Origin of the sequence: Paraliomyxa miuraensis (genome assembly GCF_026337845.1) — a bacterium.
Lineage (GTDB): Bacteria > Myxococcota_A > Polyangia > Nannocystales > Nannocystaceae > Paraliomyxa > Paraliomyxa miuraensis.
Window position 1 is genome coordinate 1 of sequence record NZ_JAOVZF010000151.1, and the last position, 57,671, is coordinate 57,671.

At 70.5% G+C, this 57,671-nt stretch carries 46 protein-coding genes (1 of these 46 running past the window's edge); 25 read left to right on the forward strand and 21 right to left on the reverse strand.

Annotated features, from left to right (window positions below):
- Positions 1–76: 76 nt before the first annotated feature.
- Positions 77–1,069 (reverse strand): PEGA domain-containing protein, encoded by a 993-nt coding sequence (locus OEB96_RS18090; RefSeq protein ID WP_266217315.1) that lies wholly within the window; start codon positions 1,067–1,069, stop codon positions 77–79.
- 184 nt (positions 1,070–1,253) lie between these two features.
- Between OEB96_RS18090 and OEB96_RS18095 the strand changes: the two genes are divergently transcribed.
- From OEB96_RS18095 to OEB96_RS18105, 3 genes are all read left to right on the forward strand, one after another.
- Positions 1,254–3,899 (forward strand): protein kinase domain-containing protein, encoded by a 2,646-nt coding sequence (locus OEB96_RS18095; protein ID WP_266217317.1) that lies wholly within the window; start codon positions 1,254–1,256, stop codon positions 3,897–3,899.
- 68 nt (positions 3,900–3,967) lie between these two features.
- Positions 3,968–4,906 carry a hypothetical protein gene (locus tag OEB96_RS18100; RefSeq protein ID WP_266217318.1) on the forward strand — a complete coding sequence of 313 codons (939 nt, stop codon included), beginning with the start codon at positions 3,968–3,970 and terminating at the stop codon, positions 4,904–4,906.
- Between the two features lie 105 nt (positions 4,907–5,011).
- Positions 5,012–5,743, forward strand: a complete 732-nt coding sequence (locus OEB96_RS18105) for a sterol desaturase family protein (RefSeq protein WP_266217320.1) — start codon at positions 5,012–5,014, stop codon at positions 5,741–5,743.
- 8 nt (positions 5,744–5,751) lie between these two features.
- On the opposite strand, the gene OEB96_RS18110 is transcribed toward OEB96_RS18105, so the two are convergent.
- Positions 5,752–8,691 (reverse strand): serine/threonine-protein kinase, encoded by a 2,940-nt coding sequence (locus OEB96_RS18110; protein WP_266217321.1) that lies wholly within the window; start codon positions 8,689–8,691, stop codon positions 5,752–5,754.
- A 105-nt stretch (positions 8,692–8,796) separates the two neighbouring features.
- Positions 8,797–9,948 carry a DegT/DnrJ/EryC1/StrS family aminotransferase gene (locus OEB96_RS18115; RefSeq protein ID WP_266217323.1) on the reverse strand — a complete coding sequence of 384 codons (1,152 nt, stop codon included), beginning with the start codon at positions 9,946–9,948 and terminating at the stop codon, positions 8,797–8,799.
- 152 nt (positions 9,949–10,100) lie between these two features.
- Between OEB96_RS18115 and OEB96_RS18120 the strand changes: the two genes are divergently transcribed.
- Positions 10,101–11,027, forward strand: a complete 927-nt coding sequence (locus tag OEB96_RS18120; RefSeq protein WP_266217325.1) for an alpha/beta fold hydrolase — start codon at positions 10,101–10,103, stop codon at positions 11,025–11,027.
- Positions 11,028–11,035: 8 nt separating this feature from the next.
- Here the strand turns inward: OEB96_RS18120 and OEB96_RS18125 are convergent, their stop codons facing one another.
- From OEB96_RS18125 to OEB96_RS18135, 3 genes are all read right to left on the reverse strand, one after another.
- Positions 11,036–12,334: a hypothetical protein gene (locus OEB96_RS18125; RefSeq protein ID WP_266217327.1), complete on the reverse strand. Its 1,299-nt coding sequence runs from the start codon at positions 12,332–12,334 to the stop codon at positions 11,036–11,038.
- Positions 12,335–12,521: 187 nt separating this feature from the next.
- Positions 12,522–13,508, reverse strand: a complete 987-nt coding sequence (locus OEB96_RS18130) for a tetratricopeptide repeat protein (RefSeq protein WP_266217328.1) — start codon at positions 13,506–13,508, stop codon at positions 12,522–12,524.
- Positions 13,505–14,080, reverse strand: a complete 576-nt coding sequence (locus tag OEB96_RS18135) for an RNA polymerase sigma factor (protein ID WP_266217329.1) — start codon at positions 14,078–14,080, stop codon at positions 13,505–13,507. Before OEB96_RS18135 ends, OEB96_RS18130 begins: the two co-directional genes overlap by 4 nt.
- A 291-nt stretch (positions 14,081–14,371) precedes the next feature.
- Between OEB96_RS18135 and OEB96_RS18140 the strand changes: the two genes are divergently transcribed.
- The 4 genes from OEB96_RS18140 to OEB96_RS18155 all read left to right on the forward strand — a co-directional run bounded on the left by OEB96_RS18140 (position 14,372) and on the right by OEB96_RS18155 (position 19,148).
- Positions 14,372–15,325 (forward strand): WD40/YVTN/BNR-like repeat-containing protein, encoded by a 954-nt coding sequence (locus tag OEB96_RS18140; RefSeq protein WP_266217331.1) that lies wholly within the window; start codon positions 14,372–14,374, stop codon positions 15,323–15,325.
- A 49-nt stretch (positions 15,326–15,374) separates the two neighbouring features.
- The gene (locus OEB96_RS18145) at positions 15,375–16,040 is read left to right on the forward strand and encodes a C-type lectin domain-containing protein (RefSeq protein WP_266217333.1); all 666 of its coding nucleotides are present in this window, start codon (positions 15,375–15,377) and stop codon (positions 16,038–16,040) included.
- A 72-nt stretch (positions 16,041–16,112) separates the two neighbouring features.
- On the forward strand, positions 16,113–17,819 hold the full coding sequence (locus tag OEB96_RS18150) for a DUF1592 domain-containing protein (RefSeq protein ID WP_266217335.1): 1,707 nt from the start codon (positions 16,113–16,115) through the stop codon (positions 17,817–17,819).
- A 3-nt stretch (positions 17,820–17,822) separates the two neighbouring features.
- On the forward strand, positions 17,823–19,148 hold the full coding sequence (locus OEB96_RS18155; protein WP_266217336.1) for a DUF1552 domain-containing protein: 1,326 nt from the start codon (positions 17,823–17,825) through the stop codon (positions 19,146–19,148).
- A 23-nt stretch (positions 19,149–19,171) separates the two neighbouring features.
- Here OEB96_RS18155 and OEB96_RS18160 read toward each other — a convergent pair whose 3' ends face one another.
- Together OEB96_RS18160 and OEB96_RS18165 are read right to left on the reverse strand one after the other, a co-directional pair.
- Positions 19,172–20,338, reverse strand: a complete 1,167-nt coding sequence (locus tag OEB96_RS18160) for a hypothetical protein (RefSeq protein WP_266217338.1) — start codon at positions 20,336–20,338, stop codon at positions 19,172–19,174.
- Positions 20,339–20,342: 4 nt separating this feature from the next.
- Positions 20,343–21,878: an SLC13 family permease gene (locus tag OEB96_RS18165; RefSeq protein ID WP_266217340.1), complete on the reverse strand. Its 1,536-nt coding sequence runs from the start codon at positions 21,876–21,878 to the stop codon at positions 20,343–20,345.
- A 99-nt stretch (positions 21,879–21,977) separates the two neighbouring features.
- On the opposite strand from OEB96_RS18165, the gene OEB96_RS18170 reads away from it, so the two are divergent.
- From OEB96_RS18170 to OEB96_RS18190, 5 genes are all read left to right on the forward strand, one after another.
- Positions 21,978–22,910, forward strand: coding sequence for an ABC transporter ATP-binding protein (locus tag OEB96_RS18170; protein ID WP_266217341.1), 933 nt, complete (start codon positions 21,978–21,980; stop codon positions 22,908–22,910).
- A complete protein-coding gene (locus OEB96_RS18175; RefSeq protein WP_266217343.1) occupies positions 22,907–23,830 on the forward strand; it encodes an ABC transporter permease in 924 nt (307 codons plus the stop codon). The genes OEB96_RS18170 and OEB96_RS18175 overlap by 4 nt, the downstream gene beginning before the upstream one ends.
- Positions 23,827–24,765, forward strand: a complete 939-nt coding sequence (locus OEB96_RS18180; RefSeq protein ID WP_266217345.1) for an ABC transporter ATP-binding protein — start codon at positions 23,827–23,829, stop codon at positions 24,763–24,765. Before OEB96_RS18175 ends, OEB96_RS18180 begins: the two co-directional genes overlap by 4 nt.
- Positions 24,766–24,841: 76 nt before the next feature.
- Positions 24,842–25,558 carry a hypothetical protein gene (locus tag OEB96_RS18185; protein ID WP_266217347.1) on the forward strand — a complete coding sequence of 239 codons (717 nt, stop codon included), beginning with the start codon at positions 24,842–24,844 and terminating at the stop codon, positions 25,556–25,558.
- A gap of 109 nt (positions 25,559–25,667) precedes the next feature.
- Positions 25,668–26,549 carry a M57 family metalloprotease gene (locus OEB96_RS18190; RefSeq protein ID WP_266217349.1) on the forward strand — a complete coding sequence of 294 codons (882 nt, stop codon included), beginning with the start codon at positions 25,668–25,670 and terminating at the stop codon, positions 26,547–26,549.
- Here the strand turns inward: OEB96_RS18190 and OEB96_RS18195 are convergent.
- On the reverse strand, positions 26,540–27,181 hold the full coding sequence (locus tag OEB96_RS18195; protein WP_266217350.1) for an RNA polymerase sigma factor: 642 nt from the start codon (positions 27,179–27,181) through the stop codon (positions 26,540–26,542). The genes OEB96_RS18190 and OEB96_RS18195 overlap by 10 nt on opposite strands.
- Positions 27,182–27,398: 217 nt before the next feature.
- Here OEB96_RS18195 and OEB96_RS18200 point away from each other — a divergent pair, with 217 nt between their 5' ends.
- The 3 genes from OEB96_RS18200 to OEB96_RS18210 are packed head-to-tail and all read left to right on the forward strand — an operon-like array spanning position 27,399 to position 34,644.
- The gene (locus OEB96_RS18200; RefSeq protein WP_266217352.1) at positions 27,399–28,502 is read left to right on the forward strand and encodes an ADYC domain-containing protein; all 1,104 of its coding nucleotides are present in this window, start codon (positions 27,399–27,401) and stop codon (positions 28,500–28,502) included.
- A gap of 7 nt (positions 28,503–28,509) precedes the next feature.
- Complete coding sequence (locus OEB96_RS18205; RefSeq protein WP_266217353.1) at positions 28,510–31,665, forward strand: serine/threonine-protein kinase; 3,156 nt, start codon at positions 28,510–28,512, stop codon at positions 31,663–31,665.
- 45 nt (positions 31,666–31,710) lie between these two features.
- Positions 31,711–34,644: a tetratricopeptide repeat-containing serine/threonine-protein kinase gene (locus OEB96_RS18210; protein ID WP_266217355.1), complete on the forward strand. Its 2,934-nt coding sequence runs from the start codon at positions 31,711–31,713 to the stop codon at positions 34,642–34,644.
- 25 nt (positions 34,645–34,669) lie between these two features.
- Here the strand turns inward: OEB96_RS18210 and OEB96_RS18215 are convergent, their stop codons facing one another.
- From OEB96_RS18215 to OEB96_RS18225, 3 genes are all read right to left on the reverse strand, one after another.
- Entirely contained in the window at positions 34,670–35,800 is a 1,131-nt protein-coding gene (locus OEB96_RS18215) for a collagen-like protein (protein ID WP_266217356.1), read from the reverse strand.
- Positions 35,797–36,186 carry a hypothetical protein gene (locus OEB96_RS18220; RefSeq protein WP_266217357.1) on the reverse strand — a complete coding sequence of 130 codons (390 nt, stop codon included), beginning with the start codon at positions 36,184–36,186 and terminating at the stop codon, positions 35,797–35,799. Before OEB96_RS18220 ends, OEB96_RS18215 begins: the two co-directional genes overlap by 4 nt.
- Positions 36,187–36,474: 288 nt before the next feature.
- Complete coding sequence (locus OEB96_RS18225) at positions 36,475–37,749, reverse strand: protein phosphatase 2C domain-containing protein (protein WP_266217358.1); 1,275 nt, start codon at positions 37,747–37,749, stop codon at positions 36,475–36,477.
- 76 nt (positions 37,750–37,825) lie between these two features.
- Between OEB96_RS18225 and OEB96_RS18230 the strand changes: the two genes are divergently transcribed.
- Entirely contained in the window at positions 37,826–38,521 is a 696-nt protein-coding gene (locus OEB96_RS18230) for a cupin domain-containing protein (protein ID WP_266217360.1), read from the forward strand.
- A gap of 12 nt (positions 38,522–38,533) precedes the next feature.
- The gene (locus OEB96_RS18235; RefSeq protein WP_266217362.1) at positions 38,534–39,085 is read left to right on the forward strand and encodes a hypothetical protein; all 552 of its coding nucleotides are present in this window, start codon (positions 38,534–38,536) and stop codon (positions 39,083–39,085) included.
- Between the two features lie 28 nt (positions 39,086–39,113).
- Here the strand turns inward: OEB96_RS18235 and OEB96_RS18240 are convergent, their stop codons facing one another.
- From OEB96_RS18240 to OEB96_RS18275, 8 genes are all read right to left on the reverse strand, one after another.
- Positions 39,114–42,209 carry an efflux RND transporter permease subunit gene (locus OEB96_RS18240; protein WP_266217363.1) on the reverse strand — a complete coding sequence of 1,032 codons (3,096 nt, stop codon included), beginning with the start codon at positions 42,207–42,209 and terminating at the stop codon, positions 39,114–39,116.
- Positions 42,209–43,777 (reverse strand): efflux RND transporter periplasmic adaptor subunit, encoded by a 1,569-nt coding sequence (locus OEB96_RS18245; RefSeq protein WP_266217365.1) that lies wholly within the window; start codon positions 43,775–43,777, stop codon positions 42,209–42,211. The genes OEB96_RS18240 and OEB96_RS18245 overlap by 1 nt, the downstream gene beginning before the upstream one ends.
- Positions 43,778–43,785: 8 nt before the next feature.
- Positions 43,786–45,015 carry a TolC family protein gene (locus OEB96_RS18250; RefSeq protein ID WP_266217366.1) on the reverse strand — a complete coding sequence of 410 codons (1,230 nt, stop codon included), beginning with the start codon at positions 45,013–45,015 and terminating at the stop codon, positions 43,786–43,788.
- A gap of 110 nt (positions 45,016–45,125) precedes the next feature.
- Positions 45,126–45,572 carry a hypothetical protein gene (locus OEB96_RS18255; protein ID WP_266217368.1) on the reverse strand — a complete coding sequence of 149 codons (447 nt, stop codon included), beginning with the start codon at positions 45,570–45,572 and terminating at the stop codon, positions 45,126–45,128.
- Between the two features lie 101 nt (positions 45,573–45,673).
- Complete coding sequence (locus OEB96_RS18260; RefSeq protein ID WP_323137414.1) at positions 45,674–47,269, reverse strand: serine/threonine-protein kinase; 1,596 nt, start codon at positions 47,267–47,269, stop codon at positions 45,674–45,676.
- Positions 47,163–48,110, reverse strand: coding sequence for a hypothetical protein (locus OEB96_RS18265; protein WP_266217370.1), 948 nt, complete (start codon positions 48,108–48,110; stop codon positions 47,163–47,165). The genes OEB96_RS18260 and OEB96_RS18265 overlap by 107 nt, the downstream gene beginning before the upstream one ends.
- A gap of 336 nt (positions 48,111–48,446) precedes the next feature.
- Entirely contained in the window at positions 48,447–49,355 is a 909-nt protein-coding gene (locus tag OEB96_RS18270) for a hypothetical protein (RefSeq protein ID WP_266217372.1), read from the reverse strand.
- Positions 49,356–49,495: 140 nt separating this feature from the next.
- Positions 49,496–49,963 carry a thioredoxin family protein gene (locus tag OEB96_RS18275; protein ID WP_266217374.1) on the reverse strand — a complete coding sequence of 156 codons (468 nt, stop codon included), beginning with the start codon at positions 49,961–49,963 and terminating at the stop codon, positions 49,496–49,498.
- 111 nt (positions 49,964–50,074) lie between these two features.
- On the opposite strand from OEB96_RS18275, the gene OEB96_RS18280 reads away from it, so the two are divergent.
- The 6 genes from OEB96_RS18280 (at position 50,075) to OEB96_RS18305 (ending at position 57,044) form a co-directional block, all read left to right on the forward strand.
- On the forward strand, positions 50,075–50,662 hold the full coding sequence (locus OEB96_RS18280) for a Uma2 family endonuclease (protein WP_266217376.1): 588 nt from the start codon (positions 50,075–50,077) through the stop codon (positions 50,660–50,662).
- A gap of 17 nt (positions 50,663–50,679) precedes the next feature.
- A complete protein-coding gene (locus OEB96_RS18285; RefSeq protein WP_266217377.1) occupies positions 50,680–52,752 on the forward strand; it encodes a serine/threonine-protein kinase in 2,073 nt (690 codons plus the stop codon).
- A 61-nt stretch (positions 52,753–52,813) separates the two neighbouring features.
- On the forward strand, positions 52,814–53,293 hold the full coding sequence (locus OEB96_RS18290) for a hypothetical protein (RefSeq protein ID WP_266217379.1): 480 nt from the start codon (positions 52,814–52,816) through the stop codon (positions 53,291–53,293).
- Positions 53,294–53,434: 141 nt separating this feature from the next.
- The gene (locus tag OEB96_RS18295) at positions 53,435–54,037 is read left to right on the forward strand and encodes a response regulator transcription factor (protein ID WP_266217381.1); all 603 of its coding nucleotides are present in this window, start codon (positions 53,435–53,437) and stop codon (positions 54,035–54,037) included.
- A complete protein-coding gene (locus tag OEB96_RS18300; protein WP_266217382.1) occupies positions 54,037–55,248 on the forward strand; it encodes an ATP-binding protein in 1,212 nt (403 codons plus the stop codon). The genes OEB96_RS18295 and OEB96_RS18300 overlap by 1 nt, the downstream gene beginning before the upstream one ends.
- On the forward strand, positions 55,245–57,044 hold the full coding sequence (locus OEB96_RS18305; protein WP_266217384.1) for a hybrid sensor histidine kinase/response regulator: 1,800 nt from the start codon (positions 55,245–55,247) through the stop codon (positions 57,042–57,044). The genes OEB96_RS18300 and OEB96_RS18305 overlap by 4 nt, the downstream gene beginning before the upstream one ends.
- Before the next feature lie 20 nt (positions 57,045–57,064).
- Here the strand turns inward: OEB96_RS18305 and OEB96_RS18310 are convergent, their stop codons facing one another.
- Positions 57,065–57,331 carry an acyl-CoA-binding protein gene (locus OEB96_RS18310; protein ID WP_266217385.1) on the reverse strand — a complete coding sequence of 89 codons (267 nt, stop codon included), beginning with the start codon at positions 57,329–57,331 and terminating at the stop codon, positions 57,065–57,067.
- 262 nt (positions 57,332–57,593) lie between these two features.
- On the opposite strand from OEB96_RS18310, the gene OEB96_RS18315 reads away from it, so the two are divergent.
- Positions 57,594–57,671: the 5' portion of a protein kinase domain-containing protein gene (locus OEB96_RS18315; RefSeq protein WP_266217387.1), read on the forward strand. 2,022 nt of this gene lie beyond the right edge of the window; 78 of the gene's 2,100 nt are visible here — the first part of the coding sequence; the start codon lies at positions 57,594–57,596; its stop codon lies off the right edge, out of view.

The following is a 57,671-nucleotide window of genomic DNA, read 5'->3' on the forward strand; positions in this document are numbered from 1 at the left end:
GGCCGACCTCTGCGCTGGCTGCCCCAAGCGTACCCCCAGGTTTCATCCTTGGGGGTACGCGTCAGCGAGTGGGCGACTAGAACCGGCCGGTGAGGCTGGCGCCGCCGATGCCGGGGACGAGGCGGAGGCGGGCGCCCACGCCCGAGCGCTGCAGGCGATCTTGGCGGCGCTGGGCGAGCATCAATCCGACGCCGGTGCTGACGAGCGCGACCCCCACCACGGTGAGCACGACGCCGCCGTTGACGGTGTCGTAGAGGTACTGGCAGGTGCCGTTGACGTCGGCGTTGCAGTCGCTCTGGATCGGCCTCTCGTCGATCACCAGCAGCCCGATGCCGGCGCCCAGCGAGCCCACTCCAGTTGCGAGCGCCGCCCAGGGCACCCAGACCGGTACGCGGCTGCTGCGAGCGAGCCGAAACGAGTACGACTCGTTGACTCCCGGTCGTAGGTCGACCTCGACGTGCTGCGTTCGGCGGCCACGCTTGACCACGTCGATCTCGTGCTGGCCTGGGGCGACCCGCGCCTGCACCGGAGTGCTACCCACGCGCTCGCCATCCACGTACACGTCGGCCCCCTCCGGATCGCTGTCCACGGTGAGGGTGGTCGGCTGCGTTGCGTTCTCGAGCGACGGCCGAAGCCGAGCCGCCAGGGCACCCACCGATTCCGCGAGCTCGCCAACGCCGCAGATCTCGCACACGCCCTCGACCGATGCCACCACCTCGCCCGTCTCGGCCGAGATGGCGTAGACCTCGATCGCAAAGTCTGGACCGGTGTGTTCGATGGTGCCCCCCACCAGCAGGTCGACATCGGCGGCCTTGGCCGTGTCTCGGTAGCAAGCGGGGTCCTCGCAGCTCGAGGCGCTCGCCGGCACGCCACGGGTGGTCAGCCCCGAGCGGGCCACGCCGTCCTCGAACCGCTGCTGCAAGGTGCTCTGGTCGGGACCCGAGACATCGTTGGGCAGCCTCAGGTGCATCGTTCCCACCTGCTCCGCGCTGGGAGCGGGGTCGGAACCCGAGGCTCGAGGGGCCAGCGCGAGGGTCAGCGCCGTGCTCAGCGGGACGAGCCACGCCATGGTGGGGAATGATACACACTGTTCCTGCGCTGGCGGAGTTTCCGGCCCAAGGGGTCCCGAAAACCCGGTGTGGGAACCACACCTCCGCTGATGTCGACCAAGGTGGCTGAATATCGTCGCGAGTTTCGCCCCGGTGCATGGGCCACGTTATGCTACCCGCCGGTCGACGCATTCGAAGGCAGGAATGGATCCCAAGGGCAAGCCGAGCGAGGACACCAAGAGGCGTCGTCCCACCCTGCCACCGCCACCGATGGTTGGGCTGCCACCGATCAAGAAGCCATCGGAGCCCGCAGGGACCCGCTCGTCGGAGCTGAAGACCGGCTCCGAGGCTTCGGGGCTGATCCGCGTGGCGGAGGCCCGTCCGGTCAATGTGGATGGGGCCGACCCCGACCCCACACCGGACGCCATCCCCGTTCCTGCGTCCGAGACGGCCGAGCCCGACCCAACGACGGCCGAGACCGCCGAGGAGCCGATTCCCGAGCTGCCCAAGCCCGCGCCGCCCAAGCCCGTCCCTCGTCCGGGGCCGCGGCTGACCTTGCCCAAGCTCGGTGCCAAGGGCCCCTCGGCCCCCCATGACCCCTCGTCCCGGTCGTTGAAGAAGACCGGCCAGTCCAAGCCCCCCAAGGACACCACGCTGACACGGGTCCGGTTGACGGACACGTCGGCGCTCCACGACCCCGAGAGCATCGAAGCCGACAGCACCGGCGTGCAGGTGATCGAGCAGGTACGCCTCGAGCCCGGCGAGCTGGTGGTGGGTACCCGCTATCGCATCGTGGGCTGGCTGGGCGAGGGCGGGATGGGCGTGGTCTATGAGTGCGAGCACCTGGACATCGAGCGCCGCGTGGCCCTCAAGATCCTTCGGTCCGGGGTCGACCCCAACTCGCGTCGCGCTCGCATGTTCCGCGAGGAGGCCCGCGCCGTCTCTCGCGCCGGTCGCAGTGAAGACGGTCAGGTCTCCAACATCGTCGAGGTCTACGACTTCGGCGAGCTGCCCGACGGCCGCATGTGGTTTGCGATGGAGCTGCTGCACGGCCGCAGCCTGGCCCGCTTGCTGGCCGAGGGGCCCATGGACCCCGCGCGGCTCATCGCGGTGCTGCGCCAGCTGTGCAAGGGCCTGGCCGCGGTGCACGACGCCAACGTGATCCACCGCGACATCAAGCCCGGCAACGTGATGGTGGTCCGCGACCGCGGTCGCGACGACGTGGTGAAGGTGGTGGACTTCGGCGTGGCGGCGGTGCTGGCCGAGGGCGACAGCGGCGAGGTCCAGCTCGAGGGCACGCCCAACTACATGGCCCCGGAGCAAGCCACCGGCAGTCGCTTCGACCATCGCCTCGACATCTACGCGGTGGGTGCGGTGGGTTTCCACATGCTGGCCGGCGCTCCGCCGTTCCACGGTGACGACGTGTTCCAGCTGCTGCGGCGAGTGTGCACCGAGCCGCCCCCGCGCCCGTCGGAGCTCAATCCCGAAGGTGGCATCCCCTCGGCGCTCGAGGACGTGATCCTGCGCTGCTTGGCCAAGGATCCCGACGATCGCTACGCCGACATGCGCGATCTCGAGGCCGCGCTCTGCGAGGCTCAGATCTCGTCCAAGCTGACGACGGCGTGGGACGATCTGCCGATCCCCACGGTCGAGCCGCAGTCGCGCTACGACGCGATCGTCAAGGGCATGCCGCGGCCCGCCTCCGGGCTCCATCGACCGGGTCGCAATCGCATGTTGGTGGCGGCCGCGGCGGTGGTGCTGGCCCTCGGTGGCGTGGGGGTGGTGATCGCACGGCAGAACGATGCCTCGGCCGAGGTGGCCGAGCGCATCGCCGAGCACGTTGCCGCGGCGCGCGGAGCCGCGGCTCGGGCTTTCTATCTCTACCCGCCGTCGGACGAGCCCGAGACGCGCACCGCCTATGTGGAAGTGCTCGAGCTCGAGGGCCTGGAGCCCGAGCTGGGCAAGCCTGCCGTCGAGGCGGCAACCGAGCTGCGCAAGGAATTCGCCGGTACGCTGGTGCGCCTGGGCGATCGCTACTGGGACAGCAAGGGCGGCCGCCCATTTGCGGTCGACTACTACATTGCGGCGCTGGCCTTCGATCCCACCGACGCCACCGCGCGCGAGCGTGCGCCGATCACTCCGGGCGAGCTGACCGAGCTGCGTCGCAAGGCGGCATCGCTCGACTTCGAGGCCATGGAGCTGTCGGCGAGCGAGCCCCTGCTGGCTCTGGCCGAGGACGACGACGAGGAACGCGTACGCAAGCTCGAGCGGCTCGGCAGCAAGGACGACGAGCGCGGGCTACAGGCCGAGCTGCGGATCCAGAAGCTCCTCGAGGAGGAAGGGGTCGAGACCCAGGTCGCCGCAGCCGAACCCAAGCCGCGCAAGAGCGACCGCAAGTCGGCCCCGCGCCCCACCGAACCCGAGCCCGACCTCGAGCTCGGCGACGACGTCGACGGTGACGATGGTGGCGGGCGCGTGGCCCCCCGCGAGTCGCAACGTTCGAACGAGCTGGTCACGCAAGGCCTCGCGGCGCTGCGCTCGGGCCAGCGCAAGAACGCCGAGACCTTGTTCCACCGGGCGCTCGATCAGGATCACAAGAGCCACCGAGCCCTCGACGGCCTGGCCCAGGTGCACCACGCCGAGGGCGACTACGACAAGGCCGTGCAGTACGGCAAGCGTGCGGTGGGGATGGCCCCCGGCCGTGGCAGCTACCGCATCCACCTCGGCGACGCGTACTTCAAGGTCTTCCGCTATCGCGAGGCCAAGGAGCAGTACCGCAAGGCCGACGAGCTCGGGCACGGCGAGGCTCGTGCGCGGCTCGAGAAGGTCGACTCCAAGCTCGGCAACTAGGGTCGCCTCGGCCCGAGCCGACTCGTGATTGCCCGAGAACGCCGTGAGCCTGCCTGGTACCCTTGCGCATGCTCCAATTCTCGGGGGTGCTCGTCCTGGCGCTCGGCGCCTCGTTCATGGGGGGAGAGCCGGCGTCGTCGGACGGCGAGGTGCCACCGGTGGCTGCGAGCGAGCCCGCGGCGGCTTCGAGGGCAGAGCCGAGCGGTGGTGAGCCCGACGCCGAGGCACCGGAGGTCGACCCCGACGCGCCCGCATCGCCCGACGAAGGCGGCGAGTCGTCCTCGGGTGCGGCCGCGCCCCTCTACACGCACGATCCCATGGTCTCGATCCCATCCCCGGCGATCGACGACGAGGTGGCGCCGAGTGCTCCGAGTGACGTCGCCTCGCCGGCCGATGAGTTCGAGCGCCGCGGCTTCTTCATCACGCTGGGCGCGGGGCTGACCCACTGCGCCCAGGATTTCTGCTCGGCGATCCCCATGGGTGGCCTGGGGCGCCTGGAGCTGGGCTACCGGCTCACCCGGCTCGCGCTGGTGGCCACGGTGACGGGCGGCGGCGGGCTGACCAACGACGACGATGCGGCGGAGACGTCGATCCGCACCCTCGATGCGGCAGCGGGGCTGTTGCTGCTGCCCGTGCGCGAGGGGCCCGTCGATCCGTTCATCGGCGCGAGCCTGGGCTACGCTCGCACGGTCCGCGTGCTCGACGAGGCCTCGTCCACCGACCGGCAATACTCCTCGCGCGGCGCGCTGCGGCTCTCGGGGGGGATCTTGTGGCACGTCACCCGGCGGGCCGCGCTGGGGCCTCGATTCGACGTGCAGATGCCGTTCGCCGGCAAGTGGTGCACGAGGTTCGATTCCGACTTCGATCCCGAGCCGCAGTGCCCGTCGATCCGCGAAGACATCATCGTCGTCGACGACCCCGACAAGAGCAACGAGTCCAAGCGCAGCGACCGACGCGCCTTTCCTCGACCCTGGGCCCTGACCCTCGACCTTCGCATCGCGTTCTGACGAATTCCGTCGCCAGGGGTCCCTCGGGTCGGATCCACCGCGGTCGGGCGCGCTCGGGCATGCTCGGGCTGGTCACGAGCCCGTCCGCGCGTCATGCTGAGGGACATGCCCGACGGCGCGGTGGCCTCGCCCGTTGCGGGTCGCATGGAGGAGCCGTGCGACCAGGGGTCGATCACACCCGAGGCGCGGGCGTTCTCGCGCGATCGGGTGGTCGATCGCTCCTTCTCACTCGCCGGACACCTGTCCAAGTCGCTGGGGGTGGCCGCAGCCATCGCCGTGCTGGGAGGGTGGCTGGCGTGGGGGGCGGCGTGGTGGATGTGGCTGGCGGTGCCGGTGTTCTGGCTGGTGGCCAACGTCGTGGAGTGGCTCATCCACTACTACCCGATGCATCGGCCGCTCTTGCCGCGGGTGCTCTATCGCAACCACGCTCTCGTTCACCACCGCGCCTTCGCCGGGGCCGACCAGGAGATCCACGAGCGGTGCGAGCTGTCGGTGGTGATGATGCCCTGGTACACGCTGCTGTTCGTGTTCGCCTCGGCCTCGCCGATTGCGGTGCTGGCGGGATGGATCGGCGGGCCGGGGCTGGCGGGCGTGTTCCTGCTCAGCGCGGTGGCCTACTTCTTGTTCTACGAGGTGGTGCACACGGTTCACCACTTGCCGCAGGCCTCGCTTCGGCGCTCGTGGTGGGGGCGGCGGCGCGTGCTGGCGAGCATGCGGGCCAATCACCACCTGCACCACCAGCTCGAGCGCATGACCGAGGTGAACTTCAACGTCACGTTCGGCCTCGCCGATCGATTGCTGGGCACGTACGAGCGGCCCGCCCGAGGGCGCGCGTAGACTCGGGCTCAGGGCGGTGCCGAGGGCTCGGGGTGGGCGGCCAGCCACTCGCGCGCGTACGCGACCATGTTCGAGTCCTCGATGTCACCCTCGTCCCGCCGTCGCATCACTTCTTGCAGCTCTGCGCGGGCCTCGGCCTCGTGACCTCGAGCGTCCAGGGCTCGCCCGAGGGTGAAGTGGGCCGCGACGGTGTCCGGGTGTGAATCCCCGACGCTCGCCCTGTGGATCTCCAGTGCACGTCGGGCCACGGGCTCGGCGTCGTCGGGTCGACCTTCATCGAGATGGAGCTCGGCCAGATCCCGTAGCGTGAGGGCGACCTCGGGGTGATCCCTTCCGAGCGCTCCTTCCAGGATCTCGAGCGCGTGCCGATAGGCCGCCGCCGCGTCCTCCGGGTGATCGCCGTTGGCCAGGAGCGTGCCCAGAGTGGTGTAGAACCGTGCAAGCTCCGGGTGCTTGGGGCCCAGCGTGCTCTCGCCGATCTCGACCGAGCGCCGCACCGTCTCCATGGCTCGCTCTTGCTCCCCGCTCGCATCGAGGGCCCGGGCGAGGGTGTTCAGCCCACGCGCCACCGAGGGATGCGTGGGGCCATGGAGTTCCTCGGCCATCGCCACCGCGCGCTCGAGGTAGCCCCGCGCCGCCTCGTGGGCCCGCGCATGCATGCTCGCGGCCCCGAGGTTGATGAGCAGCGATCGAGTCTGGGGGTGCGCCGCGCTCCAGATGGCCTCGGCGCGGTCGAGCCCTCGCTCGAGCACCGCGATCGACTGGTGGTGACGCCCCTGCCACAGCAGCATCACCCCCAGGTTGTTGAGCGCGTCGATCGTTCGCGGATGCTCGGGGCCGTAGCGTTGCTCGGCGAGCCCGAGCGTGCGGTCGAAGACCTCCTTTGCCTCGTCATAGCGCCCGACGTCGTGCAGCGCCGAGCCCAGCTCCGCGAGCGGGAGTGGTGGCGCATGGGGCACGGCCTCGAGCAGCTCCACCGCCCGCTGCAGCTGGGTCACGGCGGTCGGGGCATCGCCGAGCTGCCGGAGCACCATGCTCGATGAGACGAGCGCCCTGGCCTCCAGCGTTGCCTCCTGGTGCCGACGCCGTGCCAGCGCGAGCGCGGCGGCGGCCCATGTCCTGCCGCGCTCGGCGTGGCCCTGCTCCACGGCGACGACCTCCGCCAGCTCCGAGGCTGCATCCACCGCCAGCTCGTTGGCGTCGCTCGCCACCGCGGTGACGAACGCGTGCTCGAGCTGCTCCGCTGCCGGCTCGAGCTTGCCGAGCTCGTGCAGGACCATCCCCTCCTCGAACGCGAGCCGGGCGATCAGCGGTCCGTGCCCGAGCGAGCGTACGGGCTCGTCCAGACCGCGGAGCTCGGCCAGCGCGTCGTCGAAGCGTCCCGCGTGTCGCTGCACGCTCGCATGGTCGAGGCGCGTGCGTAGTGCTTGCAGCTGCTGCGCGAGCTCCGGATCCTCGGGCTCGGGAACCGCGGCGCGCAGCGAGGTCACGTCGGCGCACGGGTCCAGGCGAGGCAGCTCGGCCACGAGGTCCACGGCGCGCTCGACCACCGCGGCATCGGCCTGGCTGAGGGCTTCCACCGTCGTCTCGAGGGTTCGCAGGCGCTGGTCCAGACAGGCCATGCGCAGATCGAGCAGCTCCTGGGACTGCTCGATCGCGTCCTCGCAGGCCTGGGTGTGCATGTCGACCCATTGGCTCGCATAGCCGTCGAGCTCGGCCTCCACGCGGCTCCAGCTGGGCGCAGCATACGTGAGCTTCGAGGCGAGCAGCGCGTGTTCCACCCTGGAGCGCGCATCGTCATCCCACACCCGCTCGAGCTGCGCGTGGGCGCCCGTGCAGGTCTCCTCGCGCATGAGCCCCGGCAAGCTCGCGAGCGCACCACCGCCCAAGAACGCCACGCCGAGTCCCACCAGCCATCGCCACCGCGGGGCTCGAGGCTCGAGCTCGTCCAGCAATGCGGCCATCGATGGCCAGCGATCCTGGGGCAGTGCCGCGAGCCCGCGTCGCAGGACCTCGGCGATGCGTCGGGGTACGTCGACACTGGTCGGCCATGGGGGAGGACCGTCGAGCTTCTGCCGCAAGAGCGCCTGGCGCGTGCCCTTGAAGGGCCTGGCCCCGCACAGCAGCTCCCAGGCCGTGACACAGAACGCGTACTGATCGACGGCCGGGCCGATCGTCGTGCTCGGCTCGTGCTGCTCCGGGGCCATGTAGGGCAGGGTGCCGACGATCTTGCCGGCTCTCGTCTGCGGGTCCTCGGGGGAAGCACTCGCTGGATCGCTCACGTCGATCGGGTCCAGCGGCTCGGGATCTTCGTCCGCCGGCTGCGGCTTGGCCAGCCCGAAGTCGACCACGCGCACCCGGTCGTCACGCCCCAGGAGCGCATTGGTGGGCTTGAAGTCTCGGTGCAGCAGCCCCACCTCGTGGGCGGCCACCAATCCCCGGCCCGCCTGGACCAGGTGAGTGAGGATCTCTTGCCACGAGCGAGCCGTGTCATTGGCCCATGTGCGCAGGTCCTGCCCTTCGATGAGCTCCATCGCGATGTAGGGGGTGCCCTCGTGCTCGGTGATCTCGTAGACCTGCACCACGTTGGGGTGGGACAGCCTGGCCAAGGAGCGGGCCTCACGGGCCAGCCAGGCTCCGGCGTCGGCGTTGGCGTCCTTGTCGAGCTCGGTCCTACGGCGTCGACGCCGGTGCAGGATCTTGAGCGCGACCTTGCGATCGAGCTGACGATCGTAGGCCGAGAACACCGCGCCCATTCCCCCCCTCCCGAGCGCCTGCAAGACGACGTAGCGGCCGAGCTCGGCCGCCAGCGTTCGCCCATCGTCGGCTCCGCCAACGAGGTCTTCGAACGAGCGGGTCTGCACGGTCTGCGTCCGCAAGCGACGTGCCCGGAGATCCAGACGGTCACTGCTCTGGACCGAGCTGCTCTCGAGAGGATCGTCGTCCACGGATCGTGGATCGAGCCTAGTACAGGCGGTCGAACGGACAAAGGCGCGACGGAATCCCCTCGCGCCCGCCCTCTGACCAATGTTCGCGGGGCTCGACCCGTGCGGCTACGCCCCCGCGACCTTGCGAACGGCCGCGATGATGCGGTCGACCTCGGCGTCGGTGAGCTTGGGCGAGAACGGCAGCGAGAACGTTCGCGAGCCGATGAACGACGCGTTGGGGAACTGCTCGTCGGTGTACCCGAAGCGATCGCGGTAGTAGGGATGGCGGTGCAGCGGCGCGTAATGGATGCCGGTGCCGATGCCCAGCTCGTGCAGGCCGTTGCGGAAGCCGTCGCGATCGACCGGCGCATCGTCGGTGACCAGCACCGTGTACAGGTGCCGGGCATGGCGCGTGTCGGGCTCGACCGGGGCCGGAGTCATGAGCGGGAGGCCGGCGAAGCCCGCGTCGTAGCGCGCCCAGATCTCGTCGCGACGCAGCAGCCACTCTTCCGCCTTGCGCAGCTGGACCAGGCCGATCGACGAGGCGATGTCGGTGAGGTTGTACTTGTAGCCCGGGACCACGACCTCGTAGTGCCTGGGCGCGCCGTCGCTGTAGCGCGACCACGCGTCGGCCGACAGCCCGTGCAGCGACAGCACGCGCGCCTTGCGGGCCAGCGCCTCGTCGTTGGTCAGCACCATGCCGCCCTCGGCGGTGGTGATGTTCTTGGTCACGTAGAAGCTCAGGCACGAGGTGCTGCCGCCGGTCTCGCCGATGCGCCGGCCCTTGTAGCGGGTCTCGAGGGCATGGGCCGCGTCCTCGATGACCACGAGGTCGTGGGCCTTGGCGACGGCGAGGATCTCGTCCATGGCCACCGCTCGCCCCGCGAAGTGCACGGGCAGGATCGCCTTGGTCTTGGGGGTGACGGCGGCCTCGATCCCCTTGGGATCGATGTTGAGTGAGTCGCGCTCGCAGTCGACGAACACCGGGGTCGCCCCGGTGTGCACCACCGAGTTCGCGGTGGCGGCAAAGGTCATGGGCGTGGTGATCACCTCGTCGCCCGGCCCGATGCCGTGGGCGGCCAGCGACAGGTGCAGCGCGGCCGTGCACGACGACACCGCGATCGTGTACTGGGCCCCGGTGTACTCGGCGATCTTGGCCTCGAACTCCTTGGTCCGTGGCCCCGTACCGAGCCAGCACGTCCGCAGGGTCTCGGTGACGGCCTCGATCTCCTCCGGCCCGATGATCGGGCTCCCGAACACGATGAAGTCGCTGGACATGAGCTTCTCTCAGATATCACCCCCTCCCGTCCGGGGGCCAGCGTGGAGTGTCGACGCCCGTGGGCAGCGGCGTAGGTAGCGGATCCGCCCGTTCCGAATCGCCTGCGACTGGGGTCACGACGACCATTTCGCGCGTGCTAGAAACGCGGCCGATGCCGAAGACCAGGGTTGGCGAGCTCGATCTCTGCTACGAGTGGGTGCAAGAGCCCGCCCTCGAGGGAGGCCCGCCGAACAGCAACGCCGGGGAGCGCTTGCCCGTGGTGTTGATCATGGGGCTCGCGGCCCAGATGCTGCTGTGGCCCGACGGCTTTTGCCACGGGTTGGCCGAGCGCGGCCTGCCGGTGCTGCGCTTCGACAATCGCGACGTGGGGCAATCCACCTGGCTCGATCACCTCCGCGCGCCGAGCATCCGACCCCAGCTGCTGCGCTGGGCGCTGGGGCTCCCCGTGCATGCGCCCTACCAGCTCGAGGCGATGGCCGACGACACCGTGGGGCTGCTCGATGCGCTCGGCCTTGCGCGGGTGCACGTGGTGGGGGCCTCGATGGGCGGGATGATCGCCCAGCTGCTCGCCATTCGGCACCCGCGGCGGGTGGCCTCGCTCACCGCGATCATGTCCCACGCGGGGGATCGCCTCTCGGGCCTGGCCAAGCCCAGGGCGATGCAGGCGCTGCTGCGACCGCCCGCGCGCACCCGCGAGGAGGCGCAGGACAGGGCGGTTCAGATCGTCCGCGCGATCGGCAGCCCCGGCTTCCCGCTCGACGTGGCCGCGGTGCGCGACCGAGCGGGGCGGTGCTTCGATCGCGGAGTGACGCCGCTCGGCACGCTGCGGCAGATGAACGCGGTCCTGGCCGGTCGCGACCGCCGCTCGGCCTTGCGCTCGCTTCGGATCCCCTCGTTGGTCGTGCACGGGCGCGAGGATCCGCTCGTGCCCGTGGGGGGCGGTCGGCGCATGGCCGCCGCGCTGGGGGCGGAGCTGCTTTGCATCGACGGCATGGGCCACGACCTGCCCCAAGGGGCATGGTCGCGGATCGTCGACGCGATCGACCGCGTGGCAAGTGCGGGCGAGCGGGCCCGGTAGCCCCCGGCCTACACGCAGATGTCTTGGTAGTCGCTGCAGCAGTCGCCGTACTCGGCGCAGCCGGCATCGCAGTAGCACGAGTCGGTGCCGTCGGTGACCGGCGCGGTGTCATCGCAGTGGCCGACGCACGACAGCCCGCTGGGCGGCGGCTCGGTGGGCGGCTGCTCGGACTCGCTGCGGTTGGGCAGGCACACGCGTGCGGTCGCGGCCGAGGCGGTGCTGCTGCCCACGAAGCGGTCGACCTCGGTGGCCACGGTGCCCGGGATGTCGGCGCAGTCGTGGTTGCCCGCGTCGGCCTTGAGCACGCACATGCCGGTGTTGGTGCCGGCCTCGAGCTCGGTGCAGAAGGTGATGAGGCTGCCCTGGTCGGGGCAGTAGCCCTCGCACATCAGCGAGCACACGCCCAGGTCCTCGCCGGTCGGCGTGGTGAACGGGAAGCAGAACCCGTTCTCGCCCGAGGCCGAGAACTCGCAGGTGGCGTAGTCCCTTTGCTGCTCCTCGGGGAGCGAGTCGAGGTCCTCGGTGCACGGGCTGCCCACGAAGCCGGGCTTGGGGCCCGAGGGCACCTGGATCTGCAGCGCGTTGGCGTAGCGCTTGGTGATGTTCCAGACCAGCCAGTTGCCGCCCGACCCCTGCAGCACCCACGGGGTGTAGGCGTAGAGCGAGGCGGTGGCGTGGCTCTGCGGGGTGATGGAGATGGGATCGAGGGTCTGCCGGGCCTTGCCCACGCGCCACTGGCCGGTGCCGTTGACCGAGCCGTCGTAGTGCGTGCGCAGGGTGGTGGCGGCGCAGTCGATCTGCTTGTCGATGCCGCGGTAGGCCTCGTTGCAGGGCTTGTTGTCGGGGCAGCCGCAGCCCATGGCGAAGTCGACCGAGTTGCCGCTGGGGCGCGAGTCCTTGGCGACCAGGCTCTTCTCCACCTGCAAGCGCGACAGCAGCATGATGGGGTTGATCTGGTGGGCCTGGGCCACCTCGACCAGCACCTCGGAGAACTTGCGGCCGCCCACCATCTCGTCGGCGAGGAAGCTGCGACGGTTGTAGGGCGTGTGCTCGAGGAACGCCTGGATGTCGGACGGCGTCAGCGCGTTCGCAGCGGTGAAGAAGTCGTCGTCGACCACCAGGTTCTGGTTGAACACCTCCGAGACGCCGTCGGCCTTGCCCTCGACCGGCTGGAAGTCGAGCGGCTCGTCGTGATCGGTGTAGGGCTCCATGAGCGACTGATCGCGGGCGTCCCCCTCGTCGACACAGGCCGAAGCCATCAGAATGAGCGCGATACCCGCAGTGCTCCAGAGTCGAGTGGTCTGCATGTAGGTGTCTTCCGTTCCCTATACGGTAGACACCGACAGACGGCCGGATGCACGGGGAAAAAGAGATCAATCTTCGTGGGGTTGGTTACCCAAAGAACGGCCCAGGGCTCTGCCTCGGCCGAATCCGTGGGGTGGCTGACTCGCCGAGCGGCCCTGGTCTCCGAGGGCTCCCGAAGCTGCCGCGGGATCAGAGCGAGGACGCGCGGCCGAGGTACACGCTCGAGGGATGGTGGTGCCGCAGCTCGTCGATGGCCGCATCGCGATCGGCAGCGCGACCCAGCCGATGCAGCGCGCGGATCTTGCCCCAGCGCGCTTCCTCGGCCAGCGCACCGCCGCCACCCTGCAGGTAGCGCGAGAACGCCTTGAGGGCGGGCTGGGGTCGGCCGCGGCGGAGCTCGAGCTCGCCGATCGACACGTTGGCGGCGTGAGCCTCGGGCGATCCGGGATGCTGGCGGCGCAGGCTCGCATAGGTCGACAGCGCTCCGTCCACATCGCCGGCGGCCACTTGCCGTCGCGCCGTGCCGAGCAGCTCGCTGGCGCTGACGGTGACGGTGGGGACCTTGGGGCGAGTGCTCGAACGCGGTGGATCCGCGGCCTCGCTCGTGATCGGATCGAGCGCGTCGCTGGGTTGGTCGAGCGCAGCGTCCTCGGGCGCGGCGTCCTCGGAGGTGGGCTCGCTCGCTTCGTCCTCGCTCGTGGCCGCACGCGGCTTCGTACCGCGTGCTCCTTCGCGAGCGTTGGCCTGGCCCTCGGTGCGCGGCGATCCGTCCGAGCGCTCCATCTCGAAGCCACCATCGCCGGTCGAGTGGGCATCGAGCGCCCGGGGAGCCGGCCACGCGAGCCACAGGAGCACCGCGGCCGCGAGCGCCGTCGCGGCCGCGCCCAGCCCCATCACCCAGCCCCGCCGGGGACGCCGTGCGGCTGGTCGCGGGTCTGGTCGTGCGCTTGCCCTTGCCTCGCGGAACGCCGCGAGCGTGGCCTCGGCCCGCTGGCGATCGCTCGCGGTCGCCGGCTCGGGCCGACCGGCCGCAGCGAGCTGCTCGTAGAAGGCCCGCTCCTGATCGACGATCGCGTCGTCGGTCAGCGCGTCCACGAAGCGCAGCTCGTCGTCGGTCAGCTCGTCGCCCGCGGCCAGGGCGTCGACGAGCGTCTCCCATCGCTCGCGCTCACTCATGCCTCGGCCCTCCCGCGCTGGGAGGCCAGCGCTTCGTCGCGACGGATCAGCGCGCGCACGGCTCGGCGCGCGTAGAGCAGCCGCGACTTGACCGTGTCGATCGGCGCGCCCACCAGCTCGGCCACCTCGGCCACGCTGTGGTCGAGCACGTGCCGCAGCACCAGCACCTCGCGCTGCACCGCGGGCAGCTGCTCGAGGTACTCGGCCACGTGGCGGGGCAGCCCCTCGCCCAGCCGCGCCTCGGGGGTGGGGCCGGCCATCGCGTCCTCGTCGGCCCCGAGCTCCACCAGCCGCAGTCGTCGCACGTTCTGCTCGCGCTGGCGCAGACAAGCGTGCGCGGCCACTCGCCGAGCCCAGCGCACCAGGCTCGCATCGCCGCGAAATCCGGACAGGCCCTCGAGGACCCGCATCAGCGCCACCTGGACCGCATCGTCCACGTCGGCCGGGTTGGCCAGGGTCGCCCGCGCCACCGACCGCAGGTGCGGCAGCAGTCGGTCGAGCAGCTCGGCCTCGGCTCGTCCATCTCCGTCGAGCACCTGCCGGACCAGGCGCACGTCCGCCTCGCGGTCCATGACGGCGGGAGGATACCCGGGGGCTCGCGCGGGATGCAGCCGCTGCATGATGGATCGGGCCCACTGAAGGCCCCACCGTGGGTCCCGCAGTGGGAAGGCAGGCCACGGGGCGAGCTCGGGGCCGCTGAGGACGAGCGCATTCACGCCAACTGCCCCGATACGCGAGCGGGGCGATCCGGGTGAACGAAGGCACCAGGTTCTTTTGCCCCCATCACATTCAAAGAGGGTCCGAAATCGCGCAACATGCGCGTTTCACCCGATCGGCCGGCCTCGGGTATCGAGGGGCTGCACATGCAGGTGGTGCCTCGATCCTCCTTGGTCTTCGTCCTGGTGCTGCTCGGACTCGCGCTCTCGGGGTGCGGCGACGATGGCTCGAGCGACGGCGGCAGCAGCACGACCGGCGAGGACCCAGCCTCGTCCTCGGGGGTCGATCCTTCGACCGGCGCCGACCCGAGCACCGGCGAGCCCGGGACCGGCTCGAGCAGCAGCGGCTCCGAGCCCACCACCGGCGAGCCCGATGGCACGGATGACACCGACAGCACCGGCGAAGAGCCCCCGCCCGGCGATCCGGTGACGATCGCGGTCGGCTACGGCGGCATGCGGGTACGCTCGCTCGACGACGGCCAGACCTGGCAGGACTACGCGCAGCTCATCCCCAACGGCGGCGACGACATGGATCTGCTGCGCGGTGCGGCCTTTGGCGAGGGGCGCTTCGTGGCGGTGGGCTGGCGGATCTTCAGCTCGCCCGACGGCGCGACCTGGACCGAGCACGACAACCCCACCGGGCAGTGGTACGGGGCCGCGGCCCACGGCAACGGGATCTTCATGGCGGTGGGCGGCGGGGGCTACTGCGCGCGCTCCGACGACGGCCAGGCGTGGGAGGCCTGCACCGATGCCACCGACGACGGCGGCTTCACCCACGTGCGCTCGCTGCTGTTCCTCGACGGCCTGTTCTACACCGCCGATGCCAACGGGGTGCTGCGCAGCACGCCCGATGGCGAGCAGTGGACGGTGGTCGATCCTTCCTTTGGGACGCCGTGGGCGGCGATCGACGATGCGGGCCAGATCGTCCCGCGCGAGGAGGCGGCGCCCGCCGAGTTCGCCACCAAGCGCCTGCGCGGCGGCTCGCCGATCCAGCGGGCCGAGCCCGGCAGCGAGGACTTCGTGCCGGTGTTCGACGTGCCCGACGACAACGGGGTGTTCCAGGCGTATCGCTTTGCGTTCGCCGAGGGCTGGGTGCAATGAGGCGGCGGGCCCACGCGATGGCGTGGTTTCCTGCTACGGTCGTCGCACGATGACGGCGGGCTCGGCACGGGCGATCGGCGCGGTGGCGGTCGTCGCCGTGCTGCTCTTCGCGGCTTCGTGCGGCGATCAGGTCGTCGGTCACTTCGACGGCGGCTCGGGCTCGAGCGCGGGGCCGGCCTCCTCGGACACCGCGGGAGAGGCGGGCACCACGTTCACGGAGCCGCCCATGCCCGAGCAGTGCAACGGTCTCGACGACGATCACGACGGCCTGGTCGACGAAGTCTCGGCGGAGCTCACCGAGTGCAACGGCTGCCGGCTGCTCCAGGGCGAGGGCCAGGCCTTTTGGGTGTGCGAGACCGAGACCACGTGGGCCGAGGCCCAGGCGCAGTGCGAGGCCCTCGGCGCGACCTCGGCCATCGTGCCCAGCGAGGCCACGCAGACCTTCCTGCACGAGCAGGTGGGCACCGGGTGGTACTGGCTGGGGGCGGTGCAGGATCCCGACGAGGGCCCGTGGCGCTGGGTCGACGGTACCGCGTTCGAGTACGCCAACTGGGGCACCACGCAGCCCGACGACACGGCACCCGGCCAGGACTGCGTGCGACTGACCTTCGGGATCACCGGCGAGGGGTGGTTCGATGGGGCGTGGGACGACTTCTTCTGCGACGAGCCCACGTCGCACCGCGTGCTGTGCTCGGCTTCGCACGCTGCGCCATGAGCGCGGATCAAAAGCTCTCGGGTGGGAGATTTTCTTTCACCCGGTTCTCACCGACTGCGTATCGTGAGCGGCGTGAGGCGAGGGGCAAGGATTCGAACGGGGGCGGTCGCTGGTCTGCGGCGGTGGATTGCCGCGCTGCTGCTGACCGGCTGCTACGGCGGTCGCCACGACATGGTGGGGGCCGAAGGCGACAGCGGAGGCACCGACACCAGCGAGGATGACAGCACGGGCGAGCCCGTCGAGGACCCCACGGAGGACTGTGCAGGGGTGGGCGCCGGCCTGGCTCCCATGCGGCGCCTGACCAAGGCGCAGTACGACAACACGGTCCGCGATCTCTTCGACGGCGTGGTCGAGCCGGGGTCCACCTTCCCCATCAGCATCATCCACGAGGGGTACGCCAACAACCCCGCGGCCAATATCGTGTCGTTGTCGGCGGCCGAGGACATCCTGCTCGCGGCCGAGCATGCCGGACAGCAGGTGATCGACGACATCGGGTCGATCGTCTCGTGCGATCCCGGTGCCACCTGTGCCGAGGGCTTCATCGACGACTTCGGTCGTCGCGCCTTCCGTCGCCCGCTGCTGCCCGCCGAGCGCCAGGCCCTGCTCGACCTCTACGTCCAGGTCGAGTCCGAGGATGGTTTTGCCGACGGCATCGGCACCGTGGTCACCGTGGTGCTCCAGGCCCCGCAGTTCCTCTACCTGTTCGAGGAGGGCGGCGCGGAGGTCGAGGCCGACGTGATCGAGCTGACCGACTTCGAGCTGGCCACGCGGCTGTCGTATCTGCTGTGGGACACCACGCCCGACGAGGAGCTGCTGCAGCTGGCCGAGGCGGGCCTGCTGCACGAGCCCGAGCAGCTGCGCGAGCAGGCGCAGCGGCTGCTCGCCGACTCCGCCCGCAGCGGTCCCGCGCTCGATCGCTTCTTTCGCGAGTGGATGCACTTCGACGGCGTGCCCGCCTACGAGAAGGACGCCGCGCTGTTCCCCGGCTACGACGACGCGCTCGCCGGCGCCATGGACCAGGAGCTCAGCCGCTTCATCGACGGCGTGCTCGGAAGCGGCGAGCCCACGATCGAGCGGCTGCTGACCAGCAGCGTGACCCAGGTCGATGCCACCATGGCCGGGTTCTATGGTGTGACCCCGCCCGCCAGCGGCTGGGGCGAGGTGACGCTGCCCGCCGAGCAGCGCCCCGGCCTGCTGTCGCGTCCGGCCCTGCTGGCCGAGCACAGCACCGGCACCAGCAGCGCGCCCATCTTCCGCGGCCGGCTGGTGCGCACGCAGCTCCTGTGCGACAGCATCCCGCCGCCGCCCGACGACGCCATGGCCAACGCGCCCGAGTACCCCGAGGGGGCCACCGAGCGCGAGAAGACCGAGATCCTCATGGACCACATGAACTGTGGTGCATGCCACGGGCTGATGAACCCCATTGGGCTGGGCTTCGAGCGCTTCGATCCGGTGGGGGCCTGGCGCGAGCTCGACGTGGACGGCTCGCCGGTCGACGCACGGGGGGAGGTGCTCAGCGGCGATCCCCAGCTCGCGGGTGAGTTCGACGGCGTGCCGCAGCTCGGCGAGCGCCTCGCGGGCAGCGATGTCGTGACCGCGTGCTTCGCCAACCAGTTCTATCGGCACTCGCTGGGCCTCGAGCCCAGCCAGGCGCTCGCCTGTGCCGTCGATCCCATCGAGGAGGCGTTCATCGCCTCGGGTGGCGACATCCCCAGCCTCTTGCTCGAGCTGGTGGGCAGCAACGCCTTCCGCCTGCGGGTGGTCACGGAGGAGGAGTAGATCATGCGACGACGACAGCAGCTCTCGCGACGGAACTTCCTGCGCGGCGCCGGCGGCATCGCGGTCGCCCTGCCGTTCCTCGAGTCGATCGGCCCCGCGCGGGCGGGCGGCACCACGGCGCCGCTGCGCTACCTGCAGTTCATGCACGTGCAGGGCACGTTGATGAACGAGTGGGCGCCCTCGGGGCCGGCGGCGGCCATGGTGTTGTCCGAGATCCTGTCGCCGCTCGAGCCGGTGCGCGATCACATCGTGCCGATCTCGGGCTGCGACAACCCCTCGGCCAGCGACTACGGGGTCAATGGTCACGTCAACTCGGGGCGCACCGTCTTCACCTGTGCGCCCAACTCGGGCAACAACGATCTGGCCGATGGGCCATCGATCGATCAGGTCATTGCCGATCGGCTCGCCGCGCCCACGCCCTACAAGAGCCTGCAGTTCGGAGTGGGCGGGTCGGGCATCGGCGAGTACCAGGCGCTGATGGCCGGGCCGCAGGACCCGGTGCCGCTCGACGGTGATCCGCGCCAGATCTTCGACCAGCTGTTCGCCGATCTCGAGGGCGACCCCGCCGCGCAGCCCACCGCGCTCCAGCGCCTGCGAGCCCGCCGGGGCAGCGTGCTCGATGGCGTGCTCGACGAGCTCGGCCGCACCATGGCGCGGGCCAGCAGCGCCGATCGCCAGACGCTGGAGCGGCACGCCGACAAGATCCGCGAGCTGGAGATCCAGCTCGGCAACGAGGGCGAGGCCGGCATCGGCTGCGGGGTGCCCACCATCGACCTGCCGCCGGGCTACGAGCCCAATGATCAGGGGCAGGACGACGTGTCGTCGCGGGCCTTCATCGACCTGATGGTGATGGCCATGGCCTGCGACATGACCCGCGTGGGCACGCTGCAGTACACCAACTATCACGGGCCCGACTATCCCTGGCTCGGGGTCGGCGTGCCCGGGGCCTACCCCGAGTGGCACTCGATGGTGCACGACCTGCCCAACATGTCCGACCTGTCCGTGCCGCGTGCGGTGTATCGCTGGTACATGGAGGAGTACGCGTACCTGCTGCAGCAGCTCGCGGACACGCCCGACGGCGACGGCTCGCTGCTCGATCACATGCTCGTGATGTCGATCAGCGAGCTGGGCGACGGCGCCGCCCATGGCACGTGGAGCCTGCCGATCGTGCTCGCCGGGCGCGTGGGCGGGCAGCTGGCCACCGGGCGTCACGTCGATCTCGGCGGGGCACGGACGGGGGAGCTGTTCGTCACGTTCCTCCAGCTGTTCGGGGCCGACGACACGGTGTTCGGCAACCCGGCGTACTGCAACGGGCCCGTGAGCGTGTAGCGGTCGGCGCCAGGCTCGGTCGATCAGAATTGCACGGTGAGGCCCGCGCGAGCTCGCGGGCGCACGCGCCACGGGTCGAGCACCACGCGGCGGGTCGCGCCCTCGCAGCTCGGTGCCCCCGCCTCGCACTCGACGAAGGCGAAGCGATTGAGCAGCACCTCGGCGCCGGGCTCGATCACCAGCCACAGGTTGGCCTTGATGCGCACGGCGACGCTGCCGTCGATCGTGGCCAGGGCCGTGGCCCGCCAGCCCGCGTCGTCGCTCGAGGTCGCCTGCCAGCGCAAGGCCTCCATGGCGCCGCCCGCCAGCACGTGCAGCTCGACGCGGTTGCGGGTGTAGAGCAGCCGAGGGCCTGCGCGCAGCTCGGCGCGGTGGCGCCAGGTGACCACGGGCTCGCCGCGGCGCCCCGGCAGCAGCAGGCCGTAGCTCGCCGAGAGCACGTAGGCTCGCTTGGCGTGCATCTTCACGTCGAGGACGGCCCCGCTGCTCCACGGGATCTCGCGCGCGAGCCCGCTGCCCAGGTAGGCCAAGCCGCAGCCGATGCGGAAGGGCGGGTAGGGGCGGGATGGCTCGACGTACACGAGCTCGGGAGGCGGTGGCTCGTGCACGACGGGCTCGGCCGGTGGTGGAGGCTCGGGCTCGGGCTTCGGCGATGGCTCGAGATCCTCGGTCTTGGCCTGCTCCATGCTCACCGGCTCACCCGTGGCCAACGCGAGGCTCCCCGCCTCCACGATGTGCCACACCGCCTCGCGGCTGGCCTCGATGCTCGCGGGCTCGACGGGCACGCGGCGCACGTAGGCCGTGCCCTGCGCGTCGAGCATGAACACACGGATCTCCCCGGGCGAGCGCTCGTCGAGCCAGAAGGCGCCGCGGGCCAAGCCACCGCTCACCAGCGCTCGTGCGCGATTGGCCGCGGTCTGGCCCGGGGCGGGCTCGACCTGCTGCAGCTCCACCCCTTGCGCCTGGAGGTTGGCGCGGGCGGCCGCGAGCACCTCGAGCAAGCCCGGGTCGGTGCCGGCCGGGGCCACCACGTAGACGGCAGTGGGGCTGTTCGGGGCGGGATTGGTGGTGACGGCGTCGGCGATGACGACGTCGCCGGTGGGCTCGGCCGCGAGGACGACCGGCCCGGCGCTCGAGAGCGCGAGGGTGAGCCCCAGCGGGGCGAGCCGTCGCCGCGTTCGCCTCGTCACGACATCACCCCAGTAGCCACGGCAGCAGCAGCAACCCCGAAGCCACCAGCACCACGAACCCGGCCAGGTCCAGCCGAAGCCCGATCCGCACCATGCTGTCGAGGCGGATCATCCGCGTTCCGTAGGCCATGGCGTTGGGCGGGGTGCCCACCGGCAGCATGAACGCGTAGCTCGCGGCCAGGGTCACCGAGACCGCGGTCGCCGTGGGGTCGAAGCCGCTGGCCTTGGCGATCCCGATGAGCACCGGCAGCATCATGCTGGTGGTCGCCGTGTTGCTGGTGACCTCGGTGAGGAAGATGACCAGCAGCGTCGCGGCCGCGAGCAGGCCCGCGGGGTGCTCGGCGATCGGCCCCGCGAGCTGCAGCACCCCGCGCCCGAGCGCCTCGGCCAGCCCGGTGTGGAAGGTGAGCTTGCCCAGCGCCAATCCTCCGCCGAGCAGCAGCAGCGTGCCCCAGTCGATGTCCTGGGCGCTCTGCCACTCGAGCAGACGCCTGCGCTCGCCCGCCTCGTCCTTGGTGCCGTCGGGCAGCATGAACAGCAGGCTCGAGCCCACCAGCGCCACCACGCCCTCGTCGAGCGCACCGTCGGCCCACACGGTGAGCGCGTGCGCATCGCCCAGCGAGAGCTTGAACGCCGCGGGCAAGAGCCACCCGATCACGGTCAGCCCGAACACCAGCAGCACCCGAACCTCGCCCTTGCGCAGGGGGCCGAGCTCCTCGAGCTGCCGTGCGACCTCGGCCGTCAGCCCTTCCACCCGCTCGATCGGCGCCGGGAAGGCCCGCGAGGCCAGCCACAGCACGATCACGGTCATCACCGCCGCCGTGGGCACGCCGAACAGCATCCAGGTGCCAAAGTCGATCGAGGTGCCGGTCTGGCTCTCGAGCATGCCCATCGCGATCACGTTGGGGCCGGTGCCCACCGGGGTGGCCGAGCCGCCCAGCGACGAGGCGTAGGCCAGGGCCAGGCACATGCCGCCGCCGTAGCGCTCGAGCTTGCGCTGGGTGTCGGGATCGCCGGGCGCGGTGCGGCGGATCGTCTGGTAGAGGCCGAGCGCCACCGGCAGCAGCATCGCGGTGGTGGCGGTGTTGGAGATCCACATCGAGAAGCCAAAGCCGATCATCCCCACCGCGTAGAGCGCTCGCCTGGGCGAGCCGTCCACGAACGGTCGCGACACCAGCCACAGCGCGGCGCGGCGATCGAAGCCCTGCCGCGCCAGGCCCCCGGCGAGCAAGAAGCCGCCCAGGAACAGGAAGATCAGCGGATCGCCGAACGCGGCCATGGCCGTCTTGGCGTCGGCCACCCCCAGCACCACCGCGAGCGCCGGCCCCAGCAGCGCGGCCGCGGCCAGCGGGATCGCCTCGGTCACCCACAGCACCACCGTCATCGCGGCCACGCCGGCCAGGGTGTGTGCCTGCGGAGACAGGCCCGGCATGGGCAAGGCGATGAGGCCCACGAGGGACAGCGGCGCCAGCATCAGACCCATTGCACGGCGGCGTCGGTCGAAGCGTGCCTCGGCGTCGCTGAGGGCGAGATCGGTCACCGCGCAAGAGTACCCGCTCGGCGGCCCCGGTCGTGGGCGCGGGGCGGCGCCCAGCCAAATGCGGTAGAACGGAGCCGCGTGCTGCTGGCCCTCCACGGCGTGAGCAAGCGTTTCGGTGCCCTGCAGGCGCTGCGCGACGTGACCTGTGAGCTCGACGGTCGGGCCGTGGGTCTGCTCGGCCCCAACGGCGCCGGCAAGACCACGCTGATGCGGGCGTGCCTGGGCCTGCTGACCCCCGACGCGGGGGAGGTGCGCGTGCTCGGGATCGATGCTCGCCGCGATCCCGGGGCCGTTCGCATGCGCCTGGGCTACGCGGCCGAGGGTCCGCATCGGATTCCCGGCCTGTCGGGCCTCGAGTCGGTGGCCTACGCCGGCGAGCTGTGCGGGCTGTCGCGACGCACGGCGCTCTTGCGCGCCCACGAGATCCTCGACCTGGTGGGCCTGGACGAGGCGCGGCAGCGTCCGGTCGAGGAGTACAGCACGGGGATGCACCAGCGCGTGAAGCTGGGCATGGCGCTGGTGCACGACCCCGAGCTGCTCATGCTCGACGAGCCCACCAGCGGCCTCGATCCCGGCAACCGCGACGAGCTGCTCCAGCTGCTGGTGCGCCTGCGCGAGGGCGATGGACCGGCCGTGCTGTTGTCGACCCACCTGCTGCACGACGTGGAGCGGGTCTGCGACACGTGCATCATCATGGATCGCGGTCAGGTGCGCTACGCGGGCTCGCTCGAGCAGCTGCGGGCGCGCATGGGCGACGACGAGCACGTGCTGCGCGGCGAGGGGGACCTGGCCGGGCTGGCGTCGGCGCTGGCCCAGGCCGGGCACGCGGTGGCGCCGGGCGAGCGTCCCGATGCGCTGCGCGTGCGGCTGATCCCCGGCCACGGTCCCGAGGCGATCTGGCGCGCGGCCCAGGCCGTGGGTGCATCGCTTTGGCAGGTGCAGCGTCGCGGCCAGCGGCTCGAGGACGCGTTCATGGCGGCCATCGATGGGGGTGGCGCCGAGCATCGCGGAGAGGAGCGCGCGCGCTCGTGAAGGACCAGGTGTTCTCCGTCGGCTACCGCCGCTTGCCCGGCGATCGTCCGCGTCGCTGGGCGCCATGGCCCATTGCTCGCACCGCGCTCGCGCTCGCGTGGCGCAAGCGCTCCACCAAGCTCGGCGTGGTGCTGTGCGCCATGTCGGTGTTCGGCCACGGCATCGCGATTGCGGCCCAGGTGCTGGCCGAGCGCGTGATGGGCCGCATGGGCGATCGGGACGGACCCGGGGTGATGCGGGACGTGCTGCGCAGCGTCGTGGGCAACGTGCACGCCACCCTGGCCACCTTCATCGGGATGCAGATGATCGCGTGCGCATTCCTCTTGGCCATGGTGGCGGCGGGGCTGGTGGCCGAGGACCGCCGCACGGGCGCGATGGAGCTCTACTTCTCTCGCCCGCTGCGCCGTCGCGACTACGTGGTGGGCAAGCTGCTCGCCGCGGGGCTCGTGCCCCTGGTCACCCTGGTGGTGCCGTTCTCGTTGCTGTGGCTGGCGGCGGTGGGCATGGCTCCTGCTCGAGCGTCGCAGGAGCTGATGGGCCTGTTGCTGCCCGGGCTGCTCGGGGCGGTGGTGGCCGCGGTCGTGCTCACCACCACCATCCTCGGCCTCTCGGCGCTGGGCGAGCGCGGGCGCACGGTCGGGGTGATCTACGTGGTGGGCATGCTCGTGCTGACTTCGGCCGGTGCCGATCTCCCCCGGCACGGCCAGGCCTGGGCCGGCTATCTCTCGCCCCTGCGCAATGTTCAGACGCTGGCCGATGCCGCGCTCGATGCGGGCTCCACCGGCATGCTGATGCAGCTGCTCATCTCGCGACCCGACACCAATCCCTCGGTGACGCTCGCGGTGCTGTGCCTGCTGGGGCTGGCGGGGCTGGGGATGGCGCTGCTGCTGTGGCGAGTGCGGACGGAGGTGGCGGGATGACCATCGACGCCGCCAGCGTGGCCACCATGAGGATCGCCGGCGTGACCAAGATGTTCGGCACCGTGCGGGCGCTCGACGAGATCGATCTCGAGCTCGGGCCGGGGGTCACGGGCCTGCTGGGGCCCAACGGCTCGGGCAAGTCCACGCTGCTCAAGCTGATCTCGGGCCAGCTGCGGCCCGACACGGGCACGGTGAGGGTCGAGGGGCTCGACCCGTTCGCGCAGCCCGAGGTGTTCGCCCGGCTGGGGCTGTGTCCCGAGCAGGACAAGTTCTACGAGGAGCAGACCGGCGAGGCGTTCGTGACCGCGCTGACCCGGCTGCATGGCTATGGCGCGCGCGAGGCGAAGGCGCGGGCCCAGGCCGCGCTCGCCCGGGTGGGGATGACCGAGCACATGCGCAAGCCGATCCGCGCGATGAGCCGCGGGATGCGACAGCGCACCAAGATCGCCCAGGCCATCGCCCACGACCCGCCGATCGTGCTGCTCGACGAGCCGCTGACCGGAACCGATCCGCTGGGACGGGCCGACCTCATCGCGCTGGTGCGTGCGCTCGGTCAAGAGGGGCGCTGCGTGGTGGTCTCGAGCCACGTGCTCCACGAGGTGGAGGCGATGACCCACCAGGTGGTGCTGGTGCGCTACGGTCGGCTGCGCGCCCAGGGAGACATCGGGCGGCTGCGCGCGCTGCTCGACGATCGTCCCTATCGCTTTCGCATCGAGGTCGGGAGGCCGCGGGCACTGGCGGCGGCGCTCATCGCCTTGCCGCACGTTCAGGCCACCGAGGTCGTGGGCGAGTCGGCGCTCGAGCTGACCACCACCGATCTGATGGCCCTGTGCCGCGCCTTGCCCGGCGAGGCCGCGCGCCTCGGCCTGGTGATCGACCAGCTCGGCTCGCCCGACGCCGATCTCGAGAGCCTCTACCGCTACCTCATCGAGTGATCGCCATGCCTTCGGTCCACGTCCACGTCCTTCCTCGCGCGAGCGCGTGCGCACGTGCATGCATGGGAGGGCGGGCATGAGCGCACCTTCGCGTGGTCGATGGACCGGGGCTGGCTTCTGGGCCGGCTTTCACCTGGCTCGCAACATGCGGCGCCGCGGCACCCTGCTGTGGGTGCTGGCGATACCGCTCTTGGCCGCGGTGATGCGCCTTGGGTTCGACGTCTCCCGCGAGCCGGTGGGGCAGCTGGTGCTGGTGTTCCTGGTGCCGCTGATGTCGCTGGCCTTCGGAGGAGGCGTGCTGCGCGAGGAGGTCGAGGACCAGACCCTCACCTATGGCTTCACGCGGCCGGTCGATCGCGCCGCGCTCTATCTGGCCCGGCTCGCGGCGGCGGCGGGACCCGTGCTGCTGGCCACGGTGCCGGCGGCCGCGATTGCGGGGGATGGCCCGACGGCGTCGCTGCGTCTGGTGACGGCCGCAATCCTCGGGACCATGGCTCACACCGCGCTGTTCGGTCTTTGGGGGCTGCTCGTGCGGCGACCCACCTGGCTCGGCCTCGCCTATGTGCTGGTCTGGGAGCAGGCGCTTCAGAACGTGCCGGGCTGGCTGGCCACGCTCACCCTGCGGGCGCACGTGCGCAACCTCGGCGGGCTGTCGGCACCGTCGATCGGCGGCTTCGCCGGGGATCCTGGCTCGTGGTGGGGCTCGGCGCTGGTGTTGGTGGGAGTTGCCGTGGTGAGCGTGGTGCTGGCGGGGGGGATCGTGCGGCGGCGGGAGCTGGTGCTCAGTCGGTGAGGGAGCGGGTGGGATTTTTAATGTGAACACTTCTCGGCCGGAAGGTGATTCCTCCAGCGAGGCCACGCCGCCTGCGGGCTCGAAACCCCTTACCGACCGAGGAAACGCCATGTCCAAGCGCCACGCACCCATCCAATCCCTCTCGCTGCTCGTCTCCATCGGCCTCGTGCTCGGCCTGGCCGGCTGCGACGTCGAGGACGGCGTCGACGACGAGGAGCTGCTCGACCCCGAGCTCGCCGAGCTCGATGCCGACACCGTCGAGATCATCGAGAACCTCCAGCTCGCCGGCTATCCGCGCTCCGAGATCGAGGTCGACGACGACGAGCTCGTCATCGTGGGAGGCGACGCGGTGGTGAGCCTCGAGGCCTCCCGCGAGATGATCGGGCTCGACGACGACGAACACGACGACCACGACCACGAGCAGAGCTTTCGCCAGTACCGGACCAACAACGTCGTCGACTCGTCGGTCCAGATCATCTGCTTGGACGGTGCGGCCCTCGTGCCCTACATCAACCTCCACGTCGGGCTGCAGGGTGCGATCGCCCAGTACAACCAGCTCGACCTATCCTTTCGCTTCTACCAGTACTACGGGTTTCCGCCGGCCCCCAACGGTGATGACTGCGACGCGATCATCACGTTCGCCACGAAGGCCGGCACGTCCTCCCAGGCCGGGTTCCCGTCGGGCGGTATGCCCCACGACACGATCACCATGGGTACCGGCACCAACAGTTACGGCGTCAATGTCTCGCGGCACGTCATCATGCACGAGATCGGCCACACCGTGGGCCTGCGTCACACCGACTACTTCAATCGCTCCTACAGCTGCGGCACGGGCGGCAACGAGGGCAACGCGGGGGTAGGGGCCGTCCACATCCCCGGCACCACCCCCGGCTACGACGCCGACTCGGTCATGAACTCCTGCTACAGCGCCAGCTCGGACGGTTTGTTCTCGATCTGGGACAAGATCGCGCTGTGGAGCATCTACCCTTGATGCCCGTCGATCTCGACCCGGATCTGACGCGCCCAGGTGTCGAAGCCCATCACCGTCGACTCCGCGAGCGCGGGGTCGTCGGCGAGCTCGTGGACGAGCCCGGTGAGCCGTTCCTTGCCGCGGCGTAGCTTGGTGTAGACCGTCGCGGTTGGGAGCCCGAGGATCTCGGCGATCTCGGGACCCCGCAGGCCCTCGAAGAAGCACAGCTCAAGGACGATCTGCTGGTCGAGGCTGAGGCGACGCAGCGCGCTGACGAGGACCTTGCCCTCCTGGGCGCACGCGATCATCGACAGCGGTGAGCGCGAGAGCCCGTCGGCCACGCATACGTCCTCGAAGTCGCCGAGCTCCCGCTGCCGCTTGGCCTGCTTGCGGTAGTACCCGCGCAGCTTGTTCATCGCCACGGCAAAGAGGTACGAGCGGAACGACCCCTTGGCGACCACCCGCTCGCGATTGGAGGTGCAGCCGAGGAACGTCTCCGAGACCAGGTCGGCGGCGTCGTCGGGGTTGCGGACCTTGTTGAGGAAGAACCGCGTGAGAAGCCCGAAGTAGCGGCGCGCAAGGCGCTCACCGGCTGCATCATTGCCGTCGCGCCAGTCGTGGAGCAGCGTCCAGTCGTCGTCAGCGGCATCCATGCGTCTCGGCCCGAGCTCGAGCAATCCTTGCGGGGAACCGGCCCGGCGGGCCCGTTGGGTGATCGTATCACGGCGCTCGAGCGCCGGGGCCACGACGAGCCGACCAAAGGCTCGCGCGGGTGATTTCGAGAAAATCTTCGCCGTGGGTGAAGAGGAATCCCGTCGTTCGGGATTCCCAGTGGACGGCTCGAAGCCGCCGCAACCCATGGAGTCGCCGATGCCAACGTTTTCGCCCGTTCCTGCCATCGTTCTCACCGCTCTGCTCGCCGCTGTCGGGGGCTGCGACCCCGGGGGGGCACAGGCCCCGAGCCAGCACGACGTCACGTGGCGCAACGGCTGGGGCGGGCTGACGATGAACACCAGCAACTGGGTGAGCGCCCCCTCGCGCGACGTGTACGAGTTCCACCGACTGGGCGAGACGACCACCAACGGCTTTGGCCTCGATGTGCGCCTGCTTTCGATCGCGTACCCCCACCCCACGTGGGGGTTCATCGAGAGCGACCCCTCCCAGGGCGCGTTGCCGGGCGTGCCCCAGGTCAAGATCAAGAAGCAGAACGAGCTCGCGCTCAAGATCACCAACAACCAGCCCTGGCCCTTCTCCACCACGCAGATCATCACGGGCGCCGATCTCGTGGGCACCGAGCTGATCCTCCAGGTCGATTCCCCGCCCTCGGGCTACGCCACGAAGCTACGCATCACCGGCCACGCGGAGGACCCGCAGGGCGGCTCGCTCTTCATGCTCGAACGCTTCGACCCAGGCACCCACGCGCTGCTCGGGGCGGTCTGCGAGCCTGCCAGCGACGGCACCCGGCTGGCCGCGATCTACGGCGACCTGAGCATCGATGTCGACGACGGCACGGTGACGACGCCCGATCACATCTTCCACATCGCGTGCGTCGCTGGAGCCCCGGGCAAGGCGCCGAGCTTGGGCTACCACCCGAAGGACTCGATCGCGAACTTCCGCCTCGCCAACCGCATCATTCGTGCCGACTACTGTGCTGGAGGTTACCCCTATACCTACCCCGGCAACCCGCTGCAGATCCTCGACAACGTCTCGCCCGGCCAGGCGGGCACGACCCTCGCCGACGTGTATGCCCACGCCGATCTCAACGGGCTGGCCGTGGAAGCCGTGTGGGACGACCACGGGATCCTGTGCATCGACGTGCCGCGCGTCGACGAGCTCGACCCCTCGGACGTGTTCTGTCCGATCAAGACGCTGCCCAACGGCCCGATGTACAGCTGGAAGCCGCCCCCCTGCGACACCTTCGACGATCCCGCGCCGGGCGAGCGGCGCTTCTTCTCACTGACGGCCCCCAGCTGATCGGTGCGTGAAGGCGATCGCCGCGATCGCGCTATCATCGACGGCGGTGGATCCCGACACCAGCGGAGCCGATCCCCTCACGGTCACGCCCGATTCCGGCGCCGCGGGCGATGAGCGCCCCACCAGCGTCGACGACGAGGCGCAGCGCGGCCCCCTGGTGCCCAACCTCGGCATGGGGTCCGATCAGGAGCTCGGCCACGCCGGCCGGCTCCTCGAGCAGCACCTCGAGAATCGCGTCTTCGGCCGCCTCTTCGACAAGCGCAAGCGCCTGCGGGTCGGTCGCTACGACGTGCTCGAGACCCTCGGGCAGGGTGGGATGGGTGTCGTCTACGCCGCCTACGACCACGAGCTCGATCGCAAGGTGGCGATCAAGGTGCTCCTGGGCGCTGGCGACGAGGCGGCGCACCTGCGCTTCAAGCGAGAGGCCCAGGCGATGGCTCGCCTCAGCCACGCCAACGTCGTCACCGTCCACGAGGTCGGCGAGGCCGACGGCCGGGTGTTCATCGCCATGGAGTTCGTGCGCGGCCAGAGCCTCGCGCAGTGGTGCGCCGAGCCGCGCTCGTGGCAGGAGGTCGTCGCGCTCTACATCGAGGCCGGGCGCGGGCTGATCGCCGCGCACGAGGCGGGTCTGGTCCACCGCGATCTCAAGCCGCACAACATCATGCGTGGCGAGGACGGGACGGTGAAGGTCCTCGACTTCGGGCTCGCGCGCACCGATGGCGAGGCCGAGGGCATGCCGTCGCGTCGCGCCGACGAGCGCATCTCCAGCGGCTCGGTCCTCGACGAAGAGCTCACCCGCACGGGCACGCTGATGGGGACCCCCGCGTACATGCCCCCCGAGGTGTTCGCGACCTGCTCCGCCGACGCCCGCAGCGATCAGTTCAGCTTCTGCGCGTCGCTCTACGAGGCCCTCCATGGGCAGCTGCCCTTCGAGGGGTCCTCGATCAAGGCGCTGGCCTACAACGTGACCCACGGCGAGCCACGGGCGCCGCCCGCCGGCACCAAGGTTCCCAGCTGGCTACACCGCGTGCTGCTGCGAGGGCTGGCCAAGCACCCGGACGAGCGCTGGCCGTCGATGCGCGCGCTCGTCGACGCGCTCGCGCGGGATCCCACCCGCCGTCGGCGCCGACGCCTCGCCGTGCTCGTCGGCGCCGCCCTGACCGGCGCGAGCGGCTTTGCGATCTCCGGGCTGCTCACCGAGCCCGTGCAGCAGTGCACGAGCGCGGGCGAGGAGATCGCCACGGCGTGGGGCGAGGCGCAGCGCGAGGCCATGCGCGAGGCCTTCACCGGCTCAGGTCACGGGCTGGCCGAGGACACCCTCGCGCGCGTGCTCCCGCGGCTCGACGCCTACGCCGAGGCCTGGTCGTCGATGCGCGTCGCCGCCTGCGAGCAGCACCTCTCCGGACAGCAATCCGACCGCCTCTTCGACCTGCGCACGGCCTGCCTCGACCGTCGGCGCGCGAGCCTCGAGGCCCTCGTCGGTACGTTCGAGCACCCCGACGCGGCCCTCGTCGAAGGCGCTGCGTGGGCGACCGCGAGCTTGCCCGCCATCGAGAGCTGCGGCGACGTCGATGCGCTCACGGCCGCGGTCGCGCCCCCCGAGGATCCAGCGCTGCGCGACGAGGTCCAGCGGCTGCGCGAGCGCCTGGCCGGGGCCTCGTCGCTGATCGACGTCGGTCGCTACGACGATGCCCGCACCCGGGCAGAGGAGGTGCTCGCCCGCGCCGAGGAGATCGAGTACGAACCCCTGGCCGCCGAGGCGCTGCTGCGAGTGGGCAGCGCGCAGCTCGAGGCGTACCGCCCCGAGCAAGCGCGCATGGCCCTGACCCGGGGCGCCGCCGCGGCGATCCGCTCGGGGCAGGACGAGGTCGCGGCCGAGGCCCTCGCGCGGCGCATGTGGATCGTCGCCGAGCCCCTCGGGGAGCCGGAAGTCGGCCTTGCGGACGCAGAGCTGGCGCGTGCCTTCGTCGACAAGCTCGGCGACGACAAACACCTGCGCTGGCTGTTCCACAACAATCACGGCGCCGCCCTCTTTCGCCACGGCGACGGTGGGCAAGCCGAGCGCGCCTACCTCGAGGCCCTCGAGGTGACCGAGGACGACGCATCGCCGCTGCCGGTGGAGCAGATCTCCACTCGTTTCAACCTCGCCACGCTGCTCTACGATGGCGCGCGTCCGGTGGCCGCAGCGGCCCAGCTCCGTGCCGCACGAGACGAGGCGATCGCCCTGCTGGGAGCAGAGCACCCGCGCTCGGTCGTCATCAGCCTCGAGCTGGCGATGATGCTGCGCGAGTGCGGTCAGGCCCACGCAGCCCTCGCGCTCATCGATGACGCCGCCCTTGGTCCAGGCAATGGCTACCTCGGCGCCTCGCGAGACATCGCCCTCGCCAGCTTGCGCCTCCATACCGGCCACTGGGAGGACGCCCGCTCGAGGGCCGACTCGGCCCTCCGCTCGAGCGACGTCGGGCTCCCCGCACAACGCGAGGCCCTGGCGCGTCAGCTCCACGGCATCGCCCGCGTCCTGGTGGGTGAGGAAGAGGGCGGCCTCGCCGAGCTCGAGGCCGTGGTGCACGCCGCCGAGGCGCAGCATGGTCCTGCGCACGTGGCCGTGGGACACGCCCGCTGGTGGCTCGGCGACGGCCTGTTGCGTGCTGGTCGCCACGCCGATGCGATCGCCGAGCTCGAGCGTGCGGAGGCGGTCTACGCAGGCCTCGGTAGCTTCGCTCCCGCCCTCGTCGGTCGCCACGGGCACCGCCTCGTCGCGGCCCTGCTGGCGAGCGGCCGGCTCGCCGAGGCCGAGGTCCGGATCGCCGAGACGATCGCCGCGCAGGACGAGGCGCGGCTTCCCGAGGACAACGTCCATCGGGCGGTGCTCCTCGACCTTCGCGGCGTGCTGCGCCTGCGGCAGCACGAGCCCGAGGCCGCTCGACAGGATCACGAGCGCGCCTGCGCCATCCTGGCCGCGGTCCACGAGGAGGACGATCCCGTGCTCGCCCACTGTCGCTTGCGGTGGGCGCGGGCCCTCGGCTCCGATCCCCGCGCCCTCACACTCGCGCGACGGGCATACGCGGCCTTCTCGGCGCTCGGACCGGGCTTTCGCGCCGCGCGCGACGAAGCGGCCGCGCTGCTCGTGGAGCCGCCTCGAGGTGGCCGAGAGCCTCGATGACGCCAATCCATCCGGCGCCGTTTGGGCGTACCCTAACCCCACGCCATGGCGAGCGGAGCCCAGCCGAGCCGATCGCACGACGACTCGCTCGCGTCGTCGCACCTCTCCGACTGCGTCTCGGACGAGACGATCGCAGGCACCCATGATGGCTCGGGCCTACCCCCCCGCACGCAGACGGTGGGGTCGCTGCCGCTCGGCTTCACCGTGGGTCGCTACGTGGTGCTGAGCAAGCTGGGCGCGGGCGGGATGGGCGTGGTGTATGCGGCGCACGACCCCGAGCTCGATCGCAAGGTGGCGGTCAAGCTCATGCGCGCGCGGGGCAGCCCCGAGCGGATCGCACGAGGTCACGAGCGGCTGCTGGCCGAGGCGCAGGCGCTCGCGCGCCTCTCCGACCCCCACGTGGTGACGGTGCACGACGTGGGCGAGCACGACGGCCAGGTGTTCGTGGCCATGGAGTTCGTGGAGGGGCGCACGCTGGCCGCCTGGCTGCGCCAGGCCCGGCGATCGTGGCCCGAGGTGCTCGAGGTGATGCTGCAGGCGGGTCGCGGAATCGTGGCCGCCCACGCGCGCGAGCTGGTGCACTGCGACTTCAAGCCCGACAACGTGATGCTGGGCGACGACGGGCGCGTGCGCGTGATGGACTTCGGTCTGGTGCAGGCGGCGAGCGGGCCCAAGACCGAGGACGGCAGCGGCACGCCCCGCGAGCTGCCCGCGATCGATCCCTCCCGCGCCCGCGCGCACGGTCTGGTGGGCACGCCGGCCTACATGGCGCCCGAGCAGCACATGGGCGGCCGCGGCACGATGGCCTCCGACCAGTACTCGTTCTGCGTGACCGCGTGGGAGGCGTTCCACGGCTGCCGGCCGTTCGTGGGTGAGACGTTGCCGGCGCTCGTGGGCAACATCCTCGAGGGGGCGATCCGCGAGCCCGCGACGCGAGTGCCCAAGTGGCTGCGCCGCACGATCGAGCGCGGCATGGCCAGCGATCCCGCGCGGCGGTGGCCGTCGATGAAGGCGCTGCTCTCCGCGATCGAGCGCAGGCGGGCGCGATCGCGGCGGCGCAAGTGGCTGCTCGGAGGAGCGGCGGTGGTCGGGATGGCCGCGGCCGGGCTCGGCGGGCAGCGCTGGGTATGGGCCCAGCAGGTGCACGCCTGCGAGGAGCAGGGGGCGGCGGTTGCCGCGATGTGGAACGAGGATCAGGCCGCGGCGCTGCGCGAGGCGATGGTGGGCACGGGGGTGAGCCACGCCGAGGTGACGGCGGAGAAGGTGATCCCGTGGCTCGATGCACAAGCCGAGGCGTGGAGGGAGGCGCGCACTCATGCGTGCGTGCAGTCCGAGGTGGAGCGCACGTGGGAGGCCGACACGCTCGATCGCTCGCTGTGGTGCCTCGACGAGCGACGTCGGGAGCTGCAGGGGCTGATCGCCGAGCTGCTGCGCGGCGAGCCGGAGATGGTCGGTCGGGCCGTGCAGGCGGCGTCGAGCCTGCGTTCGATGGATTCGTGTCGGGATGAACTCACGCTGTCGCGGCAGCCGATTCCACCGCTCGACGGCCGTGAGGAGATCGTGGCGGTGGGTGAAGAGGTGGGGCGGGCCGACGCGCTGCAGCGGGCGGGGCAGTACGACGAGTCGGTCGCGGTGGGCCGTGCCGCCCTCGAGCGGGCCGAGGCACTCGGCTGGGCGCCGCTCGTCGCGATGGCCCGCCGTACGGTGGGCCGAGCCCACCTGCACCGGGGTGAGTACCCGGAGGCGGAGGCCATGCTCGAGCTGGCGTTCTTCGAGGGCGCGCGCGCCGATGCGCTCGAACAAGCGGCGCTGGCGGCGGGCGATCTCTCGAAGGTTGCCGGTGATCGCCTGGCTCGTCCCGCCGACGGTCTGCGGTGGGCCAAGTGGGAGGAGCTGATCGTCACGCGGCTCCACGATCCTTCGGGCCGATACCACGCGCGAGCGCTGGAGGATCTCGCGCTCATGCGCCACGTGATGGGCGAGCACCAGGAGGCCATCGCGCTCTACGAGCGCGCCGTCGGCCTGTACGAGCAGGCGCTGGGGCCCGAGCACATCACCGTCTCCAAGACCATCGGCGACATGGCGATCGTGTTCCAGGACTTGGGTGACCACGAGCGTGCCAAGACGCTCAACGAGCGCATCTTGGCCATGCAGGAGCGCGCGCTCGGCCCCGATCATCCCGACGTGGGCATCGTGCTGCACAACCTCGCGCGTGATCACCGGGCCCTGGGCGCGGCGACCGAGGCCAAGGCGCTGTACGAGCGCGCGCTGGCGATCTGGGAGGCCTCGCTGGGGCCCGAGCACCCCCACGTGGCGCAGGTGCTCAACAACCTCGGCAACGTGCTCGTCGATCTCGGCGACTACGAGCAATCGCTGGCGCTGCACCAGCGCGCGCTGGCGATCCGAGAGCGGGTGTTCGGCCCCGATCACCCCCAGGTGGCGCAGAGCCTCGAGAACGTGGCCAACACGCGGCTCGAGCTCGGGGTGAGCGACGAGCTGATCGCACTGCACGAGCGCGCGCTGGCGATTCGCGAGCGTACGCTGGGCTCCGAGCACGTCGAGGTTGCGTCGGGGCTGTCGAGCCTGGGCCGGGTGCTGTTCGAGCTCGATCGCATCGAGGAGGCCCAGGCGCGGTTCGAGCAGGCGCTGCGGACCTGGGATGCTTCGGTCGGCCCCGAGCACCCGGGCCGCGCCCACACGCTCAGCGGCCTCGCCGATGTTGCGCTTGCCCAGGGACGCGTGGCCGATGCGGTGGCCAGCGCCGAGCAGGCACTGACGCTGGTCACGTCGAGCGGGGCCCCGGCCCCCGCGGTGGCGGAGTCGCGCTTCGTGCTGGCGCGTGCGCGCTGGGAGGCCGGCGCCGATCGAGCCGCGGCGCGTCAGCTCGCCGAGCAGGCGCGCGATGGCCTGCGCCAGCACGGTCACGCCAAGCGGGCCGCCGAGATCGAGGAGTGGCTCGCCAGCCACCCCGCGCCTTGACGGCCCGCGGAGTCCAACTGCCAGGCTAGAAGACCAGTGCGGTCACGTAGCCCCACTCGTTGTTGTTCCAGTTGGCCGACACGATGGAGGAGCCGCACATGCCGACCGTATACGTCCCCGCGAGGAGGCCGCTATAGACGTGGTTGACGCCGAACTCCTGGCGTTGGTTCTGCGCCACCGTGAGCCCGAAGATGCCGCCGCCCTGGGTGGTGAGCGCACCGCCTCCCGTGTTCTGGTAGCACGGGTAGATGTTGAGACTGGTGGCGCCGCCGGCCACCGTGGAGCCGAGCGACTTCTCGACCACCACGTGGATCCGCTGACCCGCCGCAATGGTGACGTTGACGGTGGGGCCGATGAAGGCGGTCGCCCCCGTGGGGTTGTTGCCGGACCCCGAGGTGGTGACGAAGGTGACGACACCCGAGGGACCCTGAGCACCCGCGGGACCCTGTGCACCTGCGGGGCCGACGGGGCCCACGGGGCCGACGGGACCAACGGCACCGGCGGGGCCAGCGGGGCCGGCAGGGCCTTGGGCGCCCGCGGGACCAGCAGGGCCAGCCGGACCAGCAGCGCCCGCCGGACCAGAGGGCCCCTGGGCGCCAGCGGGTCCAGCGGGGCCGGGAGGTCCAGCGGGGCCGGCGGGGCCGGCAGGGCCGGCGGGACCTGCCGGACCCATGAGCCCAGCGGGATCGCCCACCCACTGCCCATCCTCGTCGATCACCGGCCCATACCCGGGGATGTTGACGGAGTTGGGATTGATGTCGCCGTTGACGTCGTTGGCGAGCATTGCATAGGGCACGCTGCCCACGATCCCCCGCGGGGTCATCTCGTCGTCACTGCCGATGGTCATTCCGATGTAGCGGGTACTGCCGTCGATCACCGAGGGGTCGAGGACGGTCATCTCGCCCAGCTCCACCGAGTAGTAGCCCTCGTCGAAGCCGACCGAGTGGGTCTCGGTCCACAGCGCCGAGCCGCCCGCGGGACCGGCGTAGATCGTGAACGTCACGTCGAGGGTGTCGGTGACCGGGTTGCCATCGGCGTCGAACAGGCGCCCCTGCTGCGTGATGGTGTCGGGAACGACGGCTCTCGCATCTTGGGTGACCAAGAGCGCACCAAGGAAGAACGTGCATGCAACCGACTTGAGGATGGACGAAGTCATGGAGGACTCCCGTTGGCGCCAGCGAGGCCGGCCTGGACGCGGTAGTTGGCAGATGTATGGGTGGATTGCAGTGGTGAGGGTTGACCAAAGGTGTAGACGACCGAGTAGCCCGCGCTCGAAGAGCGCTGACCCGCGGTCACGAGCTGACTGGCGGTTTGGCCGGGGATGGGCTCCCCTCCGGTCGTATCGTCACCGGTCGTCGAGCCGCTGCTCGCCGACTCGGTGGAATCGGCGACGCCGCTCGACGAGCTGTCGGTGGCGTCGAAGGTGGTGAGGGTGGCGGTCGAGTCCTCGCCGGAGGTGGGCATGCCCGAGAGGCCCGTGGTCGACATCGTAGTGTCGTCGCCACAACCGAGCCCTCCGAGCACCACTCCGATGAGGAGCACGGGCCACCCGTGCTTCCGTCGATAGTCTCTATTCAGCAAGACCGGGCCCCTCCTTCGGGACCAGACTCCACTGCGTATCACGTTGGCTCGACGGCGGATATACGAATCGACCTACATGCCTGCGTCGTCGGATGGGCGCTGGGTCCAACCTCGCAATGCGAGCGAATCGATTGCGAGATTGCTGGGACTCGACTCGAGGGCGAAGCATCGACGGAAGCGGGAGTGCCGGTTCCGTGCATTCACGAGCGGAGCTCGTGCTGCTCGATGCTCCCTACGTGCCCGGTCGCGTCAGTACTCGACCAGCAGTCCATGGGGAGGGCGGGCGACTCCGCGATCGGTCTCGGGGTCGATCCAGTCGGAGAGCTCGTCGGCGAGCGCGGTGAGCAATTGCGTGCCCAGTCGCGGCCTCAGCTTGCACAGGCTGCGAAACGCCTCGCAGCCCATCACCAGCACCCGGGTGGGCAGCTCGGCGCCGAGCGTGGCGGGGCAGCGACGAGCCGCCACCAGGGTCGTCGACCCGATGCCGCTGCCTCGCTCGAGGTGGGCGAAGTGTCCGTCGGCGAGCTGCCACCGCAAGCGGCCCTCGAGGACCACGTAGAGCGCACCGTTCCGCTCGCCCTGGTGCACCACCGTCTGACCGGCGTCGTACGAGCGCGGGCTCATCTCGGCGGCCACCAGCGCGAGGTCGGCCAGGCTCAAGCGGGCGAACAGCGGCACCGACCGCAGCGCGTCGATCATGGGCCGCGAGAGCGTGCTGCCGTCGCCGTCGCGACGCCACACCACCGCGGTGATGTTGTCGCGCGAGCCGGCCGCCTTGGCGCGCTCGACCAGCTTGCCCAGCGCGCCCGCGAGATCGGTGCAGGAATCGAGCAGGTCGACCGTGCGCTCGGGTGGATGCAGGCCCGGGACCAGGCCGTCGGTGCACAGCAACAGCAGGTCGCCCGGGCGCACCTCGAGCAGCAGCGTGTCCACCATCACCGAGGGCTGGGTGCCCACGTTGCGGGTGAGCACGTGGGCATGCGGGTGGCGATCCACGTGCTCGCGCGCGATCACGCCGCCGCGGTAGAGCTCGGCCGCCAGCGTGTGGTCGCTGCTGATCTGCTCGAGCGTGCCCTCGCGCAGGAGGTAGAGCCGGCTGTCGCCCACGTGGCCCATGACCGCCTGATCGCCATCGATGAGCACGGCGGTCAGGGTGGTGCTCATGCCCGCCAGCGCGTGCTTCTCGGTGGCGGCGCGGTGGATGGTGGCGCAGGCCGCCTCCATCGCGCGGTGAAGCACCGACCACGGCTTCTCCTTGAGCCCGTTGGGATCGCGGCGCCAGTGCGAGATGATGTCGCGAAGCACCTCGGTGGCCATGGCCGAGGCCACGTCGCCGGCCTGGTGCCCACCCACGCCGTCGGCCACGACGTAGAGGCCCAGCTCGTCCTCCACGAGGAACGAGTCCTGGTTGTCCTCGCGCGCCCCGCAATCGGATACGGCCGCGCTGAGGTGGATGAAGCCCGGCGGATCGAGTGGCGACTCTCCGACGGATTGCTCGACCTTGACCGTATCGTGGCGGCTCATGTGGGCGCCCACTTGTACCACGGGCGAAGCGGGCCATGCGGTCGACGCGAGCGGCTGCCGTGGGTCATGATGGGGCGTGAGCGATCACGTCTCCTTGCGGGCCGATCCTTGCGTCCTCGAGATCGTGCACACCGACGTCATGCCGTGGAGCGCCAGTCCCAGTCCCGGGGTGGAGCGCAAGCGGTTGTCGCTGTCCGGACCGGTGGAGGCAGGCCGGGTGACCTCGGTCTTGCGCTACGCGGCCGGCAGCCGGTTTCCGTTGCACCCGCACCCCGACGGCGAGGAGATCCTCGTGCTGCGCGGGGTGTTCTCCGACGAGCGTGGTGATCACCCGGCGGGCACCTATCTGCTCAACCCCGAGGGCTACTGCCACGCGCCCCGCTCCGACGCGGGCTGCGAGCTGTTCGTGAAGCTTCGCCAGTATCCGGGCCCGGGGCGCACGCAGGTTCGCGTCGAGCTGCGGCAAGCGGCGTGGGAGCCGTATGCCGTGGCTGGTGTCTGGCGCCAGCCGCTCTACGCGGAGCCCGAGCACCCCGAGGCGATGCACGTCTTGCGCGTGGACGCGGGCGCCGAGATCCCCACCGTCACCCTCGACGGAGGCGAGGAGCTGCTGGTGCTCGAGGGCACGTTCCACGACGAGCACGGCGCCTACCGACCCGGGAGCTGGGTTCGCTACCCGGCCGGGACCCGACATACGCCTCGCACGACCACCGGCTGTCGACTCTACGTGAAGAAGGGACACCTGGGCGCGGTTCCGGCCGTGGGGATGTGATAGAGCACTCGCATGAACGCGAGCGAGTGGAGCTGGCTGAAGGAGCACGCCTCGGAGCTCGGAGCGATGCCCGCCGAGGAGGCGAGCGAGGCGCTGAGCACCGCGCTGGCCGCGATCGACGAGCGCCTGGGGGTCGAGATCACCGACCACGACGGCGCGCGTGAGGTGGTGGTGACCGCCGGCGGTGACGTGGACGCATTCGAGCTGGTCCGTCACATGGTCGCGACGGCGCCCTCGCTGGCCGGCTGGACGTTCGTGGCGCTGCGACCGGCCCAGGGCTTCGACTTCGAGGTGGACGCGGGCGGGCTGGTGTTCGACGCCAAGGCGCTCTCGTTCCAGCCGCTGACCGCCGACGAGGCGCCGACGCTGCCGGCCATTCGATTGCTGGTGCCCAACCCCGGCCTCGACGACTGGTCGGAGCTGGGCCTGCGGATCATCGAGCGCGGCATCGGAGAAGAGGCCGCCGCTCGCATCGCCTACCTCGAGATCGGCAAGCGCGAGGACGACTCGGAGAACGTGTTTGCGATCGAGTCCCTCGGCGGCTGGCTCGAGCGGCACGCCTGACCGGTGGGAGCGGTCGGGGTGCCTGCGGTCAGTCTCCCGGCTCCGCGGGCAGGCGTGCGCCGAAGACCGCGTACAGCACGGGGAGCACGAGCAGCGTCGCGAGCGTGGACGTGATCATCCCTCCCACCACCACGGTCGCCAGCGGGCGCTGCACCTCGGCGCCGATGCCGGTGTTGAACGCCATCGGGACGAAGCCGAGCGCTGCGACCATCGCGGTCATGAGCACGGGTCGCAGGCGGGTTGCCGCCGCCTCCTCGATCGCCTCGAGCGGGGCGCGTCCCCGTCGCCGCAGCTGCATCACATAGGAGACGAGCACCATGTCGCCCAGCACGGCCACTCCGCAGAGGGCGACGAAGCCGACGCCGGCCGAGATCGAGAACGGCATGTCTCGCAGCCACAGCGCGACGATTCCTCCGACCGCGCCGAACGGGACGCCCGTGAGCACGCGCAGCGCGTCGGCCGTGCGACCGTAGGTGAGGTGGAGCAGCGCGAAGATCGACAGCAGCGCGATGGGAACCACGAACAGCAAGCGCTCGCGGGCGCGCTCGAAGTGCTCGAATTGCCCTCCGAGGGTCGTGTAGTAGCCTCCTGGCAGGTCGACGCCGTCCAGCGCGTGCCGAACGTCCTCGACGAACGAGCCGACGTCACGACCGCGTACGTTCGCCTGGATCACGATCCGTCGCTTGGCCCACTCGCGCTGCACCGTCGAAGGACCTTCGACCACCTCGATGTCGGCGACGGCCGACAGGGGAACCTGAGCGCCGCCCTCGGTGCGGATCAGCACCTGGCCAATACGCTCCGCGGAGCTGCGCGCGTCGTCTCCGAGCCGCAGCACGAGATCGAAGCGGCGCTGATCCTCGATCACCTGGCCCATCGTGCGGGTCCCGAGCGACTCGACGACCTCCAGGATCTCGCCCACCGGAACGCCGTAGCGCCCGGCGGCCTGGCGATCGACCTCGATGACCAGCATGGCCTGTCCGGTGAGCTGCTCGACCGTGACGTCGGCTGCGCCGGGGATCTCTTCGACGGCCCGGCGGATCTCGTCGGCCTTGTCGCGCAGCTGGTCGAAGTCGTCGCCGAACAGCTTGATGCCGACGTCGGAGCGGATCCCGGCGATCATCTCGTTGACCCGCATCTCGATCGGCTGCGTGAAGACGCTGCGCATGCCGGGCATGCCCTCGAGCGTCGCGCTCATGGCCTCGACCAGCTCGTCCTGCGTGTGGGCCGTCTGCCACTGGTCGCGGGGCCGCAGGGTGATGAAGACGTCGGAGACCTCGAGCCCCATCGGGTCGGTCGCGACCTCGGCCGTCCCCGTGCGGGTCCAGACGTGCGCGATCTCGCCGGGGTGACGCTCGAGCAGGCGTCGCTCGATCTGGGTGCCGTAGCGCACCGACTCGTCGAGCGACACGCCGGCCATGCGCACGGTGTTGATGACGATCGCCTGCTCGCGAAGGCGTGGCACGAACTCGGAGCCGAAGCGAGTGGCGAGCAGCGCGGCGCCGAGCACCGCGAGGCCCGCGACCGTCAGCACGAGCGTGCGGTGCTCGAGGGCCCGGCCGAGGACGCGCCGATAGCCGCCCTCGAGCCAGCCCCAGCCCCAGCCGCGGCGCTCGGCGTGCCGCTTGCCCTTGCGCTCGTCCCGGCCCTTGCGCAGGGCGTAGCTCGCGAGCACCGGCATCAGGGTCACGGAGAGGATCATCGAGCCCGCGAGCGCGAACACCACCGTGAGGGCCATCGGCCGAAACAGCTGACCCTCGACGCCCTCGAGCGTGAGGATCGGGAGGTACACGATGGCGATGACGAGCTCACCGAAGAGCGTGGGCTTGCGGACCTCCACTGCGGCATCGCGCACGATCTCGCGCACGCTGCGGTCCGAGTCATCCTCGTCCAGCCGCCGCGTCGCGTTCTCCACCATGATGACCGAGCTGTCGACGACCAGGCCGAAGTCGATGGCGCCCAGGCTCATGAGGCTGCCCGCGATCCCGAAGCGCAGCATGGCGTCGAAGGCGAACAGCATCGACAGCGGAATCGCCAGCGCGACGATGAGTCCCGCGCGGAGGCTGCCGAGGAACGCGAACAACACCGCAACGACCAGGAGCGCGCCCTCGAGCAGGTTGTCCCGCACGGTCTTCAGCACCTCGTCGACGAGGTCGGTGCGGCTGTAGACCTGGGTCAGCTCGACCCCCTCGGGGAGCCCACGCCGCACCTCTTGCAGGCGCGCCTCGAGCTTGCGCGTCAGCTCGCGGCTGTTCTCGCCCATGAGCATGAACCCGAGGCCCAGCACGGCCTCGCCTCGGCCCTGGTAGGTGACGGCACCGCGGCGGATCTCGTGGCCTTCGCGGACCTGCGCCACGTCGCGCAGGTGGATCGGCGTACCGTCGACCGTGGCGATCACCATGGTCTCGAGGTCGGCGATGCCCGTGACCAGCCCCTGGCCCAAGATGAGCTGCGCCTCTCCGGCCTGGTCGAGCACGCCGCCCCCCGCATTGCGGTTGCCCTGTCGCAGCACGCGCGCCACGTCGTCCAGGGTCAGCGCGTGCTTGACGAGGCGCGGGGGCTCGACGATGACGTGATACTGCTTCTCGTGGCCGCCCCAGGTGTTGATCTCGGCGACTCCCGAGACCTGCACCATCTGCGGTCGAATGACCCAGTGATGCAGCGTGCGAAGCTCCTGCGTCGACAGCGTCTCGCTGTGCAGCACGTACTGGAACACCTCGCCGAGGCCGGTGGAGACCGGACCGAGGGCCGGGCGTCCGACGCCCTCGGGGAGCTCCGCGGTGGCGAGCCGCTCGCTCACCACCTGCCGCGCCAGGTAGATGTCGGTGTCCCCCTCGAAGATCGCCGTGACCTGCGAGAACCCGAACTTGGAGATCGAGCGCACCTCGGTGAGCCCGGGCAGACCGGAGATCGCCTGCTCGACCGGAAAGGTGATCTGTCGCTCCACCTCGAGCGGAGACAGGGCCGGCGCCGTGGTGTTGACCTGCACCTGCACCGGCGTCGTGTCGGGAAAGGCGTCGAACGGCAGACGCGAGAGGCTCGCGAGACCCACGAGCGCGAGCACGGCCGTGGCCAGCAGGACGAGCGGGCGGTAGCGCAGGCACAGATCGATGAGGCGCGTCAGCATCAGTCGCCTCCTGGGGGCTCGACCTCGCAGCAGCCCGCACCGATGCTGCCTGGCATGATCTCGGTGCGCAGGAGCACGGCACCGGTCGTCACCACCGCATCGCCCACCTCGACGCGGCCTTCCACCGCGACGCGCTCGCCGTCGCCACGGCGCTCGACCAGCCTCGGCTCGTAGACGCCCGGTGCCGTGCGCACGAACACCACCTCGTGCTCTCCGACCCGCTGCACGGCGGACCTGGGGACGGACACGGTGGTCTTGGGGGCGCCGGTCTCGATGCGGGCACGCGCAAACTGATTGGCACGCAGGCGAGCCTCGGGATTGGGCACCTCGGCGCGCGCCGTGACCGTGCGGGTTCGCGGGTCCACCTCGGCGGCGAGCCACGTCAGCTCTCCTTCGAGGGGATCGTCGACCCCCTCGAGCATGACGATGACCCGCTGTCCCAGCGCGACGCTCGAGGCATGGCGCTCCGGGACGTCACAGAGCGCCCACATGACCGAGGTGTCGGCAATGGTGGCGAGCGACTCGCTCTCCGTGGCGAGCATGCCGACGAGCGCGGGTCGGCGTACGACGGTGCCGGCGAGGGGGGCAGACAGGGTGTAGCGCCCCGAGGGCTTGGATTGGGCGGCGCCCGCCATGCGCAGGGTGGTCTGTGCGGTGCGCACCTCGGTTCGTGCGAGCTCCAGCTCTTGCTCGGCGAGCTCGACCTGCCTGGCCGAAGCGATGTCACTCGCTCGGAGCGCGCGCTGCCGGTCGAGGTTGGCCTGGGCCGTACGGACTCGCTCTTGCGCGGCTTGTAGCGATCCCTGGATCTCTCCCACGCGGGTGCTCTCGAGCTCGAACAGCGGAGCACCGCGCTCGACGTTCGCGCCCAGCTCGGCCCGGATGCGCCGCACGATGCCGGGAACGATGGCGCGAACGTCCGCCACCGCGTCGGCATCGAATGCGATCCGTGCGGTGCACTCGATCGCCGCCGAGGTCTGCTCACGCTCGGCCGCGACGGTCTGGATGCCCGCGGAGCGCTCGATGTCGGGCGAAAGGAAGCGCACCACCCGAGCCTCGATGGCCGCCTGCTCCGCGCCTTCGGGGGGCGCTTGCGGATTGCACACGGGGCAGCTCGACTCGGGAAAGCCGTGCTCGTCGCAGAAGTCGCCGGCGGCACGAAATTCGGCCACGAGCGAGGGGTTGCACTTGCTGCACTTGGACTCGGGTAGCCCATGCTCCACGCACCAGTCGGCGGCGCTCGGCTCTGCCTTCCCGGGTGGTGGCCGGGGATTGCAGACGGGACACGCCGACTCGGGGAAGCCGTGCTCCTCGCACCAGTCGCCCGCCGCCTGGAACTCGGGAATGAGCGAGGGATTGCACCGAGTGCACTTGGACTCGGGTAGCCCATGGCCGGCACACCAATCGGCGACCGGGGGCGGCGTTGGAGCCAGCTCCGGCCGGGCGGTGGTCTCGGCCGTGGGGCGCTCGGCCGTCGGCGGGGCATCGCGCCGCTCGTCGCAGGCACCCAGCCCGAGCACGACGACGGCGATGGTGACGACGAGCCCCAGCAGCGATGCGTGGTGCATGGATCGTCTCATCGGAGTGCTCCCGTGCTCGCCGCCAGCTCGACGCGAGCGGTGGCCGCTCCGAGCAGGAGCTCGGCATGGTCGAGCTTGGCCTGTACGAGCTCGCGGCGAACGGCCAGCAGCTCGGGCAGCGGGATCGCACCGGCTTCGTAGCTGGCGGTCGCCAGCTGCTCGGAGCGCTCGAGCGCGCCCAGGCCCTCTTGCTCGAAGCGGCGCGCCGCGTCGCTCAGGGTCTGGACCGTCGCTTCCGCCGTCTCGATCTCGACCGCCGCGGTGCTCGCCGCGGCATCGAGCTCGGTGCGCAGCCGCTCGGCTCGGGCCCGGGCGACCGCGGTGGTGCCCTGGCCGCGGTCGAACACCGGCAGCGCGACCGTGAGCGTGCCTCGAACGACGTCGGCCGCGTCGTCGCGGGCGTAGCCCGCCCCCACGGCGATGTTCGGCACCCGGCCGGCCCGGCCGAGATCCACGTCGGCCTCGGCCCGCCGGACGTTGGCACGCAGCGCCCGTAGATCGGGCCGGTCGCCGAGGTCGGGCTCGGGCACGTCGAGGACACCGAGCCGACGGAGGTCGCCCCGACAGACGAGCTCGGTCGCAGCCTCGATGCCCAGCAGCGCCTTGAGGCGACCCTCGGCCTGGGTGAGCGCTGCCCTCGCTCGCTCGACGTCGCCCCGCGCCCGAGCCGTGGCCACCGCCGACACCGTCGGCTCGAGCCCGCCCGCGTCACCCACCTCGTGCCGGCGCGTCGCGACGTGGGCGATGCTCTTGGCGATGCGCAGATCCTCCTGCGCGAGCTCCACGCGCCGCTCCCAGTAGAGCGCCGCGACGAAGGCGAGGCCCACGTCGCGGAGGAGCCGGCGCCGTGCATCCTCGCCGTGCGCCGTCCCGGCCTCGGCACCGGCGCGGGCCGCCGCCACCCGATCCCCGCGCTGTCCTCCGAGCTCGAGCCACTGCTGCACCCCGATCGACCAGTCCAGCAACGTTCCGTCGGAACGAACGCGTGGGCCCGCCGTCCCCGTGAGCTGCGGGTTGAAGCGTCGGACCGCGGCCGCATCCACCTCGCGCTCGGCCTCGCGAGCGCGAGCACGGGCGGCCGCGAGCGCGGGTGAGTGCTCGCGGGCGAGCGCGAGGGCTCCGTCGTATGTGAGCTCGACGATCGACGGTGGTCGTTCTTGCGCGGCGGCAGACGTGGTCCACAGCGATGCGGCGAGGAGGAGGCCGATCAGCCTCGTTCGGTCCATGGCAACACTCCCTCTCGGGCCCTCCGGGAGCCCTCACGAGGCGAGGCCGCGTACCCCAGTGACGAAGGGGACGCGGGCTCGCCGACCCAAACCAATGCGAGCGCGTGGTTTCAGGTCGAGGAGCGAGGGGGTCGAAAGACGCCGGTCTGGGCACCGCTCGCCGGAGCATCCACCGGTGCGAGCGCGCGCAAGGAGCTGCACGAGGTCGTGAACGACGTCGCCGGGAACGAGAGCACCGCCATGGCGACCCCCAGGCAGCAGCCGCAGCTCGGGCAGTCGTCGGGGCACTCGTCTTCGCCGGGCTCGTCGTCGCTGGGGTCGTCGTCGATCGGTTCGTCGGTGTCGCGCCGGGGTGCGGCTTCTCCGGGCTCGTCGCCCGGGTCCGCGTCGGCATCGCCGACCACTTCATCACAGGGACACGAAATGCCGCAGGGCTTGGTGACGGCCGCGAACGCAGCCGAGCCACCGAGCCCAGCCGGACCGAAGAACACGCACACCACCAGCAGCCACGAGGCTGCCACGCGCAGGGCATGGGTGATGGCGAGAGCGCGTGGCACGACCGGTGCACATCCTATCAACAAACGCTTCGAGGGCAGAAGGCGACCGTCGAAGTGGGGCGAAAGTGGGGCGAGAGCTGGCGAAAGCCGAGGAACCGGGGCTACGCCGCCTCCGGCGGCGAGGTGTCGTGCTGTCGCCGCCGTGGCGCGTCGGGGTCGCGAGCGCGGTCGAATTCCAGCTCGGCTCGCGAGACCAACGGGAGCCGGCGGGCCTGGTCGTCGAGGTTTTGGTGGATCACCGTCAGCTCGCCGAGGACCTCCGCGAGGTGGGCGGCGGTGGGACGGCCCTCGGGGTCCAGGCGCAGGCACGAGCGAATGACCTCGCGCATCCCCAGCGGCACGCGCTCGAGATCGACGTCGAGCTCCGACGGCAGCGCGCGGCCCTCGGCCACCATGATCACGGGTGGCTCGGCAAACGGGCGCTCGCCCGTGAGCAGCTGATGGGCCAGCACGCCAAAGCTGAACACGTCGGCGGCGGGGCTGATGAGCGGGGGCTCGAGTGCCAGCTCGGGAGCCATGAACACCGGGGTCCCCACGATGCAGCCCGCCTGCGTGAGCGGCGAGCTGGGCTCCCACAGCTCGAGCTCGCGGATCTCTTCCCTGCGCAGCGGGCGAGTCGAGTCGTCGCGCGCGTCGCCCTCGGTGAGGCGCAGGTTGGGCGTGCGGACGGCGGTGGTGTCGTGTTGGGCCAACACCGCATCGGAGGCACGCTCCCGCAGCTGTGCGTCGAGCAGGCGACGGGTACCCGGATCGATGCTGGCCGACTGGATGACCGGCATGTACACATGGGAGTCGTCGGGTCGCAGATCTTCGATCGCCGTGCCCTTGACATCGAGCGCGCGCGAGATCCCGAAGTCGGTGATCTTGACCTGCAGGCCGCCATCCTCGCGCGTCAGCAGCAGCACGTTGGCCGGCTTCAGATCGCGGTGCACGACCCCGATCGAGTGCAAGGCACAGAGCCCCTGGGCCACCTGCGACAGCACGTCGAGGGCCCAGTCGATGTCGCGGCCGAAGCCCTCCTTGTGCTCGGCGAGCGAGGGGCCGTCGACGTGCTCCATCACCACGAACAGGAAGCCTCGCGCAGGGTCGATGTCCACGTCGATCAAGGCGACGACGTTGGGATGATCGACCTTGGTGGCGATCTCGGCCTCGCGGGCCAGGCGAGCCAGACCCCAGGCGTCGCTCTGCATCGTGACCTTGAGCGCCAGGAGCATCTCGTCGGTCTGGCGCAGCACCGCATACACCACGCCCATGCCCCCCGCGCCCAGCTCGTACATCACGCGGTAGCGTCCGGCCACCAGCTCGCCCGCCTGGAGCCGGAGCTGCGGCGTGGCCTCGTTGCGCGTGCCGAGCTGGCTGAGCATGCTGAACAGCTGCTTGCTGCGGTGGCTCATCTGCTCGCGCAGCCGCTGGTTGAGGGCCTCCACCTCGTGCTGCTTGGTCTCCAGCGCCTCCACCCGTCGGGCGAGCTGCTGGTTCAAGAGGTTGGCATGGTCGAGCACGTCGATGTGCTCGCGCGCGAGCTGCATGGCGTTCAACACCGCGAACATCCCCAGGCCGAAGCACGCCGCCCGCGCCCCGCCGAGCGGCTCACCCAGGCCGAACCACGCCACACCATCGAAGGCCGCGGTGAAGCCCAGCACCAGCCACTGGGCCAGGAACACCCCCGCGCCGCGGGGGCGCCCGGGGTGACGCATCAGGCGAATGCCCAGCACCACCTGGTAGACCACCACCGCGGCGAGGAACACGACGACGGCCTTGCCGCCGACGAGGGTGAGCCAGTGCGGATCGATGCTGACCACCGGCCGTGAGCCCGGCCGCGATCGACCATGGCCACGTTCGCAGCCGACCGAGCACGTCGCCGAACTCGAGGTGCGAGAACCTGACCGCCGCGAACAGGGCGAGCGCGAGGAGGATCGCGACCAGCAACGTGTCGTAGGCGCCGACCCCGATCTGGCTGTAGCCCGAGACGTGCAGGGGATAGTAGGCGGCCGACAGCAGCTGGACCGAGAACCATAGATAGCCGCGGCGGGAGCGGTCGGCCAGGAACACCCACAGCGACATCGAGCCGATGAGCAGCAGCGCCGCCATGGAGGCCACGGCGCCGAAGTCGTTCACCACCACGATCGCGAGCGCGTGCGCGCCCGGCCGCTGCGCGGGATGGAGCTGCGGCACCGTGCCCATCCATGCGCTCTGCGTCCAGCGGTGCTCGACCCGCAGCTCGAGCCGCACCGGGCCGTCGCCCTCGGGCCGCGGCGGCAGGTGCCACACGTGCGGTCCGGCGTGGCGGTAGGCCTCGATCGGCTCCACCTGCACCGCAGTGGCGAGCTGGCCGTCGACGCGAAGCTCGGTGAGGCCCTCGAAGTGAGGGATGACCAGGCTGGCCTCCAAGCCCGGGAGCGCCTCGCGAGGGACCTCGGTGCGCAGTGTATAGCGCACGTCCGCACGGGGGAGGTATGCGTCGAGGTGCGAAGGGAGCTGTACCTCCACGGGACGATGGCTCGCGTCGTCCTGCACCTCGAGGGTCCATCGCGACAAGGGAACGGAGGATTCCGACCCGCACGCAGGCAACCACAGCAACGCTGTGATCAGCAGCCAAGCGCGCCAGACCACCCCCATGGAGAATCCCTTGCCCCATCGTAGACCGATGGGCACGACGGGGGGAGCCCTCGATGATGGTGAGCGACGATGGGGTCGCGTGAGCACGCGGTCGGATGCACTGCACCTCTTGATCGAGCGATCGATGAGCGCCGAGCGATTTCGAGGATACGGCTCATCTTGGGACGCCCGCTCGCTTGCGATGAAGGAGCACGAACACGCTAAGGGCTTGTCTTACAGAGACTCGCCTCGAGCGACGCTCTGTCGTGGATCGACTCAGTGGTGGTGCTCGGGCGGGCGCATGTCGAACGTGGCGCTCATGCCGATCAGCGCGACGAATGGCCACTCGAGCTGTCCGCCCTGGGACCACGTAGCATAGGGGATCTTGCCGAGCAGGTGGAGCTGCCAGCGCGGCGCGGGCACGAAGAACAGCCCCGCGGTGGCGAGGAGACTGGTGCGGCCGCTGTTGCGCGCGGCGACGCCAGACCACCGTGCGGGCGTCTCGAAGAACACCTCGGGCTGCACCAGGAACGACCAGCGCTCGAGCCCCAGCCCCGACCATGCGCCCACGCCTCCCACCACGGTGGTGGTTCCCCGATAGCCATACTGATTGGCGTAGAGCGCCGAGCGAGCCATGGTCCATCCCACCAAGGACCACCGATCGAACGCGACGTTGGTGTCGAATCCGATCATGGGATCCACGGTGCCGCTGCCGAAGAACATGTGCTGGTGCTGCTGGCCGTGGGCGCCCAGCACGAACGGATCGGGCTCGATGTTGCCCGTGGGTAGCGACACGCCCGTGCGCAGGGCGAGCGTCCAGCGGGGCACGTCGGTGGGGAGCACCGCGCCCACCCTGATCCCGGCGAGGAGATCTCCCACGCCCGCGATGGTCTCGTCGCGGTGGTGGATGCTCTGCACCCCGGGGAGCACCTGCCCATCACCGTCGAGGAAGGTGGCGTCGATGATGGTGGCACGGACCGGCAGCATCAGCTCGATCGCGAAGCGACGGCTCACCCCCAGCTGCGCATCGAGGTCCCACTCGAGCATGCCGATGTCGAGCACGTGCTCGGCCGGCTGCCGAGCGAGCGGGAGGTCGGGCTCGCGCTGGTCGGGCTCGACGTCGTGCGAGGCGTGCACGAACGAGCCGAGCATCGAGAACCCCAGGCGGACCCGGCCTCGCTCCATCGGTCGTTGATAGGCGGTCGTACCTCCACCCGGGAGGTTGGGGTTGCTTCACCCCGCTCACGGGCTGGCGCGTGCGATGGCCGCGGGGCCGAGCGCGAGGACGAGGCTCGCGCCCAGCGCCAGGATGATGCGTGCGTGCTTCACTTGCGGCTCCCCCTCTCGATGGCTTGGTCGAGCGCGTCGAGCTTCAGGCCGGAGATCTTGGCGACCTCCTTGCCGCCGACCCCGAACACCACGACATAGGGCAGGGTGGGTGCATAGCGAAGGTGGGTCTTGGCCACCTCGCTGTCCCAGTCGACCACGTCGATCTTGCGCACGGCCACGTCGCCCCGGGTCGCGAGCACCTGCGCGAGGTGACGGTCGACTTCCTTGCACGGCTTGCACCACTGGGCATGGAAGTCGAACACGGTCACCTTCCCGGCGACGAGGTGTTCGCTCAGCTCGACGTGGGTGCCCCTGGAAATCTCCTGCACGTCGGGCACCGCCGAAGGCGGCACGACGGGCGCGTGCGCTTGCGTTGGTGTGGTTCGACAGCCGAGGCTCGCGGGCGTCGCGAGCAGGGGCGTGGCGACCACGAGCATGGCGAGCCTTCGACCGGGACTGGTCATCGCGGGCACCAGGGTAGCGCGATGGGCCACGGCCGCGCGATGGGTCCACGGTGCTCCGGCAGCGCCCGGCCCGCCATGCCGCACCGAGATGCGATCTGGTAGCCTTGGAGCATGACCTCGTCCGCCTCGAAGCTCGCGACCGTGGATGAGCTGTTCGCGATCGCAGAAGAGGATCGTCGGCACGAGCTCATCGAGGGAAGCATCGAGCCCAAGGGCGCTGCGTCCGGCAAGCACGGCGCCGCGCAACGCAAGCTCTCCGGACACGTGGAGCCCTTCGATCGCCGCACCGGCGGTCGCTTCCCCGGCGGTTGGTGGTTCGCGACCGAGGTCGACGTCTACTTCGACGAGGCCAACACCTTTCGCCCCGACGTGGTCGGCTGGCGACGCGATCGAGTCTCTGCGCAGCCCGAGGACGTGCTGATCAAGGAGCGGCCGGACTGGGTCTGCGAGATCCTCTCCACCAATCGGCGCAACGATCTCATCAAGAAGAAGCGCGTCTACCACCGTCACGGGGTACCCCACTACTGGATCCTCGACCCCGACGAGGGCACGCTGACCGTCTATCGCTGGACCTCCGATGCCTACCTCGAGATCCTCATTGCCGAGCGGGGCGAGGAGGTTCGCCCGGAGCCGTTCGAGGCGCTCCCGTTGCGGGTGGGTGCCCTGTTCGGCGACGATGATGAAGATTCGGTACCCTGAGGGCCGCTTCCCGCCCCATGCCTGCCGATCGAGCGCCAAGCATCGCGCGCTACCGACTTGCCGAGCGTCTCGGTGCGGGCGGTCTGGGAGTCGTGTACGCGGCCCTCGATCCCGAGCTCGGGCGACGGGTCGCGATCAAGCTGATCCGCATGGGCTCCAGCGATGGCCGCGCCGTGGAGCGCCTCCAGCAAGAGGCCGCGGCGCTCGGGAGGGTGAGCCATCCCCACGTGGTGAGCGTGTTCGACGTGGGGGACTACGATGCGACCCTCGAGACCCGCTGGCCTCGCGACGTGCCGCCCGTGGGCGTGTACATCGTGATGGAGCTGTGCGAGGGCTGCGATCTGTCGACCTGGCTTCGCACCGAGCGCGGTCCCCAAGAGGTGCTGCGCGTGTTCGCGGCCGCGGGCCGGGGCCTTGCGGCGGCCCATGCGGCGGGTGTGATCCACCGCGACTTCAAGCCAGCCAACGTGATGGTCGACGATGGTGGGCGGGTCAAGGTGCTCGACTTCGGCCTGGCGCAGCTGCATGCGGCGGCCCCTTCCACCCTGCAGGACGGGATCGAGGAGGACTCGCGCGAGCTCGGATCCTCCTCGATGACGATGACCGGCACGGTGATGGGCACGCCTGCCTACATGTCCCCCGAGCAGCACGCAGGAGGGCGGGCCGACGAGCGCTCGGATCAGTACGCCTTTTGCGTGGCGCTGACCGAGGCGCTGTGCGGTCGACGACCGTTCTGGGGAGCCACCGTGGCCGAGCTCCACGAGGCCAAGCGCGCGCTACGGCTCGATCCTCGCGTGCGGGAGATCTCCGCCCGCGTGCGCGCCGTGCTCGAGCGCGGCCTGGCGCTGGATCCCGATGCCCGCTGGCCCGACATGGCGGCGTTGCTCGACGCGCTCGAGCCTCCACGCTCGTATGCTGCGTGGTGGGGAGCGGCGGCCGTGGCGGGGGTCGTGGGGCTCTGCGCCTGGGTCACGCTGGGGGCGAGCCGCTCGGACGAGTCGGGCTCGCGGCCTCCGGTCGGGGACGCCAGCGTGGAGCCCGTGGATGGGCGCTCGCCATCGGCCGAGGCCCAGGCGCTGCGCGAGCGTGCCCAGGAGGCCTGGGTGGATCGTGCCGCCGAGGCGAAGCTCCGCGGCGTGGTCGATGCGGTGGCGCCCGAGCCCACGCTGCCCGAGGAACCCTCGCTGGCGGCCGAGGTCTTGCTGTGGCGAGGTCGGCTCGCCGACGACGAGACGGCCGCCGAGCTCTACCGGCGCGCATTCTTCCTGGCGCGCGAGGCCGACGTACCTTCGAGCGCCGCCCGAGCTGCGATCGCCATGACCACTGCCATCGTCGGCGATCACGGCCAGGCGCTGATGGAGTGGACGCGCCACGCATGGGTGGAGATCGAGCGGGGCCCCGAGGATCGCACCGCTGCGATCGAGGTAGCGGTGACCTACGCGTATGGGCGCTCGGTGGTGTTCGAAGACGAGCAGACCGCCGATGCGCTCGAGCTGGCGACCGCGGTGGTGGGCGACCTGCAGCCGGGCGACGGGGCCTTCGTCGCATTCCAGCTGCTCAAGCTCTCGTCGGCCTGGCGTCAGATGGACCACCCCGAGGCGGCGCTCTGGTGGGCGCAGCGAGCCGGGACGCTGCTCGATGGGGTGGCCGCGGCCGACCATCCGCTCCATTCCGATGTCGCGGAAGAGCTCGGCCGCGCGCTCTACATGCTCGATCGCTGCGACGAGGCCATGGCCCACGTCGACCGGGCGCTCGCGGGCTATCTGCTGGCCGGGGACCCCGAGTCGCTCACCCAGGCCGCCCTGATCCGGGAGGTCTCCGCCGCGTGCCTGCAGGAGATGGGGCGGCTCGAGGAGGCGATCGCCGAGTACGGCCATGTGCTCGCGTGGGGCGAGGGCGAGCCGGATGTCACGGTTCCCCAGCTCTGGGCTCGCCTCGAGCGCGCCCGCATGCTGGTGAGGCTGGGACGCGCGGCCGAGGCCGAGGCCGAGTACGAACACGCGCTCGCCATCGTGGACGACCGGGCGACCGACCACTGGATGCGCCGGGAGGCCCGGGAGGAGCTTGCTGCCCTGCGGGGCGAGGGCTAGCCGGCCGACCGTCGGTTGGTGCCCCCGCTCGCTTCCGGGTTTCGCTATGCTGCCGGGGCTCATGTCGGCCAAGGTGGTCTTCGAGGACGACGCCCTGCAGCTTGCGACTTGGTCGCGGGTGTTCATCAATCGCTGGCGGACCGCGGCCACCAAGCGAAGACTGACGATCCTGCGCAGGCATCAGCTCGAGCTCATCGACTCCGTGGACGACCGGCGCATCGCGGTGATCACCATCCTCGAGGACGAGACCGGACTGCTCCCCCCCGCCGACGCGCGCAAGGAAGCCGAGGAGATCGCCAGGATCACCCGCGACGCCGTGATGCTACAGGCGCAGATCGTCGAGGGCCGTGGCTTCGTGGCCGCGGCCCTTAGGGCGGTCCTGGCCGGAGTGGCGCTGGCAGCCCGCGCCCCTCACCCCATCAAGGTGTTCGGCACGCTCGAAGACGGGCTGCCGTGGATCCAGCAGCAGCTGCGCAGGGGCGGGTACCATGACGATGCACGAGGGGTGAGCGAGGTGTTGATCGGGCTGCGCCGTGGTTGAAGGGGCTGGCGGAGCATTTTCGCCCCCATGAGCGTCCATGTGGGCTCGGCTTGCACCTTGGTGTACTGGCAGGCCCGCTCCGGCCTCGCCAAGCCCGAGGAGCGCTGACAGATCTCGGGTTTCCAGCGTACCCTTGCCTCGATGGTCAACGCCTCGTCGACCTACAGAGTCCTCATCGTCGATGACAACGAGGGCATCCACGACGACTTTCGCACCCTCTTGCAGCCGCGTCGTCCGCCCGACGAGCTCGACGCCCTCGCCGCCGAGATCTTCGGCGAAGAAGAAGCCGTGCCAGAGGTCGAGCCCGAGCTACCCACGTACCGCTGCGATTCCGCCTTCCAGGGCTCCGCGGCCCTCGAGACCGTCAAGGATGCGGTGGCCAACGGCGAGTCGTATGCGATGGCGTTCGTGGACATTCGCATGCCACCGGGCTGGGATGGGGTGGAGACCATCCACCGCTTGTGGGCGGTGGATCCCAACATCCAGATGGTGCTGTGCTCGGCCTACTCCGACTACTCGTGGGAGGAGATCGTGCAGAAGCTGGGGGCCTCGGACAAGCTGCTGATGCTGCGAAAGCCGTTCGATGCCAGCTCGGTCAAGCAGATGACCCTGGCCACCACGTCGCGCTGGAATCGTGAGCGTTCGACCCGGGCCCACCTGCGGGAGCTCGAGCTCAAGCTCGAGCGCTGCATGAAGGAGCTGGCCGAGCTGCGCGAGCAACTGGTAGCCAAGGGGGCTCGCTGATGGCCACGGACGCCCGAATCCTCGAAGCCGCGCTGGAGCAGGCGCCCGGCCACATCATCGTCACCGACGACGACATGACGATCCTCTACGTCAATCGCGTCGACCACGGCTACGATCGCAACAAGGTCATCGGCAGCGACTACCGGCACGTGCTGTCGCCCGAGCAGGACCGCAAGGTCCAGGCCGTGCTCGCACGCGCTCGCGCCACCGGCCAACCGCAGCAGTACGAGACATTCGTCGATCCTCCTTCGGGTGAGCGGCAGTGGTATCTCACCCAGATCACCGCGTTCCAGGGGCAAGAAGGCCAGTCAGGCGGAATGATCGCCATCCTCACCGAGATCACCCGCCAGCGCACGGCCGAGCAGCGCGTCGAGACCTTGCGCAAGGAGCTGCTGGAGGCCTCGCACCGCGCTGGAATGGCCGAGATCGCCACGGGGGTGCTCCACAACGTGGGCAACGTGCTCAACAGCGTCAACGTGTCGTCCGAGGCGCTCGAGCACGAGCTCGAGGGCTCTCGCCTGAACCTGCTCGAGCGCGCCGTGGGCCTGCTCGACGAGCACGCCGACGATCTGCCCGCGTTCCTGAGCCGCGATCCTCGCGGCAGCAAGCTGCCCACCCTGCTGCGCAAGGTGAGCGATGAGCTGGGGGCCGAGCGCGACCGGCTGCAGAACGAGCTGACGCGCCTGCGCCGGAATCTGGGGCTCATGCGCTCGATCGTCGAGGCCCAGCAGAACCTGGCCAAGCTCGGCGTCATGGTCGAGCCGGTGCGGCCGATCGAGCTCATCGAGCAGACGCTGTCGATGTTCCAGCTCGATCTCGAGAATCGGGTCATCGAGCTCGACACCGAGATCGCCGATCTCGGGCTGGTGGTGCTCGACAAGCAGAGCGTGATCCAGGTGCTCGCCAACCTCGTGCGCAACTCGATCGAGGCCCTCGAGGTCGTCGAGGGGCGACGCTCGCTCTCGGTGCGCTTGAGCGCCAGCGACGACAAGCTCCACTTCGAGGTCGAGGACAACGGCAGCGGGATCGACCCCGAGCACCTCGGCAAGCTGTTCGACCACGGCTTCTCGACCAAGCCCAACGGTCATGGCTTTGGCCTGCATGCGTCGCTCATCGCGGCACGCACCATGAATGGCTCGCTCGACGCGCACAGCGAGGGGTCCGGCAAGGGCGCTCGCATGTGCCTGACCCTGCCGAGGATCATGCCGTGACCACGTCGCGCTCGAACCAGACCGATCCGCCCATGTCCGGAGGGCGGACGTCCTACCGGATCCTCGTGGTGGACGACAATCCCTCCATCCACGACGACTTCCGGCGGATCTTCGCGGTCGACCGCGCCCGCGACGAAGACCTCGACATGCTCGCAGCCGCGGTGTTCGGGCTCCCCGTGGAGGCCCCTCGCCCCTCGTTCGCGCTCGACCACGTCGATCAGGGCCAGGCCGCGCTCGAGCGGGTGCTCGTGTCCAACGACCAGGGGCAGCCGTATGCTCTGTTGTTCATGGACGTGCGCATGCCGCCGGGCTGGGATGGCCTGGAGGCGGCGCGCCGGGTGCTCGAGGCCGACCCCGACGTGCACGTCGTGCTGTGCACGGCCTATCCGGAGCGACGCTGGAGGCAGCGCGTGGAGGCGCTGCCCGGCCGCGATCGCGTGCTCGTGCTCAAGAAGCCGTTCGACGTGCTGGAGGTCCAGCAGCTCGCGTATGCGCTGTGCGAGAAGTGGCGCTACGCCCGGCGGGATCGCGCGCGCATGAGCGAGCTCGAGACCTCGGTCAACGAGCAGCGCGGGCAGCTCGCGGTGGTCGAGAGCCGCCTGCGCAAGGCCGAGCGCCTCGAGAGCCTGGGGCGCATGGCCGCCGGGCTCTGCCACGAGATCAACAACCCGCTCAGCTACATCGTGACCAGCGCCGAGCTCACGCAGGACCTGCTCGGCGATCTCGATCCTTCGCTCTCACCGAAGACGCGCAGCGAGCTCGACCAGCTCATCGCTGCGATCTCGGTGGGGGCCAACCGCATCACCCGGCTCGTGCGCAACATTCGCTTGTTTGCGCGGCGCAACGATGCCGCCATGGAGGTGGTCGATCTGTCGCTGACCGTCGACACCGCCCTGGCCATGATCCAGCCGCAGCGATATCCCAACGTGGTGATCGAGGTCCGAGCCGCTGGTGCGGCTCCGGCCGCGGGGCGGCGCTTCGAGCTCGAGCAGGTGCTCATCAACCTGGTCGAGAACGCCATGCACGCGATGGAGGGGCAGCACGATCCCGCGCCGCGCATCACCATCACCGCACGAACGGAAGGAGACCTGGTGGCCATCGACGTGGCCGACACGGGGCCCGGCATCGACGAGGCGGTGATCGACTCGATCTTCGATCCGTTCTTCACCACCAAGCCGGTCAACAAGGGCACGGGCTTGGGGCTGAGCATCTGCCACTCGCTCATCGAGGGCATGTCGGGGACGATCGACGTGCGCAACCGAGAGCGGCCCAACCATCTCGGGGGTCATCTCGGGAGCGGTGGCCGAGGCGGCGGTGCCGTGTTCACGGTGCGCCTGCCCCTGGCCACGTCGATTCGGCCCGCTGCGTTCGTGTCCGCGGAGGCCTCTGGCGCGGTGGCCGTGCCACGCCGCGGCCGGATCCTCGTCGTCGACGACGAGCCGTTCATGCGATCCAGCCTCGAGCGCGTGCTCCAGCCGCACGCCGTGACCAGCTGCTCCAGTGTGGAGGACGCGCTGGCGCGGTGCAGCGGCGAGGGCTTCGACGTGATCCTGTGCGACATCATGATGCCGGGCCTGAACGGCTATGACTTCCACCGCCGCCTCGCACAAGAGCGTCCGGGCATGGAGGAGCGGGTCGTGTTCATCACCGGCGGAGCCCTGCGCGACGAGGTTCGCGAGGTCATGGCCCGGGTGCCCAATCGGACGCTCGAGAAGCCGCTCGATGGGCGCGAGCTACGGGCGTTCGTGTCGGCGGAGCTCGAGCGTCTGGCCGTTGCTCGAGCCGCGGCGTCTTGACATGCGTCCGCTCACCTGGGCTAGGACTCGCCCCCGTCGAGCTCGTCGACCAGCTGGATGTAAGCGCGCTTGGCCTCGTTCTGGCTCATGCCCTTGCGCGTGGCCCATGCATCGTACTTGGCTCGCCCGCGCGCATTGGTGAAGCCGGGACGCTCGCCGTTCACGTCGCCGACCGTCGCCTGCTTGTAGAGGCTGTAGAGATCGAGGAGTACGTTGGTGGGTGGCTTGCGATCGAGCAGCTGCGAGCGGTCGACGGCGTACTCGAAGTCTTCGTCGAGATTCTCCATTGAGGTCCTCCTCGTGGCCTGAGACGGTCGCCACGCACGACCCATGGTGTACCCCCGCCGGGGCCGCGGTGTCGACCGCGGAGCGTGGGCGCGGACGGCCCTGTTTCCAGGTGCGACCCCGTGGGCTGACGCCGGAGGAGGTGTTCTCGAGCTCCGATCGCCGGCAGTTGTCCGATCCGGTTCGCGGGTGAGACACTGCGCGGGTCTGGTGAGCGTAGAGCCAAAGCGACCCAAGCAAGCGGCTCCGGACGGGGACACGGTCATGCTGGATGGTCCCGGCGTGCAGGGGGGTCGTCGGACCGAAGTGCCGTCGAGCTCCTCGGGGGACGAGCGCCGGATC

Bases quoted from the DNA above. Each gene is read 5' to 3' on its own strand.
- OEB96_RS18145 (WP_266217333.1), top strand. From the start codon at position 15,375: ATGACGGCGGGCTCGGCACGGGCGATCGGCGCGGTGGCGGTCGTCGCC.
- OEB96_RS18140 (WP_266217331.1), top strand. From the start codon at position 14,372: ATGCAGGTGGTGCCTCGATCCTCCTTGGTCTTCGTCCTGGTGCTGCTC.
- OEB96_RS18185 (WP_266217347.1), top strand. From the start codon at position 24,842: ATGAGCGCACCTTCGCGTGGTCGATGGACCGGGGCTGGCTTCTGGGCC.
- OEB96_RS18215 (WP_266217356.1), bottom strand. From the start codon at position 35,800: ATGACTTCGTCCATCCTCAAGTCGGTTGCATGCACGTTCTTCCTTGGT.
- OEB96_RS18270 (WP_266217372.1), bottom strand. From the start codon at position 49,355: ATGGAGCGAGGCCGGGTCCGCCTGGGGTTCTCGATGCTCGGCTCGTTC.
- OEB96_RS18240 (WP_266217363.1), bottom strand. From the start codon at position 42,209: ATGCTGACGCGCCTCATCGATCTGTGCCTGCGCTACCGCCCGCTCGTC.
- OEB96_RS18120 (WP_266217325.1), top strand. From the start codon at position 10,101: ATGCCGAAGACCAGGGTTGGCGAGCTCGATCTCTGCTACGAGTGGGTG.
- OEB96_RS18155 (WP_266217336.1), top strand. From the start codon at position 17,823: ATGCGACGACGACAGCAGCTCTCGCGACGGAACTTCCTGCGCGGCGCC.
- OEB96_RS18090 (WP_266217315.1), bottom strand. From the start codon at position 1,069: ATGGCGTGGCTCGTCCCGCTGAGCACGGCGCTGACCCTCGCGCTGGCC.
- OEB96_RS18280 (WP_266217376.1), top strand. From the start codon at position 50,075: ATGACCTCGTCCGCCTCGAAGCTCGCGACCGTGGATGAGCTGTTCGCG.
- OEB96_RS18235 (WP_266217362.1), top strand. From the start codon at position 38,534: ATGAACGCGAGCGAGTGGAGCTGGCTGAAGGAGCACGCCTCGGAGCTC.
- OEB96_RS18285 (WP_266217377.1), top strand. From the start codon at position 50,680: ATGCCTGCCGATCGAGCGCCAAGCATCGCGCGCTACCGACTTGCCGAG.
- OEB96_RS18295 (WP_266217381.1), top strand. From the start codon at position 53,435: ATGGTCAACGCCTCGTCGACCTACAGAGTCCTCATCGTCGATGACAAC.
- OEB96_RS18225 (WP_266217358.1), bottom strand. From the start codon at position 37,749: ATGAGCCGCCACGATACGGTCAAGGTCGAGCAATCCGTCGGAGAGTCG.
- OEB96_RS18135 (WP_266217329.1), bottom strand. From the start codon at position 14,080: ATGGACCGCGAGGCGGACGTGCGCCTGGTCCGGCAGGTGCTCGACGGA.
- OEB96_RS18100 (WP_266217318.1), top strand. From the start codon at position 3,968: ATGCTCCAATTCTCGGGGGTGCTCGTCCTGGCGCTCGGCGCCTCGTTC.
- OEB96_RS18180 (WP_266217345.1), top strand. From the start codon at position 23,827: ATGACCATCGACGCCGCCAGCGTGGCCACCATGAGGATCGCCGGCGTG.
- OEB96_RS18195 (WP_266217350.1), bottom strand. From the start codon at position 27,181: ATGGATGCCGCTGACGACGACTGGACGCTGCTCCACGACTGGCGCGAC.
- OEB96_RS18290 (WP_266217379.1), top strand. From the start codon at position 52,814: ATGTCGGCCAAGGTGGTCTTCGAGGACGACGCCCTGCAGCTTGCGACT.
- OEB96_RS18130 (WP_266217328.1), bottom strand. From the start codon at position 13,508: ATGAGTGAGCGCGAGCGATGGGAGACGCTCGTCGACGCCCTGGCCGCG.
- OEB96_RS18310 (WP_266217385.1), bottom strand. From the start codon at position 57,331: ATGGAGAATCTCGACGAAGACTTCGAGTACGCCGTCGACCGCTCGCAG.
- OEB96_RS18275 (WP_266217374.1), bottom strand. From the start codon at position 49,963: ATGACCAGTCCCGGTCGAAGGCTCGCCATGCTCGTGGTCGCCACGCCC.
- OEB96_RS18200 (WP_266217352.1), top strand. From the start codon at position 27,399: ATGCCAACGTTTTCGCCCGTTCCTGCCATCGTTCTCACCGCTCTGCTC.
- OEB96_RS18115 (WP_266217323.1), bottom strand. From the start codon at position 9,948: ATGTCCAGCGACTTCATCGTGTTCGGGAGCCCGATCATCGGGCCGGAG.
- OEB96_RS18125 (WP_266217327.1), bottom strand. From the start codon at position 12,334: ATGCAGACCACTCGACTCTGGAGCACTGCGGGTATCGCGCTCATTCTG.
- OEB96_RS18210 (WP_266217355.1), top strand. From the start codon at position 31,711: ATGGCGAGCGGAGCCCAGCCGAGCCGATCGCACGACGACTCGCTCGCG.
- OEB96_RS18250 (WP_266217366.1), bottom strand. From the start codon at position 45,015: ATGGACCGAACGAGGCTGATCGGCCTCCTCCTCGCCGCATCGCTGTGG.
- OEB96_RS18190 (WP_266217349.1), top strand. From the start codon at position 25,668: ATGTCCAAGCGCCACGCACCCATCCAATCCCTCTCGCTGCTCGTCTCC.
- OEB96_RS18300 (WP_266217382.1), top strand. From the start codon at position 54,037: ATGGCCACGGACGCCCGAATCCTCGAAGCCGCGCTGGAGCAGGCGCCC.
- OEB96_RS18245 (WP_266217365.1), bottom strand. From the start codon at position 43,777: ATGCACCACGCATCGCTGCTGGGGCTCGTCGTCACCATCGCCGTCGTC.
- OEB96_RS18105 (WP_266217320.1), top strand. From the start codon at position 5,012: ATGCCCGACGGCGCGGTGGCCTCGCCCGTTGCGGGTCGCATGGAGGAG.
- OEB96_RS18095 (WP_266217317.1), top strand. From the start codon at position 1,254: ATGGATCCCAAGGGCAAGCCGAGCGAGGACACCAAGAGGCGTCGTCCC.
- OEB96_RS18260 (WP_323137414.1), bottom strand. From the start codon at position 47,269: ATGCGTCACCCCGGGCGCCCCCGCGGCGCGGGGGTGTTCCTGGCCCAG.